Origin of the sequence: Saccharospirillum salsuginis (assembly GCF_014651855.1) — a bacterium.
Classification (GTDB): domain Bacteria; phylum Pseudomonadota; class Gammaproteobacteria; order Pseudomonadales; family Natronospirillaceae; genus Saccharospirillum; species Saccharospirillum salsuginis.
In genome coordinates, this window is the sequence record NZ_BMXR01000006.1 from 173,015 (window position 1) to 229,831 (window position 56,817).

Annotated in this window: 54 protein-coding genes (1 of these 54 running past the window's edge); 26 read left to right on the top strand and 28 right to left on the bottom strand. The window is 58.7% G+C overall.

Translation table 11 applies throughout. From position 1 onward, the window contains the following. Positions 1–129 precede the first annotated feature (129 nt). Positions 130–1,074 (top strand): alpha/beta fold hydrolase, encoded by a 945-nt coding sequence (locus tag IE111_RS13155; protein WP_189609414.1) that lies wholly within the window; start codon positions 130–132, stop codon positions 1,072–1,074. Between the two features lie 70 nt (positions 1,075–1,144). On the opposite strand, the gene IE111_RS13160 is transcribed toward IE111_RS13155, so the two are convergent. Then, positions 1,145–1,840, bottom strand: coding sequence for a winged helix-turn-helix transcriptional regulator (locus IE111_RS13160; protein WP_189609415.1), 696 nt, complete (start codon positions 1,838–1,840; stop codon positions 1,145–1,147). 175 nt (positions 1,841–2,015) lie between these two features. Between IE111_RS13160 and IE111_RS13165 the strand changes: the two genes are divergently transcribed. The 4 genes from IE111_RS13165 to IE111_RS13180 all read left to right on the top strand — a co-directional run bounded on the left by IE111_RS13165 (position 2,016) and on the right by IE111_RS13180 (position 6,780). Continuing rightward, a complete protein-coding gene (locus tag IE111_RS13165; RefSeq protein ID WP_189609418.1) occupies positions 2,016–2,822 on the top strand; it encodes a class I SAM-dependent methyltransferase in 807 nt (268 codons plus the stop codon). Between the two features lie 218 nt (positions 2,823–3,040). After that, the gene (locus IE111_RS13170) at positions 3,041–3,643 is read left to right on the top strand and encodes a PAS domain S-box protein (RefSeq protein WP_189609420.1); all 603 of its coding nucleotides are present in this window, start codon (positions 3,041–3,043) and stop codon (positions 3,641–3,643) included. 63 nt (positions 3,644–3,706) lie between these two features. Beyond that, a complete protein-coding gene (locus IE111_RS13175) occupies positions 3,707–6,247 on the top strand; it encodes a chemotaxis protein CheB (protein ID WP_229805351.1) in 2,541 nt (846 codons plus the stop codon). A 257-nt stretch (positions 6,248–6,504) separates the two neighbouring features. Then, entirely contained in the window at positions 6,505–6,780 is a 276-nt protein-coding gene (locus IE111_RS13180; protein ID WP_189609422.1) for a hypothetical protein, read from the top strand. Between the two features lie 53 nt (positions 6,781–6,833). On the opposite strand, the gene IE111_RS13185 is transcribed toward IE111_RS13180, so the two are convergent. Together IE111_RS13185 and IE111_RS13190 are read right to left on the bottom strand one after the other, a co-directional pair. After that, complete coding sequence (locus tag IE111_RS13185) at positions 6,834–8,318, bottom strand: S10 family serine carboxypeptidase-like protein (RefSeq protein WP_189609424.1); 1,485 nt, start codon at positions 8,316–8,318, stop codon at positions 6,834–6,836. A gap of 25 nt (positions 8,319–8,343) precedes the next feature. After that, entirely contained in the window at positions 8,344–9,171 is an 828-nt protein-coding gene (locus IE111_RS13190; RefSeq protein ID WP_189609426.1) for a M48 family metallopeptidase, read from the bottom strand. 382 nt (positions 9,172–9,553) lie between these two features. On the opposite strand from IE111_RS13190, the gene IE111_RS13195 reads away from it, so the two are divergent. Further along, a complete protein-coding gene (locus tag IE111_RS13195) occupies positions 9,554–10,327 on the top strand; it encodes a hypothetical protein (protein WP_189609428.1) in 774 nt (257 codons plus the stop codon). Between the two features lie 87 nt (positions 10,328–10,414). Here the strand turns inward: IE111_RS13195 and IE111_RS13200 are convergent, their stop codons facing one another. Beyond that, complete coding sequence (locus IE111_RS13200) at positions 10,415–10,969, bottom strand: cytochrome b (protein ID WP_189609430.1); 555 nt, start codon at positions 10,967–10,969, stop codon at positions 10,415–10,417. A gap of 231 nt (positions 10,970–11,200) precedes the next feature. On the opposite strand from IE111_RS13200, the gene IE111_RS13205 reads away from it, so the two are divergent. After that, the gene (locus IE111_RS13205) at positions 11,201–12,034 is read left to right on the top strand and encodes a PEP-CTERM sorting domain-containing protein (protein WP_189609432.1); all 834 of its coding nucleotides are present in this window, start codon (positions 11,201–11,203) and stop codon (positions 12,032–12,034) included. Here the strand turns inward: IE111_RS13205 and IE111_RS13210 are convergent. After that, positions 12,031–12,954, bottom strand: a complete 924-nt coding sequence (locus IE111_RS13210; protein ID WP_189609434.1) for a diacylglycerol kinase catalytic domain-containing protein — start codon at positions 12,952–12,954, stop codon at positions 12,031–12,033. The two genes, IE111_RS13205 and IE111_RS13210, sit on opposite strands and share 4 nt — an antisense overlap. Beyond that, positions 12,951–14,009 (bottom strand): SPFH domain-containing protein, encoded by a 1,059-nt coding sequence (locus IE111_RS13215; protein WP_189609435.1) that lies wholly within the window; start codon positions 14,007–14,009, stop codon positions 12,951–12,953. Before IE111_RS13215 ends, IE111_RS13210 begins: the two co-directional genes overlap by 4 nt. Before the next feature lie 275 nt (positions 14,010–14,284). Here IE111_RS13215 and IE111_RS13220 point away from each other — a divergent pair, with 275 nt between their 5' ends. Beyond that, the gene (locus tag IE111_RS13220; protein ID WP_189609436.1) at positions 14,285–15,019 is read left to right on the top strand and encodes an NUDIX hydrolase; all 735 of its coding nucleotides are present in this window, start codon (positions 14,285–14,287) and stop codon (positions 15,017–15,019) included. A 25-nt stretch (positions 15,020–15,044) separates the two neighbouring features. Here IE111_RS13220 and IE111_RS13225 read toward each other — a convergent pair whose 3' ends face one another. After that, complete coding sequence (locus IE111_RS13225) at positions 15,045–15,854, bottom strand: TlpA disulfide reductase family protein (protein ID WP_189609437.1); 810 nt, start codon at positions 15,852–15,854, stop codon at positions 15,045–15,047. A 228-nt stretch (positions 15,855–16,082) separates the two neighbouring features. Here IE111_RS13225 and IE111_RS13230 point away from each other — a divergent pair, with 228 nt between their 5' ends. Continuing rightward, on the top strand, positions 16,083–16,829 hold the full coding sequence (locus IE111_RS13230) for a hypothetical protein (protein ID WP_189609438.1): 747 nt from the start codon (positions 16,083–16,085) through the stop codon (positions 16,827–16,829). Positions 16,830–16,911: 82 nt separating this feature from the next. After that, the gene (locus IE111_RS13235; RefSeq protein ID WP_189609439.1) at positions 16,912–18,156 is read left to right on the top strand and encodes a bifunctional alpha/beta hydrolase/OsmC family protein; all 1,245 of its coding nucleotides are present in this window, start codon (positions 16,912–16,914) and stop codon (positions 18,154–18,156) included. Positions 18,157–18,213: 57 nt separating this feature from the next. Here IE111_RS13235 and IE111_RS13240 read toward each other — a convergent pair whose 3' ends face one another. Beyond that, positions 18,214–18,801 (bottom strand): FMN-dependent NADH-azoreductase, encoded by a 588-nt coding sequence (locus IE111_RS13240; RefSeq protein ID WP_189609441.1) that lies wholly within the window; start codon positions 18,799–18,801, stop codon positions 18,214–18,216. Positions 18,802–18,910: 109 nt separating this feature from the next. Here IE111_RS13240 and IE111_RS13245 point away from each other — a divergent pair, with 109 nt between their 5' ends. Beyond that, positions 18,911–19,840, top strand: coding sequence for a LysR family transcriptional regulator (locus tag IE111_RS13245; RefSeq protein ID WP_189609443.1), 930 nt, complete (start codon positions 18,911–18,913; stop codon positions 19,838–19,840). Positions 19,841–19,914: 74 nt separating this feature from the next. Here the strand turns inward: IE111_RS13245 and IE111_RS13250 are convergent, their stop codons facing one another. From IE111_RS13250 to IE111_RS13265, 4 genes are all read right to left on the bottom strand, one after another. Further along, on the bottom strand, positions 19,915–21,702 hold the full coding sequence (locus IE111_RS13250) for a choice-of-anchor D domain-containing protein (protein WP_189609445.1): 1,788 nt from the start codon (positions 21,700–21,702) through the stop codon (positions 19,915–19,917). Positions 21,703–21,767: 65 nt separating this feature from the next. Further along, entirely contained in the window at positions 21,768–23,720 is a 1,953-nt protein-coding gene (locus tag IE111_RS13255) for an alpha-amylase family protein (protein ID WP_189609448.1), read from the bottom strand. A 139-nt stretch (positions 23,721–23,859) separates the two neighbouring features. Further along, positions 23,860–24,546, bottom strand: coding sequence for an anti-sigma factor (locus tag IE111_RS13260; RefSeq protein WP_189609450.1), 687 nt, complete (start codon positions 24,544–24,546; stop codon positions 23,860–23,862). Next, the gene (locus tag IE111_RS13265) at positions 24,543–25,097 is read right to left on the bottom strand and encodes a sigma-70 family RNA polymerase sigma factor (RefSeq protein ID WP_189609452.1); all 555 of its coding nucleotides are present in this window, start codon (positions 25,095–25,097) and stop codon (positions 24,543–24,545) included. Before IE111_RS13265 ends, IE111_RS13260 begins: the two co-directional genes overlap by 4 nt. A gap of 207 nt (positions 25,098–25,304) precedes the next feature. Between IE111_RS13265 and IE111_RS13270 the strand changes: the two genes are divergently transcribed. Next, the gene (locus IE111_RS13270; protein ID WP_189609454.1) at positions 25,305–26,792 is read left to right on the top strand and encodes a DUF4331 domain-containing protein; all 1,488 of its coding nucleotides are present in this window, start codon (positions 25,305–25,307) and stop codon (positions 26,790–26,792) included. 15 nt (positions 26,793–26,807) lie between these two features. Beyond that, complete coding sequence (locus tag IE111_RS13275; RefSeq protein WP_189609457.1) at positions 26,808–27,077, top strand: hypothetical protein; 270 nt, start codon at positions 26,808–26,810, stop codon at positions 27,075–27,077. Between the two features lie 107 nt (positions 27,078–27,184). Here IE111_RS13275 and IE111_RS13280 read toward each other — a convergent pair whose 3' ends face one another. From IE111_RS13280 to IE111_RS13305, 6 genes are all read right to left on the bottom strand, one after another. After that, complete coding sequence (locus IE111_RS13280; RefSeq protein WP_189609459.1) at positions 27,185–29,338, bottom strand: peptidase domain-containing ABC transporter; 2,154 nt, start codon at positions 29,336–29,338, stop codon at positions 27,185–27,187. Beyond that, positions 29,335–30,591, bottom strand: a complete 1,257-nt coding sequence (locus IE111_RS13285) for an HlyD family secretion protein (RefSeq protein ID WP_189609461.1) — start codon at positions 30,589–30,591, stop codon at positions 29,335–29,337. Before IE111_RS13285 ends, IE111_RS13280 begins: the two co-directional genes overlap by 4 nt. Before the next feature lie 90 nt (positions 30,592–30,681). Next, positions 30,682–30,861 (bottom strand): hypothetical protein, encoded by a 180-nt coding sequence (locus tag IE111_RS13290; protein WP_189609463.1) that lies wholly within the window; start codon positions 30,859–30,861, stop codon positions 30,682–30,684. 28 nt (positions 30,862–30,889) lie between these two features. Then, positions 30,890–31,063 (bottom strand): class IIb bacteriocin, lactobin A/cerein 7B family, encoded by a 174-nt coding sequence (locus IE111_RS13295; RefSeq protein ID WP_189609465.1) that lies wholly within the window; start codon positions 31,061–31,063, stop codon positions 30,890–30,892. 29 nt (positions 31,064–31,092) lie between these two features. Beyond that, positions 31,093–31,272 carry a hypothetical protein gene (locus IE111_RS13300; RefSeq protein WP_189609467.1) on the bottom strand — a complete coding sequence of 60 codons (180 nt, stop codon included), beginning with the start codon at positions 31,270–31,272 and terminating at the stop codon, positions 31,093–31,095. Between the two features lie 196 nt (positions 31,273–31,468). Next, positions 31,469–32,098, bottom strand: coding sequence for a DsbA family protein (locus tag IE111_RS13305; protein ID WP_189609470.1), 630 nt, complete (start codon positions 32,096–32,098; stop codon positions 31,469–31,471). Between the two features lie 638 nt (positions 32,099–32,736). Here IE111_RS13305 and IE111_RS13310 point away from each other — a divergent pair. The 3 genes from IE111_RS13310 (at position 32,737) to IE111_RS13320 (ending at position 35,137) form a co-directional block, all read left to right on the top strand. After that, entirely contained in the window at positions 32,737–33,570 is an 834-nt protein-coding gene (locus IE111_RS13310; RefSeq protein WP_189609472.1) for a MipA/OmpV family protein, read from the top strand. 83 nt (positions 33,571–33,653) lie between these two features. Next, entirely contained in the window at positions 33,654–34,262 is a 609-nt protein-coding gene (locus tag IE111_RS13315; RefSeq protein ID WP_189609474.1) for a GNAT family N-acetyltransferase, read from the top strand. Beyond that, on the top strand, positions 34,259–35,137 hold the full coding sequence (locus IE111_RS13320) for a carbon-nitrogen hydrolase family protein (RefSeq protein ID WP_189609476.1): 879 nt from the start codon (positions 34,259–34,261) through the stop codon (positions 35,135–35,137). The genes IE111_RS13315 and IE111_RS13320 overlap by 4 nt, the downstream gene beginning before the upstream one ends. Here IE111_RS13320 and IE111_RS13325 read toward each other — a convergent pair. From IE111_RS13325 to IE111_RS13335, 3 genes are all read right to left on the bottom strand, one after another. Next, complete coding sequence (locus IE111_RS13325) at positions 35,131–36,678, bottom strand: EAL domain-containing protein (protein ID WP_189609478.1); 1,548 nt, start codon at positions 36,676–36,678, stop codon at positions 35,131–35,133. The two genes, IE111_RS13320 and IE111_RS13325, sit on opposite strands and share 7 nt — an antisense overlap. A 146-nt stretch (positions 36,679–36,824) precedes the next feature. Then, the gene (locus IE111_RS13330) at positions 36,825–37,580 is read right to left on the bottom strand and encodes a hypothetical protein (RefSeq protein WP_189609479.1); all 756 of its coding nucleotides are present in this window, start codon (positions 37,578–37,580) and stop codon (positions 36,825–36,827) included. Positions 37,581–37,665: 85 nt separating this feature from the next. Beyond that, a complete protein-coding gene (locus IE111_RS13335) occupies positions 37,666–39,099 on the bottom strand; it encodes a metallophosphoesterase family protein (RefSeq protein WP_189609481.1) in 1,434 nt (477 codons plus the stop codon). 313 nt (positions 39,100–39,412) lie between these two features. Here IE111_RS13335 and IE111_RS13340 point away from each other — a divergent pair, with 313 nt between their 5' ends. Together IE111_RS13340 and IE111_RS13345 are read left to right on the top strand one after the other, a co-directional pair. After that, positions 39,413–40,483 (top strand): TRAP transporter substrate-binding protein, encoded by a 1,071-nt coding sequence (locus IE111_RS13340; protein WP_189609489.1) that lies wholly within the window; start codon positions 39,413–39,415, stop codon positions 40,481–40,483. A gap of 9 nt (positions 40,484–40,492) precedes the next feature. Continuing rightward, entirely contained in the window at positions 40,493–41,569 is a 1,077-nt protein-coding gene (locus tag IE111_RS13345) for a TRAP transporter substrate-binding protein (protein WP_189609491.1), read from the top strand. Positions 41,570–41,577: 8 nt separating this feature from the next. Here the strand turns inward: IE111_RS13345 and IE111_RS13350 are convergent, their stop codons facing one another. The 4 genes from IE111_RS13350 to IE111_RS13365 form a co-directional block, all read right to left on the bottom strand. Further along, positions 41,578–44,004: an ABC transporter permease gene (locus tag IE111_RS13350; RefSeq protein WP_189609493.1), complete on the bottom strand. Its 2,427-nt coding sequence runs from the start codon at positions 44,002–44,004 to the stop codon at positions 41,578–41,580. Positions 44,005–44,017: 13 nt separating this feature from the next. Continuing rightward, positions 44,018–44,701, bottom strand: a complete 684-nt coding sequence (locus IE111_RS13355; protein ID WP_189609495.1) for an ABC transporter ATP-binding protein — start codon at positions 44,699–44,701, stop codon at positions 44,018–44,020. 117 nt (positions 44,702–44,818) lie between these two features. Further along, entirely contained in the window at positions 44,819–45,499 is a 681-nt protein-coding gene (locus tag IE111_RS13360; RefSeq protein WP_189609498.1) for a DUF4386 family protein, read from the bottom strand. 9 nt (positions 45,500–45,508) lie between these two features. After that, on the bottom strand, positions 45,509–46,120 hold the full coding sequence (locus IE111_RS13365; protein WP_189609500.1) for an START domain-containing protein: 612 nt from the start codon (positions 46,118–46,120) through the stop codon (positions 45,509–45,511). A gap of 128 nt (positions 46,121–46,248) precedes the next feature. Here IE111_RS13365 and IE111_RS13370 point away from each other — a divergent pair, with 128 nt between their 5' ends. Continuing rightward, on the top strand, positions 46,249–47,709 hold the full coding sequence (locus IE111_RS13370; RefSeq protein WP_189609502.1) for a sigma-54-dependent transcriptional regulator: 1,461 nt from the start codon (positions 46,249–46,251) through the stop codon (positions 47,707–47,709). Next, positions 47,699–49,048 carry a sensor histidine kinase gene (locus IE111_RS13375; protein ID WP_189609505.1) on the top strand — a complete coding sequence of 450 codons (1,350 nt, stop codon included), beginning with the start codon at positions 47,699–47,701 and terminating at the stop codon, positions 49,046–49,048. The genes IE111_RS13370 and IE111_RS13375 overlap by 11 nt, the downstream gene beginning before the upstream one ends. On the opposite strand, the gene IE111_RS13380 is transcribed toward IE111_RS13375, so the two are convergent. Continuing rightward, a complete protein-coding gene (locus tag IE111_RS13380) occupies positions 49,037–49,441 on the bottom strand; it encodes a VOC family protein (RefSeq protein WP_189609507.1) in 405 nt (134 codons plus the stop codon). The two genes, IE111_RS13375 and IE111_RS13380, sit on opposite strands and share 12 nt — an antisense overlap. A 345-nt stretch (positions 49,442–49,786) precedes the next feature. Between IE111_RS13380 and IE111_RS13385 the strand changes: the two genes are divergently transcribed. Both IE111_RS13385 and IE111_RS13390 read left to right on the top strand, forming a co-directional pair. Beyond that, on the top strand, positions 49,787–50,791 hold the full coding sequence (locus IE111_RS13385) for a YHYH protein (protein ID WP_189609510.1): 1,005 nt from the start codon (positions 49,787–49,789) through the stop codon (positions 50,789–50,791). Positions 50,792–50,854: 63 nt separating this feature from the next. Continuing rightward, the gene (locus IE111_RS13390; RefSeq protein ID WP_189609511.1) at positions 50,855–51,310 is read left to right on the top strand and encodes a hypothetical protein; all 456 of its coding nucleotides are present in this window, start codon (positions 50,855–50,857) and stop codon (positions 51,308–51,310) included. Between the two features lie 51 nt (positions 51,311–51,361). Here IE111_RS13390 and IE111_RS13395 read toward each other — a convergent pair whose 3' ends face one another. Beyond that, positions 51,362–52,252 carry a hypothetical protein gene (locus IE111_RS13395; RefSeq protein ID WP_189609514.1) on the bottom strand — a complete coding sequence of 297 codons (891 nt, stop codon included), beginning with the start codon at positions 52,250–52,252 and terminating at the stop codon, positions 51,362–51,364. 211 nt (positions 52,253–52,463) lie between these two features. Here IE111_RS13395 and IE111_RS13400 point away from each other — a divergent pair, with 211 nt between their 5' ends. From IE111_RS13400 to IE111_RS13415, 4 genes are all read left to right on the top strand, one after another. Further along, the gene (locus tag IE111_RS13400; RefSeq protein ID WP_189609516.1) at positions 52,464–53,309 is read left to right on the top strand and encodes an AAA family ATPase; all 846 of its coding nucleotides are present in this window, start codon (positions 52,464–52,466) and stop codon (positions 53,307–53,309) included. A gap of 2 nt (positions 53,310–53,311) precedes the next feature. After that, positions 53,312–54,493: a vWA domain-containing protein gene (locus IE111_RS13405; RefSeq protein WP_189609527.1), complete on the top strand. Its 1,182-nt coding sequence runs from the start codon at positions 53,312–53,314 to the stop codon at positions 54,491–54,493. A 42-nt stretch (positions 54,494–54,535) separates the two neighbouring features. Beyond that, the gene (locus IE111_RS13410; protein WP_189609529.1) at positions 54,536–55,495 is read left to right on the top strand and encodes a threonine/serine dehydratase family protein; all 960 of its coding nucleotides are present in this window, start codon (positions 54,536–54,538) and stop codon (positions 55,493–55,495) included. A 107-nt stretch (positions 55,496–55,602) separates the two neighbouring features. After that, on the top strand, positions 55,603–56,376 hold the full coding sequence (locus IE111_RS13415; protein ID WP_189609531.1) for a substrate-binding periplasmic protein: 774 nt from the start codon (positions 55,603–55,605) through the stop codon (positions 56,374–56,376). Positions 56,377–56,476: 100 nt separating this feature from the next. Here the strand turns inward: IE111_RS13415 and IE111_RS13420 are convergent, their stop codons facing one another. Then, positions 56,477–56,817 carry the 3' portion of a gamma-glutamylcyclotransferase family protein gene (locus IE111_RS13420; protein ID WP_189609537.1) on the bottom strand. 79 nt of this gene lie beyond the right edge of the window, so the window shows 341 of its 420 coding nt (coding positions 80–420); its start codon lies beyond the right edge, outside the window; the stop codon is at positions 56,477–56,479.

Here is a 56,817-nt window from a genome sequence, read left to right on the forward strand (position 1 = left end):
AGCGATGTACCTTATCTCTGTCCAGCCAGCACAGCGGCTTTCAAGGTGTACTGTGCATCAATTCATAGAGTGGCTGGCGAGCACGGCAGTAAACCTGGCCGCCTAACCCCAACATAAAAGGAATGAGCAATGTCTGATCCAACCGATTTTCCCAATCCCACCCTGGTTTCCGTCAATGGTGTAGCGCTCGAAGTGTTTGAAGCAGGCCGAGAAAACGCCGGAAAGCCCATTGTGCTCTGCCACGGCTGGCCGGAGCACGCCTATTCCTGGCGCCATCAGCTGCCAGCGCTGGTCGATGCGGGCTATCACGTCATTGCCCCAAACCAGCGGGGGTACGGCAACTCGTCACGCCCAACGGAGGTGGAGGCCTATGACATCGACCACCTGACGGGGGATCTCGTTGCCCTGCTCGATCACTACGGTTACCAGGACGCTACCTTTGTGGGTCACGATTGGGGGGCGATGGTGGTTTGGGGGCTGGCGTTGTTGCATCCAGGTCGTGTTAAGCGGGTGATCAACCTAAGCCTGCCTTACCAGGAACGAGGAGAGATGCCCTGGCTTGAGCTCATGGAGCAATTTCTGGGCAGTGACTACTACTTTGTCCATTTCAATCGACAGCCAGGCGTCGCTGACGCGGTGTTGAACGCCAACACCCATCAGTTCCTGCGTAACCTGTACCGGAAAGACGTGCCACCGAGTGCGCCTGAACCCGGCAATGTGATGATGAATCTGGCGACGGCGGAAAACCCACGCGGAGCGCCCCTAATGAGCGAGTCAGAACTGGCGGTTTTTGTGTCAGCCTTTGAATCATCCGGGTTTACCAGCAGCATCAATTGGTACAGAAACCTGGATAGAAACTGGCACATTCTGGGCGACGTGGACCCCATCATTCACCAACCCACGTTGATGATCTATGGCGACCGCGATGTGATCCCGAAGTCTGAACGGCTGACTGACTTCGTACCCAATGCAGAGGCCTTGAGTCTGGATTGCGGACATTGGATTCAGCAAGAAAAACCGGAAGAGACCAATCAAGCGATCTTGGACTGGTTAAAACAGCAAGACGTCGGTTGAGCACGGTTATCGATTCAGCGGTTTGTGTGCCCTCCGGCACAGCTGGAGGGTATTCTTCCGTTCTTTGACGTCAAACCATTTGGCTCTGCTGTGGCTGGATATGCGCCAGCGGACACAGGCCGAACCACTGGGCGACAGCCCGGCTAGGCTTGACATTGCCATGGACGCGCAACCGACCCGTGTCGATTGCTTTTACGATGGCGATGTCGCCCCGCCATAAATAGATCAGATCGCTCAGGGTACTGGAGAAGTAGAGGTCGATCTCGTCATCGGGTTTCTTCAGGCACAGTTCACAGTGGCCATCGATGTTCCGGAACCAGAACCAGCGTTTGTGCTCCGGTTGGTCGCATACCTCGAGTTCGACGACGGTCAGTCCATCGCCGAAGGCTTCCGGTTTGACGGTGCTCTCAAGCTCCCACAGCAATAACCCCAGGTCCATTTCCTGTTCGGTCAGGCGTCGCCGTGTCCAGCGCTGGCCCCATACGCCCAACGCCTCGACTATGGGCGCGAATTCTTCACCGGCGCGGGTCAGGTGGTAGGTCCAGCTGCGACCGCTGGTGGACCGGTGCCGCTCGATAACGCCTTCCGCCTCGAGCTGTTTGAGTCGTCGGGCCAGGATGGTCGGCGAGGCGAGCGGGATGCCGCGTTGCAACTCGGCGAAACGGGTCGCGCCGCACGCCAGTTCGCGCAGAATCAAGGGCGTCCAGCGCTCGCAAAACACTTCGGCGGCTTTGGCGACGGGGCAAAACTGGCCGTAGCTTTTCATCGCTAACCTCCAGGGGGAGGGCCTACCGTTGTTAGGCTCTCTCATCGCTTAGAGATCTCCAGAATACACAAGCGGACCAGTGGTAAATACTACAGAATGTGAAGTATCCACCGGAGCGGATGGTGTGCTGATATTGATCACAGGACCTTCCACAGAAGCAATGCAGGAGGCTGTCATGGCACAACAATCCGATAAAAACCCCGCACAACTCTATGAAGACTTCCTGGTACCGGGCATTCATGCCCGCTGGATACCGATGTTCCTGGACTATGCCAAGCCCCAACCCGGAGAACGCGCGCTGGACGTGGCCTGTGGTACGGGCATTGTCACCCGGAACCTGGCGCCTGAAGTAGGCGATTCGGGCCAGGTGGTCGGGGTCGATATCAACCCGGATATGCTGGCGGTTGCCCGAAACATACCGGCGCCGAAGGGTGCGGGAATTGAGTGGCACCAGAGTGAGGCGACGGCATTGCCCTCGGGGCCGTTCGATGTCGTCACCTGTCAGCAGGGACTGCAGTTTTTTCCGGATCCGCTGCTGGCCTTGCAGGAAATGCAGCGTGTGCTCGCGCCGGGCGGACGCGTTGCGCTGAGCGTCTTTCGAGGTTTGTCCCACCACCCCGTTTTCGAGGCGTTGCTTCAAGCCGAAGCCCGGTATCTCGACCAGCCGGTGGAGCGTGTGGCGACGCCCTTTATGTTGGGTGACGCCGACAGACTTCACCAACTGCTGGCAGAGGCCGGCTTTCAGGACATTCAGGTGACGCCGGAGAGCCACGAGGTCCGTTTTCCGTCGGCGGATACGTTTGTGCAACTCACCCTGCTGGCCGCGGCGGCCTTTATGCCGAACGTGGCCGAAGACAGCGCGGCCCAACAAGCCCTGATCCAGGCCGTTGAACAGGAAGCCGGCGATGCCGTTCGGCAATACGAGGGCAGCGATGGGCTCTCGTTCCCCATGCATGCGCACATGGCTGTGGCGGTGGCCTAGTCTGGACTGACACTGGCCCGGTCGATGGACAGGACGATTGGCCGGGCATGGTGGTCAGTTGCGCTCAGGAGGACTATGATGCAAGAGGTACTTGCGAATACTTCGTCAGCGGCGTTTTGGGCCGCTCCGTTTGGGTTCTCCAGCTCGCCACAAACGTCAGTCCCCGGAAACCATCCGATCCACGACAGTTCGCTCCCGAGAGAACGCCAGGAGGCGGCATGCCCACAATCACTGATGAATCCAGTCTATACACACAACTGCGTGACAAGGCGGTAGCGCAGCTGGAAACGGGCTCGACACGGACAACAGGCCACTGGTCGATGGGCGTTGACGCCCTGCGGCTTCTGCATCGACTGTCCAGCGACCCGGACCACGCCGAAGACGCCATCAAGCTGCTCCATGAATTGCAGGTGCATCAGGTGGAGCTTGATTTGCAGAACGAAGCCATCCAGTCCCATGAACACGAACGGGTCGAGGTTTTCCAGCGGTACCAGGCCCTCTACGAGCGCGCGCCCTTTGCCTATTTTGTTGTCGATGTCGAAGGCAAGGTCATTCAAGGCAACCAGGCCGCGGCGGAGCTCTTTGGTATTGCACCGGAACAACTGGAAGGCCAGCGCATCAGCAGCTTTTTGAATGACCGGAACCGGCCGCAGCTGCTGGACTTGCTGCGGCAGGTCGCAGACAGCGGTATGAGGCGTGCCTGCGTTATCGAAGCCAGCGAAGCCGAGTCGTTTTCCCGGCCGCTGACGTTCCAGGCATCCCGGGCGCCAGGGCAGGCGTCTATTTTACTGGCCTGCTTCGAGGGCGTGCATGCGGAGTAATCCGAACCCCGTATTGGAAGTCGTTCGTGCATTGAAGGCCGTGAGGCCCGAGGCTGTGCCCCGGTGAGCACTCGCATATTGGGGTTGGGGGCGTCCGCCGGTGGTTTGGCGCCACTCGAAGCATTTCTCGCCCAGGTTCCACCCGACAGCGGCCTGGCGTATGTGGTGGTCCAACACCTCGACCCGACCCATAAGGCCATGCTTCCCGACCTGCTCCAGCGCGTCACCTCGATGCCGGTACGGGAAGCGACCCAGGGCATGCCCATCGAACCCGACTGTGTGTATGTGATTCCGCCGAATACGGAAATCAGCGTCGCGGACGGCCATCTCAACCTCGCAGTGCCCATGGAACCCCGGGGGATGCGTTTACCGGTCGACGTGCTGTTTTCATCCCTGGCCAGCGCCCGGGGAGACCAGGCCATTGGGGTGGTTCTTTCCGGTATGGGGTCCGACGGCACCCAGGGGCTAAAGGCGATCAAGGCCGTCGGTGGCCTGACGGCGGTGCAACAGCCCGACACGGCGCAGTTCGATGCCATGCCCAAAAGCGCCATCGCCGCGCAGTGCGCCGATCTCATCGCGCCGCCGGACGATTTGCCCGCCCGCATCCTGTCCTGCATTGCCCAGACACCGGACATTGGTACCGCCGACGAGCCATTGACGGAGCCTGAATCGGAAGAATCGACGCCCATGCAGCAGATCCTTCGTCTGCTGCAAACCCGTACCCGCCATGACTTTTCGCTCTACAAACCCAGTACGCTGAACCGTCGCATGGAGCGACGCATGGCAATTCACGAACTCGAAAACCTGGCGGACTATGCGGATTTTCTGGAGCGTAACCCCCAGGAAGTCGATCTGCTGTTCAAGGAAGTACTCATCGGGGTAACCCGCTTCTTTCGGGATGCTCCGGTCTGGGAGTATCTGGCCGATACCACACTTCCGGCACTGCTGACGCGACCGGACCGGGAGCCCAACTTGCGCGCCTGGGTGGTTGGCTGCTCAACCGGTGAAGAAGCCTATTCGCTGGCCATGATTTTCACCGAAGCGCTGGACCGGTTACCCAGGCCGCATAACATCACCTTGCAGATTTTCGCCACCGACCTGAGCCCGGACGCCATCGCCACCGCGCGTCGCGGTTTCTACCCCGCGGATATCCGCGACACGGTTTCCCCGGAGCGACTGGCGCGTTTTTTCAGTGCGGAGGGAAGCGGCTATCGAATCAACCGGGACATTCGCGACCGGGTGCTGTTTGCCCAGCACGATGTTGTCCTCGACCCGCCGTTTACCCGTCTCGACCTGATTTCCTGCCGCAACCTGTTGATTTACTTCGATCAAAGCCTGCAGCGCAAACTCATGCCCCTGTTCCACTACAGCCTGCGCCCCGAAGGGTTCCTGTTGTTGGGCAGTTCGGAAACGGTTGGACGTTACGATAAACTGTATACCCCGGTTCAATCCAAATTGCGGCTGTTTCAGCGCAAGGATAAAACCCTGATCGGCAATGACCGGTTGTCGGTCGAGTCGTTTCCACCCCTGTCCTGGATCGCCAAGGAGCTTCCCGTGTCCGCCACCTCTTCAACTCACCCGACACACGACAACCTGCAAGCGGCCGCGGATCAGGTGTTGCTCCAGGTCTATGCCCCGGCCGCGGTGGTGGTGAACGATGAGGGTGACATCGTTTACATCAGCGGGCGTACGGGGAAATACCTGGAACCGGCCGCTGGCAAAGCCAACCTGAATTTCCACGCCATGGTGCGCGAAGACCTGCGCGCGCCCATTGGCCGTGCCCTGCGACAGGCCGCGAAACAGAGCGAACCGCTGTACCTGCAGGGTTTGCAGGTGCAACTGCCCGGCGGTGTGATTCAAAGCGTCGATGTCACTGTACAGGCGTTGCGCGAGCCCACGGCCCTTCGTGGAATGAAGATGATCGTGTTTCGCGATGTCTCCCCCGCTCGAGCCGATGCGGGAGGCAAACGGAAATCGACAACGGTGCAGCAGTCCCACGCTGAAGAACTGCAACACTACCACGATGAAATACAGGCACTGCGGGAGGAAAACCGCGTCTCCCGGGAGGAGTTGCAATCGGCCAATGAGGAATTGCAATCGACCAATGAAGAGCTGCAGTCGACGAACGAAGAACTGACCACCTCGAAAGAGGAAATGCAGTCCATGAACGAGGAACTGCAAACCATCAACTCGGAAATGCAGACCAAGCTCGACGACCTCGCTTTGGCTCAAAGCGACATGAACAATCTGCTTAACAGCATCGACATCGCGATTCTGTTTCTCGACCAGAATTTGAATATCCGTCGCTTCACCGACCGTGCATCGAAAATCATCAACATCCGCGAAAGCGACATCGGCCGCCCCCTCAGTGATTTCACCACCATCCTGGAATACCCGGACCTGAACGACGACGCCCGGACCACCTTGAACACTCTGGCGTTTTCCGAAAAACAAATCACCACCACCGACGGCCGCTGGTTCACAGTACGGATCATGCCGTATCGTCGGCTGGATAATGTGATCGACGGTGTGGTGATTACCCTAGTCGATATCACCGAGACCAAGGAACTGGAGCAGGCCCTGCGCAAGGATTTGGATTCCTGATCAACCTGTACACGTCAGCTGGGTAGACCACAGTGGGACTACGCTGCCTTTTCAGCAGTGTGGTCCTGTTCGGCTATTAAAACGGGGTAGTGTCACGGTTGAACGAGTCGGAACATTTGATTCTCGCCGCTCGAACAATTTCCGGCGTGTGTCGAACGTTTGTATAGCATTGATTTCCTTTCCGGGTGTTTAACAGGGTCGACACTACCCAAAAAGTGCTCTAGATTGAAGGTAACCCTGCTGGAGGCACTATCTGCATGTCCCATCTGACCGAGGCCGTCGAACGGCTGCGTATTCTCGTCAATGACCCCACCCACGCCCTAACCGCCGAATGGCTGGCGGATCAGTGCGGGTGCGACCCTCAAACCATGCGTCAGGCGCTGGCCGGCGATCTGGACAGCCTGCCGGACGGCAACCATCAATTCCTGTTCGAATTGGACAAGGGCATACGGAACGACCCGAGCCGTGGCGCCAGACTGGATGATCTGGTGGCCGAGCTGCCGGCGGGTCGCCCCCGGAAGCACGTGCACTGAGTTCACCCGTTTCTGGTTGTGTGCCTATCGAACGGCCCTCCAAGGGCCGTGTTTCATTCAATGAATGACTGAACGTCTTTAGCGAACTCAGCATTCACATCCGGCCATGAATAAAACATGTGCCCGCCGCTATAGAGCCGCTCGCTGATTCGGTCTTGCACCGAATCCACCAGATTCGACTGGTTCAATATCCGTTTCGAAGCGAAATACGGCGTCACCATGTCATAGCGACCGTGAACAATCATGGTCCGCATCGATGTATTGAGCGTCATACCGGCGCGGAAGTCATCCACTGAAGCCGTTAGCTCGAACAAGTCAAACTGCTTTTCGTCGTTTTTCCAGTTCTTGAAGGCTTCCATGTTCAGGATGGTGTATTCCAGCGGCGTTTCCACGCCGAGTTCCTCGAAATACCACTGGTTGAGGGCGGTCTGGAAGACGTGCATGTCCGGGAAGAGGGAGCGTTCGATCGCCAGCTCGTTGTTGGTACGATGCGGGAAGGGGTCCAGGGTGGACTGGCTGCCATCGTACAGGTCGACGATTTCCCCGTGTTCCTGGCGGACCATACGGCCGTAATCGTGAATCGGTATGCGCCCGCCGGCTTTACTGACGACGTCCACGTTCAATCCGATCAGGTCCGCAACCTGGCTCAACAGGCTCTGGCGTTTCTCATCCGCCATGAGGGCACCGGAGACCAGTACGGGGGCGTAGTCTTCCAGGCTGAACCGCTCGGCTTCCTGTAAGACGTCGTCCATGGGCGTGTCCGACGAGAAATACCGGCCAATGCCGTGATGGTGAGCGATGGCGGCATAGGTGGGCAGCAAGTTGACCCACTGGCTGGTGCTCAGTTCGGAATCCGAGGCGTCCCGGAATTGCCAGATGGGGGATATGCTGACGATGCCGGCCATGCCCAACCCATAGGCGTTGTTGAGCAAGCGTGCCATGCGGCAGGCGCGGAAGCCGCCGTAGCTTTCACCGGCGAAATAGAGCGGACGTGTCCACAGTTTGTGTTCGCGCAGAAAACGGCGCATGAATTGACCGAGTGTGTCCAGATCCTTCTGAACAGCCCAGTACGGGTTCTTGTCGTCAGCTTCGGGCTTTTTCTTTTCGGAGTCTTCTTTTGTGGAAGATGGGATCAGGTGGCTGAAGCCGGTTCCGATCGGGTCGATGAAGACCAGGTCCGCGAATGCGAGCCAGCTCGACTGTTCGGTCGAAAGTGTTCGTTGAGTGGTATCGAATCGCCCGTCGGAATTGCGGGCGACGGCCACCGGGCCGGCGCAGGCGAAGTGCAGGAACACGGATGATGCACCCGGGCCGCCGTTGACGAGAAACACGATGGGGCGGTCGGGCTCCGGGTCCGACGCCAGATACGCCGTATGAAACAGCCGGGCTTTTGGCTCGTCTTTATCATAGATATCCAGCCAGTCGGCGATCACCTCGGTTTCGACATCGCCGTTGGCCAGGTTGAATGTCCGGGTTACCCGGGCGCCTTTGTGGGGAGAGGCCGTCGAATCCTGTGAGGGCTTTTCCTGGTCTGTCATGGTGGGGCTCCTTTAAGGGGGTGTGTTACCGCAGTTCGTCAGCGTTCGTCACAATACGTACCGGGTGGACTCTGGACTTTGTTAGAGAGGGGTTCAACGGTTTCAGCTCATTGCCCAGGTCTCGCAACATTTCCATGCGGTTGTCAGGCGAGGGGTGGGTGCTCAGAAATTCAGGCCCGCCACCGCCGGCTTCGGACATCTTGCGCCAGAGCGAGACGGCTGCTTCCGGCCGGTAGCCGGCCCGGGTGGCCAGTTCTATGCCGATTTCGTCGGCTTCGCGCTCCGCATCGCGGCTGTTGGGCAGTTGCAGGGCGAGTTGCGCCGCAATGGCACTGCCGGTGAGCACATAGCCGTTCTGATCGGTCACTTTCGAGGTCACCGCCAGCCCGGCATTGACCAGTACGGCGCGGGACATCTTTTCGGCGGTGTGGTGGGCCAGCGCATGGGAGATTTCGTGTCCCATGATCTGGGCGATCTCGTCATCCGTCAGCTCCAGCTTGGTGACAATGCCGCTGTAAATCGCCATGCGGCCACCGGCCATGCACCAGGCGTTCAGCGTTTCCGGGTCGTCGATGATCGCGACGCTCCACTCCCAATCCGCCGTGTCCGGGTACTTTTTAATGGCCTCCGTGACCAGGCGACCGGTAATGGTGGAAATGCGGTCGGTCCAGGCCGGGTCGGAGATCAGCTGATGCTCCTTTGTCACTTCGGTCACCGTACTGGCATAAGCCGATTTCGACTCACTGATCGCCTGTTCCGGGGAAATCAGCATCAGTTGGGAGCGGCCTGTGGGGCTGGTGGCACAGGCTGAGAGCAGCAACAAGGCCAGCCCGGTTATCAATAGGTGTCTCATGAATCGTCCTTTCTGTATGGTCGCAAGTTGTACTGGTGAGAAAAATACCACAAAAGAAATCGGCACTCGTAGCCAGTGATTACCCCGTAAGGTATGTCCGGGCTTGAGTATAGCTGCCCGCCACCCGGTGGAAAACAAGACATCGAGATGAGAATTTGGTCACACCATTTCCAGCTTATCTCCACATAAACCGCTTTACCGGGGCTTGTCATGGCCTTTTTGCCATCGAGCGTCTCAGGAGCAGTTGACCAGGCCCCCTTATCTGGTCAATCTGGCCCGGAAAAACCAATGTCTGCGACGAACTGAAGCCCAGCCTCACTGTCAGTAAACCCGGTCAGTTCACAGTAGTGAACATGGCCAAGTATTGGAAGACACACCAGAAATGAGTGATATCAGAGACCGCTTTGAAAAAGGACTTGGACTAGCATCGGTCGCTATGCTGATCGCGATGGTCGCGCTGCCATTGGTGAACTACCTGTTCAGTTCTGTTTTCGGTATCCGTTGGTTGACGAATGCATCCGGAGATATAGAGGCCTGGTTTTTCCTGGTGCTGAATGGGGGCGCCTTATTGAGTACGTTGATCTTTCTGTGGCCCTATAGTGTCAGCAGGACGTCTGGCCGCTCGTTTATCCGGCATAGCTATCTGACTCTGGTCGTCGCTCAGGTAGCGCTCGTTGTAGGTGTGGCGATTTCGACCTACTGGATGGAAGGTGCCACTTTCTCAGGGGGGAGTTATATTTACAGTGCTTTCTTATGGGTAATGTTCCTACTGTTTGTTGGCTTACACTACTTTTTGTATCAAGTGGTAGTTGGTTACTTGGCTTCCGGTACCGCACGTGCCATCTCTCTCGGTGGGTTTGTTGCTATCGCGCTCTGGTTTGTCTTGTATTGGGTTCCAGAGCCCATTCTTCGAAGACTCAGTGATTCCATGTTGTTTGGGCAGACACCGGTAACCGTAGGTATGGATTTATTCGGTGTGTTGTTCGGGATAATGCAATATTTATTTGTCGCCTTGATACCGTTCTATCTGGTGTCCCTGGTATCGAAAAAACAGTTTTATATCAGTCCATGGATGCATGTTGTATATGCCTATTCCGGTATCACTGGTGGGGCAGGATACTTCGCAGTGGTCTATACATTGATGGGTTCGGGGTGAAGTGATGGTCAGGTTATGCAGGGAGGCCTGAACGTCAGTCAACACTTTGATTCAGAATTCAATTCTGACAGGTTCTCACCTAACCCATCAGCGCCGCCGACCAAACCACATCCTGCCTATTAGGTTATCCTTAATCCGGAACTGGTGGTACAGCGCCGCACCCAGGTGCAGCAAGATGAACACCAGCAGTAAGGTGGAGTACAGCCCGTGTCCGCTGCGCACCGGGTGTCCATTGAAGGATTCCGGCAGGGCCTGGTTAGCACCGCCGAAGACGATGGTGAACAGGTTGGTGCCGGCGGGGTAGAGGTCCGGTACCAGCGCCAGGACGATGCCGGTGATCACCTGTGAAAAGAGCAGGAAGTACAGCAGGAAATGTACGGTCTTCCGGGCCCGGTTCATCCAGACTCGTTCTGTGTCCGCCGCCGGCGGTCTGGCGGTGGTGTACCGGGTAATCAGCCGGATTACGAGCAGGGTCCCCAGGAACAACCCCACTATCATGTGGATGCGCAGCATCGATACCTTGTCTGGATCGGAATTGGGCGTAGGGTCCAGGCCGAGCTTCGCGGTCAACAGGGTGGCGATGACCAGCAGAGCCATAAGCCAGTGGAGGGTCACGAACAGAGGGTGGTAACGGCTGACCATGGTTGCCTCTCTCAACAGTTGGAATCACCGAGTTGAGATCAGTTTAGGTGATTGCCGGTGGTTACACCCCTGTCGGATAGTCTTACACCCGGAAATTTCGAATACCCATCGAATCGCCGGCTGTATATTCCCTGTGTGGGCAAGTGGTTGTTATGCCGGGCCTTCCTCCTCCAGGGCCTGGATTATGCTTCCTCATTCGGGATCTAACCCTGGATGTAAAGGAGGGGCCTCATGAAATTGCTTGCTCCACTCTTTCTGGCTTTGGGGGCCGGTTTCAGCCTGCCCAGCCTGGCCATTCCCGTCTACTGGAACGTCTTCAATATCGAGGGCGAATCCGATATCGGTGCCGATCTGGTTACCTATGGTTCCCTGTCGGATATGTTGTCGGATTCCAACCGAACCAGCGTGAACTCCCTCTCCGGCTTTGGCGCCAACGTGGTCGGCGGCGGGTCCGATGGGTCGTCCCTGTGGAATGTGTTCAACATCGAAGGCGAGTCCGATATCGGTGCCGATATTGTCACTTACTCCTCCGTTTCCGACATGCTGGCGGATACCAACCGCACCAGTGTGAATTCGCTGGGCGGTTTTGGCGCGAACATCGTCGGCAGCGGGTCGGACGGCGATGTCTACTGGAATGTCTTCAATATCGAAGGTGAATCCGATATTGGGGCGGATATCGTGACCTACGGCTCACTGACCGACATGCTGGCGGATTCCAACCGAACCAGTGTGAACTCCCTGAGCGGTTTCGGCGCGAACATCGTTGGCAGCGGTTCGGACGGCGATACCTATTGGAATGTCTTCAATATTGAAGGCGAGTCCGATATCGGGGCGGACATTGTGACTTACGATACGCTGGCCGACATGTTGGCGGATGCCAACCGAACCAGTGTGAATTCGCTGGGCGGTTTCGGTGCGAACATTGTCGGCAGTGGGGCGTTCAACGTCGACGCACCGCTGCCCGATCCGGATCCGTTCCCTGTGCCTGAGCCATCAAGCTGGTTGTTGTTGGGGGTGGGGATGGCCGGCCTGGTTCTGAGTCGCCGTCGGGAAAGATGCTCCTAGGCGGTAACCAGCACCCCCTGTCGGTCCGCAATCTGAATGGTCAGCCGCGAGCCGGCGTTAAAGGTCATGGCATCGGCTTCCATGCCGTCGGAGAACACCACGCCATGGTTCGGCATCAGGGAGTCGAGCATCAGTCCGCGTTGTGCGGTGATCCGGCCCATGACCAAATCGGTACCGGTCGTCTGGCTGGGAAAGGGCTCGCGCACCGAGTAGTAGAGGTAGTCGGCGTCCCAGGGAAAACCGCCGCTCAGGTCGACCTCGGGCCGATGACCGGAGACCCCGGCGGCACCGGCGAGGATGGACTGCAACCAGCCGGTGCTGCCCAAACCGGTGGACACGATGATGCCGGATGAACTCTGCACTTCCTGGCGTTCACCCCAGTGCAGGGTGTAGCGGGCCGAGGTGTGGCTTCTGGGGCCGATAAAGAGGTCGTTCACCGCCAGCATCCGCTGGCCGTCGCTGGTCCGCGCCTCAGCGAACGTCACCGCTTTGGTGGTGGCTCGGCCAAGAATAACGGCCTGTACGGCGTCTTCGATGTTTTCTTCGCGAAAGGGCAGCAGTTGGCCGTCCCAGCGTTCGGGATCCGGGTTGACGGCGATGACAGGTTGGCCGTTGAGATATTTCAGGGTGTTGGCGACCAGGCCGTCCTGTCCCGCGACCACCACGATGTCTTCGGAGTGGAACTGGTAGGTATCCAGCAGGTCTCGCTCCACCCGGGCCAGGCGCCCCTGCTTGCGCAGGGCGCCTTCGATGCGACCGATCACCTGTTGGTAGCGGTCGTGCTCGGCCAGATAATCCTGCACCTTGGCGCCGGAGTGTTCCAGGTAGAACTTCGCCTGCGACCAAGTGTTGAAGCGCTCGACCAGTTCGGTGAGCCGGGTCTTGCGCTCGATGAGTACGAAGCGGGCTTGCTGAGTCATTGTTGACGCATTCCTTTTTTGAAGACCTGGCCCAACAAGTCCGGGCTCAGATTGAGTTCGCCGATAGAACTGATGTTACCGGACAGATTCTCCATCGCCAGGGCGATCAACTGTTCGGAATCCAACTGACCCATGACCAGGGTCTTCAGCGTCTCGGCCGGAAGCGTGTTGATGGCTTCCAATTGAGCTTTCAGTCCATAGGCGTCGGCATCGGACTCCTGTTTCCGGTTCTGTACACGCAGCTCGATGAGCATCTGGCGTTCGGACTCCGCTTCGATATCGGCGGTCAAGGTAACCTTCTGCGACTCGATTTTGGCCCTCTGTTCTTCGCGCCGGGTTTCGATTTCGCCACGCATCAGTTTGCGGCCGTTCTCGATGCGCTGTTCGGCGATTTCCTGTTCCTTTTGCTGAACGGAGTAGTCCGTTTTCAGTTCCGCTTCCTTGATGGAGCGTTCCTGTTCCACCGAGGAAATCCGACGTTGATAAATGGCATCGTCGGCTTCTTTCAGGATAGATTCCCGCGCTTCGGCTTCCAGAGCCCGGGCGGTTTCCGGATTCGGTTTGATGGCCGTCAGGCTGACTTCCAGTACTTCGATACCCATGGCGTCGAGGGTCTTGTGTTCATCCAGACCGACTTCCAGGGCCTGCAGCATGGCCTGACTGTCTTTCAGAACCTCTCTCAACGCCCGGGCCTGTACTCTGGATTGAATTATGCCCTGTGCGACCCGGATGACCCGCTCGTTCAACTTCATCGGGTCGTCGGAGACATAGCCGGTTCCGGTTCGGTCGAGCGTGAAGTTCAGAATCTCGGCGGTCTTGGGCGCGTCCACTACGCGGAAAGACAACTGACCCTGGACCCGCACTTCCTGAAAATCGGCGGTTTGCATGTTGAAGACGAACGGGGCTTCCTGGGCATTCATCGGAATAGCCGCGATGGAGACAGTGCGACTGTTGTAGAAAAAACTCAGCCCCTTCCCGGCTTTGTTGACCCGACCGGCTCGGGTTTTCATCACGTAGGTGCTGGCATCGGCTTTGAAGAATCGAATTCCAATCATGGGGTACTCCTTTTGCGTCGTAGGTCGGCGGCCTCTTAAAGTGTCATAAGGACACTTATCGATGCGCTTATAGTGGCGTTAAGACACATATTCGTCAAGAGAATAGTGGCATAAAGACACAAATAGAGACTGTCAGTTATGCTGATTTCATGAAAAATACATTTAAAACAGTGGGTTATGGTTAACTTTCCCTGTTGTTAATTTTTGTAATTAACGGCTTCAGCCGGTTTGCAGTTACCGGTGTCTACCGGCATTATGTGGCGAAAAGACACAATATGGATGGCACAGTGACCGAAACCGAGCGTGACTATCTGGCGGGGTACGACCCGCGTGAGTTCCCGATCGTACTGACCACAGTGGATTCGGTGCTTTTCACCTATCATGAAGACCGATTGAAGGTCCTGTTGGTGCAGCGGGCGAATCATCCGCAAGCCGGTCGCTGGGCCTTGCCCGGCGGTTATATCGATCAGGACCGGGATGCGACACTGGAAGATACGGCACACCGGGTGCTGGCCTCGAAAACCGGCGTTGTGCCGCCGTACATCGAACAGCTGGGCAGCTTTGGCGGGGCCGGGCGGGATCCGCGAGGCTGGTCGGTCACCATCGCCTACACGGCGCTGATTCCCTTCCAGGCGTGCCTGACCCACATCGAATCGGTGACCGATACACAGTGGTTCGATGTGGCACGGTTAAATGAGCTGGAATTGGGGTTCGATCACGAAGCGATCATCGACGCCGGTCGCGAACGGTTCCGGCAAAAAGCGCTGTATTCGCTGGTACCGGCCCATGCCCTGCAGGAGCCTTTTTCCCTGGCGGATTTACGCCGCGTTCACGAGCTGTTGATCGGGATGACGCTGTCGCGGAAGAGCTTTATTCGTCGTGTGGAGGAATCCGGTGCCTTGATCGAAACCGGTGATGAGGCGCCTTCGGGGCGCGGGCGGCCCTCGAAGTTGTATCGACGGTCCCCGCATCTGGATGACTATCGCTTTATCCGGAATATCGGCAAATAGGCTAACCAATCGACGACCGTCAGAGTCACCGACCCAGTTGCGATAACACCTGCTGCAGACGCCCGGCGGACAGTTCGCCGGCATGCAGGGTCACCAGTTGGCCGGAGGCGTCGAAAAACGCGGTGGTGGGCAAGCCGCGGGATTCCAGCTCATCCATCAGGCCGGCGGTTCGGTCGAGGACGACGGTGTCCAGCGTCAGATCTTCCTCGTCCAGAAAACGGGTCACGGCACCGGCATCCTCCCCTTGGTTGGCGTAAACGAAGCGGACGTTCGGCCATTGTTGCTGCGCGCGCTCAAAGGCGGGCATTTCCCGCCGACAGGGGCCGCACCAGGTGGCCCAGAGGTTGATCACTGTGGGTTGGCCTTGCAGCTCCGCAATGGAAAAAGCCTCGCCGTTCAGGTCGCTGACCAGTACATCCGGCAAGGTTCGTTCGGGAACGGATTGCGCCGTCGACAGAATGAACGAGAGCCCCCACCAGACGGCCACTCCGGCCAGCACCGGCGCGACGACCACCGGCACCGGTTGCTTGCGCCACAGGCTCCAGGCAACGCCGGCGGTCAGCGCCGCCACCAAGCCGGTCCAGACATGAAAGCCACCCTGCCACAGGTACAGGATTTCCAGCGGTGCGGATTCATAGGCCGGCCAGAACTGGATGACGTGGATCAGTCGACCGACGCCAAAGCCGGCGCCGAGAGCGATCCAGAGCCCGGCGTCCCCCAGGAGTTTATGCCGCCGCTCCAGCCAATAGCTGACGATGAACAGCACAATGATTGACGCGACAAAGATGAGGCGGTCGGCCGGGATGAACAAAGGGCCCAGTGTAATGGCATTCACAAATGCGGTGCTCCGATAGGATGTCGGTGTGGCGACAGTGTTATTTGTCGGTATGAGCGACCCACAGGTTAGCAAATGACGCTCCCTAAAAGCACGTTGCACCTGAAATGGCGATGCATGGGGCCGACAGTCTTACGGACTTTGTATGCTTCGGCATCCGGCGAGAGTAAGCTGATTCCGGAAATGGTTCGTAGGTTGAGCAACTCACTCACCGACAAGGACAGACCCATGACGACAATTCGATACCCAAGATTATTGATCGGCTCACTGATGGTCGCCGTCTCAAGCCCGACACTGGCCTATGAAGTGACACTGGAGGCCGGTCCGCTGGCGTTCGGTTACAACGACGCCCAGATCCCGAACGATGACACCGGCGATCGGTTCGACCTGATGGCCTTGACCGGCGCCGGCCCCGTGCCCTATGTGCGGGCCAGCCTGGAGACCACGTTCAACCAGCGTCATACCGTGAGAGCCCTCTACGCCCCCGTCAGCATCGAAGGCGAAGGCACCCTGCCCGAGGATACCCGGTTTGCCGGTGAAACCTTCCTGGCCGACACAGATACCACTGCTTACTACCAGTTCAACACCTACCGGCTGACCTACCGGTACACCTTTCACGATTCGCCGAACTGGACGCTCGGCGTGGGGCTTACCGCTCTCGTGCGCGATGCGGACATTCGGCTGACCCAGGGCAACACCGAAGCCAACCGCTCCGACCTGGGTGTCGTACCGCTGTTGCATTTCAACGCCGTGCGCCGCTTCAACGATCAGTGGGCGGCGGAATTCGACATCGATGCGGCCGGCAGTCCCCAGGGGCGCGCGGTGGATGCCGCCCTGGCGGCGGAGTACCGCTTCGGTGAACACTGGACCGGCCGGGTCGGGTATCGGACCCTGGAAGGCGGTGGTGACGCCGGTAGCGTCTATACGTTTGCCTGGTTGCATTATGGTTTGCTGGGTGTCAGCTACACCTTTTGACCCGGCGTCTGTTCCAACGGTCGACGTTCGCGCCAACCTGCACTAGGTTCAGGCCATCGCTCAATTCAACAGGGAGACCAAGATGAGTCGTAAGCGTTTCACGTTCGAAAACCGCCAGGGGCACGAGTTGTCCGGATCGTTGGAATTGCCGGACGACGGCGAGGCGGACGCCATCGCGGTGTTCGCCCATTGCTTCACCTGCGGCAAGGACATCCGTTCGGCCAACACCATCGCGGACGCTTTGACGCGGGCCGGTATCGGCGTGCTGCGGTTCGATTTCACCGGGCTTGGCGGCAGCGAGGGGGACTTCGCCAATACCAATTTTTCGTCGAACGTTCAGGACCTGGAAGACGCCATCGACCGGCTGACGGAACAACTCGCGGCGCCCCGCTTGCTGATCGGCCACAGCCTGGGCGGGGCGGCGGCACTGGTGGCCGCGGCCAACCGCGACAGCATCGAGGCGGTGGTGACGATCGCGGCGCCGTCCTCGGCCGAGCACATCCAACACCTGTTCGCCGATCAAAGTTGCGATATTCAGCGTGACGGCGAAGCCGATGTCGACATCGGCGGTCGACCGTTCCGGGTGACGTCCCAGTTGCTGGATGATCTGGACCATTGGAGCCGGCAACCGGCCATCGGAGAGGTCGGTAAACCGTTGCTGATTTTCCACTCGCCGCTGGACCGGGTGGTCGGTATCGACGAAGCCGCGAAACTGTACAAAGCGGCCAAACATCCGAAGAGTTTCATCTCGCTCGACAAGGCGGACCATCTGCTGACCCAGGCGGCCGATGCCCGCTATGTGGGCACCACCATCGCCGCCTGGGCAAGCCGCTATCTCGATCTTGAACAGGGCGCGCTGCGGGCCGCCGGCGATACCCAGCGACCCGACATCGACACCGGCGAGGTGCTGGTCACCGAAAACGACCAATCCTTCCTGCGCGGCCTGTATGCCCATCATCACCATTCATTGGCGGACGAACCGGAAAGCGTCGGTGGCTCGGACAAAGGGCCGAACCCCTACGATTATCTGCTGATGGCGCTCGGCAGTTGCACTTCGATGACGCTGCGCCAATACGCGAACCACAAGAAACTGCCGGTGCGGGACATCGAAGTGCGGCTGCGGCATTCCCGCGAGCACGCCAGGGATTGCTCGGACTGTGAAAGCCGTGACTCAAAGATCGACCGCATCGATCGGGTGATCGACTATCAGGGGGAACTCAGCGCCGAACAGCACGAACGGTTCCTGCAAATCGCCGATCGCTGCCCGGTTCACAAATCACTTAAAGGGGAGATCCGGGTGGTTACCCGGTCCGGACGGGACGAATGATGCCCGGGCTTTGACAAGGGGAGCCTCAGTAACGGGAGGCTCCACCCAGCCCGGGCTTCAGGCACTGAGCGCCTCCAGTGTTTTTTCGGCATCGTTCACCGCCGCCGCTCGAGCTTCGTCGCCCATCGCAACGCCTTCCGCGTAGATCACTTCCACATCGGTAATGCCGATGAAGCCCAGGAACTGCTTGATGAAAGGCACCTGGAAGTCGAATCCGGAATCCTTGTACATCCCGCCGCGCGATGTCACGACGATGGCCTTCTTGCCGCTCAACAAGCCCTGCGGGCCGTTTTCGGTGTACCGGAAGGTCACGCCGGCGCGGGCCACCTGGTCGAACCAGGCCTTCAGGCTTGATGGGATGTTGAAGTTGTACATGGGCGCGGAAATCACCAGGGTATCGGCGCTCTGCAACTCCTCCACCAGGGTGTCGGACAGCGCTACCCGATCGGTCTGGTCGTCGCTGCGCTGATCGGCCGGTGTAAAAAAGGCGCCGACGGTGGCGCCGTCAAGGTGGGGAACCGGGTCGGTGGCCAGATCGCGCTCGATGACGCGGGCGTCCTGCTGGCCGATCCACTGACGGGCCAGTTGGTTAGAGACAGAGTTGTCGCCGGAGACGGATGAGTAAATCGCAAGAATCGTTTTCATGGAATGTCCTCTTAATCAATGAGGACCATGCTATTATATTCAAAGCTGCAAAAATGTATTCCATAATGCAAACCCGAATTGCGAATTTGCATATGAATGGAGGATCGGGATGCCACCACCCTCGCTCGATTGGAACGATCTGAAAGTCCTGGTTGCCGTGGCGGAGCAGGGCAATCTGAAACAGGCCGCGTTGGAACTGGACGTAAATCCGTCCACCGTGTGGCGCAAGATCCAGGCGCTGGAGCAGCGCCTGGGGTCGCAACTGCTGGTGGGCGATCGGGGCGGTTATAGCGTCACCGATAACGGCCAGGCGGTCATCGACCACGCGCGCAAGATGGCGGCCCACGCCGAGGCCATTCAGACGCAGGCGTGCGCCACCCATTTCGTGGTTCGTGGGTTGATCCGGGTCACGGCGCCGGGAAATCTGGCCTGGCATGTCCTGCCGCCCTTGTTGAAGGCGTTCCGGGAACGTCATCCGGAGGTCTCGTTCGACCTGCGCGAAGACGTGGCCATGGTCGATGTGGGGCGGCAGGAGGCTGACATCGCCCTGCGGGGCAGTCGCGAGGCGCCGGACGACACCATCGCCCACTTTTTACGACCGATACGTTGGTGTGTGTGCGGAACGCCCGAGCTGGCCGGGGCCGATTCTCTGACGTTGGAAGAGGTGGTGCAACGGCCCCTGATCGGCTTCACCGGAACCGACAACCCCGCCAAACGCTGGCTCAATCGCCATGCCCGGCAGGCGAACACACCGGTGCACTGCAACAGTGTCCAGGCCGCCTACCGCTGTGCCCTGGAGGGGATCGGCCTGGCTATTCTGCCGGAGAACCACCAGTGGAACCTGTCGTGCGTGTACACCCTGCCGTCCGAGTACGACTCCGGTCTGTGGATTCTGACGCACCCGGAAATGCGCAACGCCGCCCGAATCCGGGCGTTCTGGGATTTCCTGATTGAAGCGCTGAGCTCCGACCCGGCTTCCGCGGTCACCCCGTCCGAAGCAAACGCTGAGCATCGGCCGCAGGAGCCGGTGCGCCCGTAACAACCGCTCAGAGTGCACCGGCAACGTCGCCGACCGAACAATAGCGTCGCTTCGGTCAGCGACTGTTGAACGGTTCAAGGGCCGACCGATCCGCCTTCCAATTCAATGACAATCGATCCCGCATTGGTCGACGAATTCGACGTATCCTCATCAAAACCGGGAGCGTCCGGTGAATAGGTGAAGTTGTACTGGCAGGTTGCGCCGGGCTCAACACCACTGGCGCAACTTTGGCTGGCGGTGAAGGCTTCACTGCCGGGAGCGCCGCCCGCGAAATTGTCCAGGGTACTCATGCCGCTGTTGGTGATGGTGACCGACTGGGTGGCACTGGTTGTGCCGGGTGAAAGCGTACCGAAGTTCAGCACCTTGGGGGTAAACCACACTTCGGGGCCGACGCCGGTCCCGGTCAGTTCAATCGAGAAACTTCCAGCGTTGGTGGACGAAGTGGATGTGGCCGTGGCCTCACCGGGCTCGGTCGGTTCGAAGCTGAAGAAATATTGACAGCTTTCTCCGGGAGCCACGCCGCTGGCACAGTTCTGGCTGGCGGTGAAATCACCACCGACACCGCCTCCGGCAAAATCGTCCAGCAGGGTATCGCCGGTATTGACGATGGTTACGGTCTGAGTCGGGCTCATGCCACCTACGGCGACCGGTCCGAAATCCAGCGCCAGGGGCGAGACACTCAGGCCGGGTCCGGCGGTCGGCAGGCTGCCGGCGGCCACCCCTTCCCCGCGCAATTCAATGACGATGGGACCGGCGTTGGTGGAGGAATTCGAGGTGGAAATGACCTCGCCCTCAGAGGTGGGCGAGAACGTGAAGTTGTATTGGCAGGTGCCGTCCGGCACGACACCGCCTGCGCAGGTTTGGGACGCCGAGAAGGGACCGCTGGGTGCGCCGCCGGCGAAGTCGTCAAGATCGGCTTGGCCGACATTGGTGATGGTGACCGACCGGGTGGCGCTGGTGTCGTCGACTTCCACCTCTCCGAAATCGATAACGGTCGGAGTCACCCAGGCTTCGGCTCCCTTGCCCTCGCCTGTGAGCTGGATGGTGAAGCTGCCGACCGAAGTGGATACGGTCGACTCTCCGGTACCGGTGCCGGTGGTTGACGGGGTAAATCGGTAATTGAAGCTACAAGTTGCACCGGGAGCCAAGCCACTGGCGCAGTCCTGGCTGGCTGTGAAGTCGCCGCTGGGCGCACCACCGGCAAAACCATCGATCGTGGTGTTGCCCTGGTTGGTCAACGTTACGCTCTGAACATCGCTCATGGCGCCGACGCCGACCGGTCCGAACTCGAGGTGGGTCGGGGTGACCCATAACGGGGAGCCGACACTCGCACCGGTCAGGGCAATGTCCAGATCCCCGGCGCTGGTGCTCAGGGTGGATACGGCATCGTTGCGGCCGTTCATCGTGGGTTCGTAACGGTAGGTGAGGGTGCAGCTAGCGCCCGGCAGCAGCGGATCGCAACTGTGCGTCAAACTGAACCGGGGGCTGTCCGGTGTCCCCCCGGTAAACCCGGTGACCGTCTCGATGCCGGTGTTGGTCACCAACACGGTCTGATCGGCATACAACTCGGACGCGACCGTACCGAAATCGACCGATTCGGCGGAGAGCGTCAGCTCTTGGGCGGAGGCGCCGTCGTCCGAGCCAAAATCGTCTCCGGTATCATCTGAACCTGAGTCATCTGAACCCGAGTCATCAGAGCCGGAATCATCCGAACCCGAGTCTTCGGACTGTTCTTCTTGGCCGGTATCGTCCGAGCCAGTGTTGTTTTCGACCTGACAGCCCGTTAGCACTCCGCCGAGCAGCAATAATGCCAGCCCGGTCGTCAGTGGGCGAACATGGGCGAGAACCTGGGTTATCGACATGGGCACCTCCATGTGTGGACATCTGTTTGCTTAGACTCCCTACCCTAGCGCGATGTGATCAGTTATTAAACACCCTGTCGCTCGGCCACCAGCCACCGAACCTGATGCGGTTGCAGGGAGACGCGATGGCCGTCCGGCAATGCCTGTCCGTCATCGAGCAGGTCGACTATGCGTTCGCTCCCGGCCGGCAGCAATGACTGCAGCAGATGCCGGTCCAGCGACTGTTCGAAGTCGGCGAAGTTGGCGAGCACGACCAGGGTTTCGGCGTCGCGATGCCGGGTAAGTCCAAACACGTGCACATTGCCGGTGTCGACGATATGAGTGCTGGCGTTGCCCAATAACGGTGTCTGTTTGCGAATCCGGATTAACCGTTGAAGGCCTGCATAAACACGGCCGTTGGGGGTGTCGGGCTGGTGGCGCAGCTCCAGCTGCGCATCGCCGATGGGGACCCGGTTCACCCAGCGACTGTCGTTCTGCTTGTGCACGTCCTGCTGGTAGCTGTAATCGTTCAGCAGCCCGAGTTCATCACCGATGTACAATACCGGAATTCCACCGGCGCTGAGGATGAGGGCGTGCATCATCAGGATGCGGTTGATGGACCGGTCTATTTCCTCATCGTTCTGATCGTCGATGGCTTTTTCCAGCCCCGCCAGTGAAGCCAGTTGACCGGCCACTCGGCAATCCCCGGTTGTTTTGTTTTCCTGAAACGGTACCCCGCGCGCGAAACTCCCGGGGAACTGGCCGGTGTAGTACTGGTTCAGGAAGCGACGGTGATGATCCGGGTCGGTGGCCAGGCTCCAGGCGATGGTGTCGTCGAAGGTCCAGCCGATGTCATCGTGACCGCGAATGTAGTTCACCCAGGCGGTGTCGTCGGGAATGGGAAAGCGGGCCTGGAGGCTGCGCGTCATCAGGCGCACGTCGCGGGTGGCGAGGCTGTTCCAGAGCATCGCCATGAACAGGGGGTTGTAGGACAGCTGGCACTCGTCGAAATCGATGTAGCGCACCACTTCGTCCGGGTGGACGATGGCTTCCGACTTGAACAGCACACCGGGCACGGCGATACGCGCGGCGGCGTTGAACGCCTGGATCAACCGGTGCGCTTCGGGCAGGTTCTCGCAGGGTGTGCCGGCCTGTTTCCAGACGAAGGCGAGGGCGTCGAACCGCAGTACATCGGCGCCGGCGTTGGCCAGGTACAGCAGTTCGCCCAGCATGGCGTTGAACACGGCCGGGTTGCGGTAGTTCAGGTCCCACTGGAAGCTGTTGAACGTGGTCCAGACCCACTTTTGCATGTCCTCGCGCCAGGTGAAACAGCCGGGGCGCACCTCCGGGAAGATCTCGCGCAGGTACGGCTCGTACGGCGCGAGCTCATCGCGGTTGTCGAAGCAGAAATAGTAGTCGAGGTATTCCGGGTCACCCTGCTGCGCCTGAACGGCCCAGCGGTGCTCATCCGAGGTGTGGTTGAAGACGAAATCCAGCACCATGACAATGCCTTCCTTACGCAGGGCCGAAGCCAGGCGTTTCAGTTCGGCCATGGTGCCGAGGTCCGGATTCACCTGGCGGTAGTCGGATACGGCATAGCCCCCGTCGCTGTTGTCCGCCGGCGCCTTGAACAGCGGCATCAGGTGCAGGTAGGTCAGTCCCAGTTCCTTCAAATAGGGTATGCGATCGCGCAGGCGTTTCAGATCCCCGGCGAACAAGTCGACATAGCAGGCCGCGCCCAGCATCTGTTCGCGTTTGAACCAGAGCGGGTCTTTCAGACGTTGACGGTCCTGTTGCCGCAACACCTTGGGGCGTTCCTGAAAGGCGTCGAACAGGATATGGAGCAAGCTCTCCAAGTGATAGAAAAAGTCGTACTGGTTGCCGTAGAGCCCCCGGAGCAACTGGAACAAACGCGGGAACTGGGCATCCAGGTTGGTTCGGAAATCCCGCCATTCGGCGTCGCTGCTGGCTTTGGGTTGGATGCGCGGCAGCAGGCGCTCCAATGTCAGGCGGGTATCGTAGTCGAGGTTGTGAATCATCAGGCACCCATGGGCGATACAGGAATACGTCGTTGGACAGTGTATGACGGTTCGGCGGCATCGTCACGGTGATGAACGAGCGAGCGCCGCACGTCTCAAAAGGACGCGGGCGCTCAAGCGCGGTCGCCGCAGCGGCCGGTTACAGCGGGTACAGCCGCACGACGTGCAGGATCGGCCCGGTGGGCGCACCGGTGGGTGAGCCGCCTTCGGGTTCCAGGCTGATCGCCAGTGTCTGGCTCTGTTGCAGGGCGGCGCGGGTCACCGGCGTCAGCGAGACGGAGTGGGTGCCTCCCACCGGAACGACGCCCAGGGAGATGGGGTCCGCGTCGTCAGGCACGATCCACAGTTCATAGTCTTTGCCGGCGTCCGCCTGCGAGGCCGCCACAGACCGCACATTCAACCGCTCGGTCCGTTGCGCCTCATTGATCAACCACAGGGGCGCATCGCCCTGTTCCGAGACCACGGCACCAGCCAGGTGCGGTGGGGTGTCGATCGACTCTTCGGAGGTGACCAGCAGAACCGACGCCAGGATGACCACAGCCAGCGAGGCCAGGGCCGACCAGGTGGGCCAGATCCACGAGCTGCGGCGTTGTTTCTGTTCCGGCCACAGACGCTGTTCAATCGCATTCCACACCTGTTTTCTCGGACGTTGTTCCGGCAGGACCTGAGCCAGGACGCCGAGCTTTTCCTCCCAAAACCGGACTTCCTGGCGAACGCGCCGGTCGTCGACCATCCAGCGCTCGAACCGGCGCCGCGCTCCCCCGGTGAGTGAACCCAGGACGTATTCCGAGGCCAGCCGTTCTATGCGCTCCGGTGTTTTCTTCATTGTTCCAGACACCTCTTCAGGCTCAACAGGCCCCGCCGGATCCAGCTTTTCACGGTACCGATGGGGGTCTTCAGAATGGCCGCCAGTTCGTCGTGGGTGAACCCCCGGTAGTACGACAACAGGATCGAATCCCGCTGGCTGTGGTTGAGCTCCTCCAGACAACCGGTCAAGGCGTCGGCACCGCTCAGGCGCAGTTGGGTATCGAGCGGTCCCTCGCGACCGTCCTCCAGGTGTTCGGTTGGATCCTGGGCGTCGCTGTTATGCCGTTGTCGAGCACGAATCAGATCGAGTGTTCGATACCGGGCGATGCTCAACATCCAGCTGAGCGGCGCACCGCGATCGCGGTGGTATTCGCCGGCGTTATGCCAGATGCGCACAAAGGCATCCTGCAGCGCTTCTTCGGCCAGATCCCGTTGGCCGGCCATCTTGTGACACAGGCTGTACATGCGACCGGAGACCCGGTCATACAGCCGTTTGAAGGCGGTTCGATCCTGGTGTGCGACCGCACCGAGCAACGCAATCAGGTTGTCCTGTTCTTGAGCATCGGGCATCGGTTGAAACCTCAGCGTTTGGGTCCATGGCCTCGCCGGTTTTAAACGAACAGCGAAGGCCTTTGGTGCCACTACGTGTCCGGGACGGGTCTGGATGCAGAAAAAACAAAAAAATCCGCAACCCATTTTTTTCGATAGTTATCTGCAACTTTTTACGAAGTCGACTCGTAATGGCGACGCCACTTGGCAATCACTGAGGAGACTCTGATGAAAACGATGTGTCAAAAAACCGCTTTAGCCACCGCTGTTGCCGGGCTTTTCCTGTCCGCCGGCGTCACACAGGGCGCCAGCCACCGGGAAGCGCCCTTTATTACCGAACTGCCGAAAGTCGACGCGACCGATTTCTATATGTTTCGCAGTTATGAATCCGGTCGAGAGGATTACGTGACCTTCATCGCCAACTATCAGCCGATGCAGGACGCGTACGGCGGCCCGAACTATTTCGACCTGGAAGACGAAGCCGTGTATGAAATCCATGTCGACAATACCGGTGACGCCGTCGAAGACATCACCTTTCAGTTCGACTTCTCCAATGTTGAAACGCCGTTGACCCTGTCGGTCGGTGACAGCGGCAGTGAGGAGACCGTGGCGGTTCCGCTGAAGAACATCGGCGCAATCGGACCGGGCGCGATGGATACGCAGAACGTACAATTCCGCCAGACCTATCAGGTCAATGTCATCAGCGGCGATCGCCGCAGCGGTTCGGCCCAGATGGCGACGAACGTCACCACCGGGACCGATACTTTCCGCAAACCGCTGGACAACATCGGCGGCAAGTCGTTCTCCGATTACGCGGCCTACGCCGACGACCATGTGTACGAGATGGCGATACCGGGTTGCGCCATGAACGGCCGGGTATTTGCCGGTCAACGCAAAGAAGCGTTCGCTGTGAATCTCGGTGAGATTTTCGATTTGGTGAACACCAATCCACTGGGTGCGCGTGATGCCGAAACCAATGACCTGGCCGACAAAAACGTCACCTCGCTGGCCCTCGAAGTGCCGATTGAGTGTCTGACCGGTACGGCCAAAACGGAAACCAACGAAGACCCGATCATCGGCGCCTGGACCACGGCCAGTGTGCCGCAGGCACGGGTCATCAATCCGGCTCCGGCCGCCAATGGCAAGGGCGCCACGGTCGAGGGCGGCGCCTACATCCAGGTTTCCCGGCTGGGCATGCCGCTGGTGAACGAAGTCGTCATCGGGCTGGAAGACAAGGACCTGTTCAACATGAGCGAACCGCAGGACGACGGTCAGTTCGCCACCTATGTAACCCACCCGACCTTGCCGGAATTGCTGGAAGTCCTCTTCGGTGTCACCGCGCCGAACAACTTCCCGCGCACCGACCTGGTCACGGCGTTTTTGACCGGGGTGCCGGATCTCAACCAGCCGGTGGGAGTGACCGCATCGGAAATGTTGCGCCTGAATACGGCGATTGCCGCCACGGCCCCGGCCAGCCAGAACGACCTGGGTGTGCTCGGCTCCGATAACGCCGGCTTCCCGAACGGTCGTCGCCCGGTCGACGATGTCGTGGACATCGCCCTGCGGGTCTCCATGGGTGTGCTGGCCGACCCGACCGATGCACCGGACGGTGATCTTGAGTACACCGACGGCGTTAAAGTGGATGCCAGCGCGCTGGACACCACGTTCCCCTACCTGGCGACGCCGATCGCCGGCTCACCCAATAACACACCTTAATCAGGGGAGGTGAGTATGAACCTGTATCGCACCTTGATCGGCCTGGGCCTCGTATTCGCCCTGGCCGGTTGCGAACGCTCGGACATGGACGACGGCAATGCCGACAATGACAACGACATGGATCCGGGGCCGGACACGCCGCAATTCGTCGAGTTCGCGACCTTCGTGAAAACCGAAATCGAATCCACGCCGGCGACGGCCGAGGCTACGGCCGTCAACGACGTCATGTTCGAATTCAACAACCGGGACAACCCGAACGCGTTTGACAACCTGTTCGAGGATTGACCCCCGAACTGATCAGGACAGGGATGTTTCCATCCCTGTCCTGACCCTATTGGTTGTGTATGCCCGGTCCATGGCCGACTTTGGGAAGCGCCACACCGCTCGGCACACTACACAGCCGCCGCCGCAGGTTCCTGGGGCCGCTGCGGAGGCTTTGAGCCGACGCTGTTGCTCAGCGTCAACACACGATCAGCCGTCTCCAGCGTTTCCCGACGGTGAGCGATGGCGACACGAGTGATGCCCAATTGCCGAATCATCTCATTGATCCGTTGCTCGTTGGCCTGGTCCAGATGGCTGGTGGCTTCGTCCAGGAAGAGAATGCGCGGCTTGCGATAGATGGCGCGCGCTAAGAGGATCCTTTGCTTTTGCCCACCCGACAGTGAACTGCCCAGATCGCCCACCAGGGTCTGAAAGCCCATCGGCAGTTTCATGACTTCTTCAGCAATGGCCGCTGCAGCGGCACATTGTACGGCCCATTCCATATCCGGCTTGTCGTCGAACAAGGTGATGTTGTCGAGAATGGTGCCGCTGAACAACTGATCGCTTTGCAGGACGACGGCGATATCATCGCGGTAGTTGCGCACGCCGAAGTCCTTCAGGTTGACCCCGTCGATCAGAATCTGCCCGTCTGTCGGTTGCAGCAGACCCGTTAACATCTTGAACAGAGTGGTCTTGCCACAACCCGAAGGTCCGGTGATCGCCAACGACTCTCCGGCGGAGACCGAGAACGACAGGTTATGAACCACATCCTCCTCCTGGGGGTGGTACCGAAAACACAGGTTCTTGATCTCCATTGCCCCCGAAATGGGTTCGAATTTACCGCGTTCACTATCACGTCCAGTCTCGGGCGTGGCGGTGACGATGTCGGCGACACGATTCAGGTGCAGTCGCAAAATGCGGAACTCGATCATCTTGTCGATGAACGCCAGGGACTGGTCGGAGAACTGCTGTCGATAATTCAAAAAGGCATACAGCATGCCGACGGTTAACGATTGATCCATGATCATCAAGGCACCGAGCCAGATCAGTACCACGTGCTCGGTCCCGGTGATGAACAGGCTTACTGATCGGTAGGCAATGCGCAAACGCTCCAATTTTACGTCGGAATTCACCTGGTCGGCGTACCTGTTTTGCCAGCCCGCCACCCGTACCGGTTCGTGATTAAAGGAGCGAATGGTTTCGATCGCGCGGGCGGATTCCAGGAAGTGACTGTCTTCCTTGGCGGCGTTGACGATGCGTTCTTCCATGCTGCGACGAATGGGACCGAGCAAGGCGATGCGAATGACGGCATACAGCGCGACCACGCCGACGGCGATCAGGGTCAGCGTCCAGCTGTAGTAGGCCATGACAACCAATACCGTGATGACGACGATGCCATCGACAATCGCCTCGACGAACCCGGTCGTCAGGAGCTTGTTGATCTCGTCGAGCGAGGTGAATCGGGACACAATGTCCCCGACATGACGCTTGACGAAAAAGGAGCCTGGGAGTCGCATCAGATGGGTGAACAGGTTGCTGCTGAGCTGGAAGTTCAACTGCGCTCCGACGTAAGCCACCACCCAGCTGCGAAACGCGAAGGTGAGGGCGCGGAACAAATGCAAGGTGATGAAGGCTATACCCAGAACCAGGAGCAAGTCCTTGTCGAAACTGGTGACGACCTCGTCAATGGCCAACTGGATGAAATAGGGCGTCACCAGTGCGAACGCCTGGATCAACAGAGACAGCAGTAATATTTTACCGAGTGCCGGGACCAATCCACCGGCGTGCTGCCACAGGCTGCGGATGCCGATCGGTTCCCGTTCGTCCAGTCGCTCGAAATCGGCATTCGGGGTCAGCTCCACGGCGACCCCGGTATAGCCGTCCGACAGCTCATCCAATGTCAATTGCCGTTCGCCCTGGCCCGGGTCATGAATGACAGCGCCCTTGCGACCGACGGATTTAAGCACGACGAAATGATCGAAACCCCAATGCAGAATGGCCGGTGTCTGGACCTTGCCCAGCGCATGCAGTCCCACTTTCAGGGGGCGGGCGCTCAACCCGACCGATTGGCCAATGCCGATCAGCGATTTCAGGTTGGTTCCCCGCTGAGAGGCCGGGAATCGTTGCCGCAACCGGTCCACGGAGGTTTTGTATCCGTAATAGGTGGCTACCATAGCCAGACAGGCGATGCCGCATTCCGCGCTCTCGGTCTGATGATAAACCGGCAGACGACGACTGAATCGAAAATGCAGCCCGTTGAATATACCTTTCTCTGGATTGCTCATTCGAAGCGCTCCGATACGTCCTGAATGGGTTTCATGAGCCATTCGAAAAACGGAATGGGTTCACCGATTAGATTCAGCTCGACGGCCATGCCAGCCATCATCGGAAAGACGCCGTCCCGGACGGTGATGTTTTGTTCCTCCAACTCGATTTTGAGCCGGTATACGGGTTGTTTGAAACCAACGGCGGCATTGTTGCCCAGTTCGCCCGGTGCCAGGGTCGATTCTGAGATGTAATACACTTCGCCGGCATAGGTGCCGTAGCGTTGGTAAGGGAACGACGGGAACTTGAGCTCGACGTCCTGACCGAGGCGAATAAAACCGATGGCACCGGCCGGTACATAGACCTCGGCCTGCATCATCGACCACAGTGGTAACAGAGATAAGACCGGGGATTCGGGGTATACCCGTGCACCCGGTTCGGCGAGCAGGGTCGACACCTTGCCATCGCGCGGTGCGACAATGGTTTCCACCAGTTGCCCCTGCCGCTCGACCCGTTGCTGACGGACCGCCAGCAATTCGCGCTGCAACTGACTGAGCCTTTGCTCTCGCTCCTGCTCCGCCTGCTGCCATTCGGCGTCCAGGTTGTCTTTTTCAACACGGTTGGACTGCAATTGCAGGCGGACATTGGTCAGCCGCATCTCGAGGTCGGTTAGAGCCTCCCGGGCCGACATGACGGCTTCGTCGCTGGTAAATCCGTCCCGGTTAAGTTGTTCACTGCGCTCCAGCCGGCGGCGTGCGAGTTCAATTTGTTCTTCAATGGCCGATTGTTCGTTCACCCATTGCTGTTCTTTCAGGGACAACAAATCGCGCCGATTATCGATCTGGGTGCGGTTCAACTCGGCCGATGCTTCGAGCTTTTGGATGTCGTTCACCAGTGAGTCGATCAAAGCCTCGGACTGCTGCAGCCATGCTTCCCCCCATTGCCGATTACCGCTTGTATTGGTTTCAAAGCTGACCGTTGCCAGAGCATCTCCGGCCTTGACCACATCCCCTTCCGCAACGTGCAGGTCGGTGACGATACCGACCGAACTCGGGAACACCTTGACCATGCCTTCTTCCGGTACCAGGGTGCCCGCGGCCGTGGACTTGGGGGTGTATTCAGCCAGAACAAAGAATACGACAATGACGATCACCATGGTCAACAGCAGGCCGGCCATCCACCAGTGTCCGGGGTTGGTCGCAATTCGAACCTGTCCGTTCAACCGTTTTTGATACGCCTGACGTGCTTGCTCTCGAAACAGGGAATTTGACATGGTCCAAGTTCAATCAGTCGTGATCGGGGCGGGAACGAGCCGTCGGCCCGTTCCCGATGGTTGACCGGCACCCAAAGGTGCCGGTGGGGCTCACTGGGTCGCTTCGTTGAGTTTTTCACCCACAGTAATGCCCGCGACCAGAAAGCCGATGCCGGCGGAAATACCACCGAGCACGCACAGCCCGCCACAGACGAAGCCACCGTCGACTTGCTCGATCTCGCTCTTGTCCAGTTCAACCATGTCCATTTCGGTATGGGTCAGTTCTTTCATGAGGGTTCTCCTTGTTGTTGGGAATGAATCAATCGCTGTTTTCGGCTGCATGCCAACCGATGGCCACACCGGCCCCGAACAGAGCGCCCGCGGCGAAAGCCGCGCCGGCAATGCAGGCGCCGCCGCAGACGAAGCCACCATCCACCTGTTCGATCTCGGTTTCGTCCAGTTCCGCAATGGTATTTTCAAAATCTTGATTCATGAGAATTCTCCTTGTTGTTGTTTAACCAATCAGTCGCTCAATGCCCACCAAGTCAGCCCGCCACCAACGGCGGCACCCGCCGTAAAGGCCACGGCGACGCAGACGCCTCCGCAAACAAAGCCGCCATCGACCTGTTCGATGTCGTCTTCGGTCAGTGGACGCAGGTCCTTTTCCTGCACGGATGGTTCTTGAGCCATTTCAAGGTGCATAACGCCTCCTTTTATGGGTTGTTGTTATGAGGGCTCTCCCTCCTTCGATGATGACGTTCTAACCTCCGCCAAACAGTCGGTACAACGCTTCCCCGACATAGATGCCCGCACAGAGAATAAGAACGCCGGCCAAGATGCCGAGCAACGCCACGACGCCCTCCGGCAAATTGATCTGCATGGTTCACCTCCAAAAAAGTTACTGTTTCAGGTAGTCCACTAACATCAACAGGTTGTCATTTCCCCGTGCCCGAGCCGGGTCGGAGTAAAAGCGTCCATCAACAATCAGTGTCGGAATGCTGGTGATGTCGTTTGAGTCCAGCCAATCGGCGATCTCCCTCTTTCGTTGGATGACCGCCTCGGACTGAATGCTTTTCATGAGTTGCTCAGCCTGGTCCGTCGAAACGGGCAAAGTAGCAACCAATGCGTTAATGTCGTCCTCGGGGATATCGTCCTCATGAATGGCGTGGAACAAGTGCTGAATGTTTTCCCGGGTCGCCAGGTTCTGTACTTCCATCGCCAGATACAAACGACCCAGGGATTCCCACTGATCCTTGTAGAAAAACGGCATGCGGGTGACCGGAAGAGACTGGTTGTCTGCCCATTCGATTAACGGGTCTTCAAGGTTGTAGCAGTAGTGACAAGCAAACGAAAAGACTTCGATCAGTCTGGCCGGTTGATCGGGTGCTGTGGTCAGAGCTTCGTAGTGAACGCCTTCACGCGGTTGACCTGTGAAGCCTTGAACAGATAGCACCATCAGGCCGATACCGAGCATCATTTTCCGGAGCAGAGGGGCCCCCTGCCTGAGTGCATCGATGAGCACAAGCATAGCGAGTCTCCGTTTATAAAAGCGGTCTAAAACGCTTCAGTCTGATTCGATTGACCGAAGCAACGCCTATGGAGTTTTAACAGCGGATGCGCCAGGGAGGGTCTGTATATAGATTTGGATCTACGACGGTGAAAGGGGAAGCACCAGGACGACTGGCGAGGAAAGTGTGGGCCGAGGCGGGAGGTTCAACACGTGAACATCCGGCTAGAGAAGGCCAAGTATACGGCAGGCCGCGAGCAACACGGACTGACTGACTGCGGATAACAGCGTTACTCATTTTATTCTCCTTAAGACTGCGTCTTATCGCTTCAGGCTTTACCCGGTCATTGCGATACTTTCTTCCTTGCCAGAGACTCGGCTTTTAAGAAATCGCCTAGCCGAACTCAAGCAGTACAGCCAAGCTAGCAAGTCGGATTAAGCGCCTCAACAGCTGCCTGTAAAAAAGTTGATGAGTAAATTTGAAGTAGGAATTGTCAATTTTCTCGACACCATGGTTGAACTTAACGAATAAGAATGCGTGGCAACGCGGACAGATACAGAGAGTGGCTTATTCGAAGTTTTTAAAGTGAGTGGGGGTTTGGCGATCCAAAAACCGTTTTTTTCAGTACAGTAGGCTGTCGTAACCTTAGGGAACACCCATGCTTGCAGTGATCAAGATCAGACCGGCGCTCAATCAGCTGACGCGATGTCTCGTTTTGGTGGCTCTCGGGCTGACCATGAGCGCTGGCCCGGTTCAAGCGGCTGAACTGTCCGTCGGCCTGGGACTGGCCGCGTCTCCGGTGGCTCCCGGACAAGATGAATGGTCAGTGCTGCCAGCCCCTTCGTTTCAACTCGACATCAACGGCTACCGGTTACAAACGCGCGGACCGGGCTTCGCGGCCGACCTGGTGCCATCCAATCGACTCAGCCTGGGTCCGGTGGTCCGCTACAGCGGCGGACGCAGCGAGGACGACCTGGGTGAAAAAGGCAAGGGTCTGCCGACTGTGCCGGCCTCGGTCGAAACGGGTCTGTCCGTCGGTTCCGGCATTCCCTGGCGTGTGGTGGGGGTGCCCTTGCCCGGTGTAGCGTTGGCACAACTGGATGTCTTCACCACCCTGCCCGGCGGTCATGAAAGCCCATACGCCACGGCCAGCGGCGGCTGGGTGACATCCGTGACGGATCGCTGGTCCCTGATCGGCACGTTGGGGGCGAGTTATTACAGTGCGGAGTATTCCGACCGCTTCTTCAGTCTCGATGACGCCACGGCGCAGGCGACGGGGCTTGAAGCCTATGACGCCGACGCCGGTTGGCAGGATCTCAGCCTGACCCTGGTCTCCAACCTGCGGTGGACGCCGCGCTGGTCGTTGTTCACGCTGGTCTCGGTCAGTCGCTATCAGGGTGATGCCGCCCGCAGCCCCATTATCCGTCAACTGGATGCGCGTAACCGGTACCTTGGCGTTCTGGGTGTCAGCTACCAGTGGCTTGGAGACTGACCGGCACCTGTCGTGTTCCGAACTGCACCGGAGTCGCACTGTGATAATCTCCCCGCTAAACGATGTTTTAGAGGGGGCGACCCATGGCAAACACCTCCCTGCGTACGGTTGTGGTCAAGGGCCCGGGCCTGGAGCCCTGGCTTCAGGCCGTCTCCGAGCTGCGTATCCGTGTCTTCCGGGACTTTCCCTACCTGTATGACGGCTCGCTGGACTACGAGCGCAACTACCTGCAGACCTATGTCGATTCCGACACGGCCCTCTGTGTGCTGGCGCTGGACGGCGACCGCGTCGTTGGCGCCTCCACCGGCCTGGCCATGGCGGACGAGACCGATGAATTCCGCCGGCCCCTGGACGAGGCCGGGCTGCACGTCGATTCGGTGTTCTACTGCGCCGAATCCGTCCTGTTGCCGGAATATCGTGGTCATGGCCTGTATCGCGCCTTTTTCGAGGCGCGGGAGGCTCACGCCCGGGCGCTTGGCAAGACAGTGAGCGTGTTTTGCGCGGTGAAGCGGCCGGACGATCATCCGCTCAAACCTCGTGACTATCAGCCGCTCGATCCGGTCTGGCGGCGCTTTGGCTATCGACCGGAAGCGCGGATTCAGGCTACCTTTCCCTGGAAAGACATCGATCAGCCGGTCGAGACCGACAAGCCGTTGATGTTTTATCGGAAGGTTCTGGAGGAAAACGCTTGAACACCACCCTGAAACTGGCCTGTGCCCAATACCCCATCGATTTCCTGAACAGCTGGGACGACTACGAAGCCAAGATCACAGCCTGGGTCAAGGACGCCTACCTTCAGGAAGCGCAATTCCTGATGTTTCCCGAATACTTCAGCATGGGGCTTGGCTCCCTGTTCGAGGCGGAGGTCTACGGCTCGCTGTCGGCGCAACTGGAGGCGTTGCAGGACCTGCACGAACCGTTTCTCGAGCTCTATACCCGATTGTCGGAACGTTTCAATATGCCGATTCTGGCCGGCACCTTTCCGGTTCGACTGGACAACGGTGAATACCGCAACCGCGCCTGGCTGTTCCGTCCGGACGGCACTCGGGACTATCAGGACAAGTTGCAGATGACCCGCTTCGAGACCGAGCAATGGCACATCAGCCCCGGAGAGGATATTCGTGTACTGGACACCGACTTCGGGCCGGTCGGCGTGGCCACCTGTTACGACAGCGAATTCCCGCTCATTGTCCGGCGCCAGGTGGAGCTGGGGGCGCGATTGATCCTGGTGCCGAGCTGCACCGACACCCAGGCCGGTTATAACCGGGTGCGAATCGGCTGTCAGGCCCGGGCGCTGGAAAACCAGTGTTATGTCGCCCAGTCACCGACCATTGGAGAGGCCCGCTGGTCTCCGGCCGTCGATGTGAACACCGGCCAGGCGGCGGTGTACACGCCCGTCGATCGCGGTTTTCCGGACGATGGCGTGTTGGAGCAAGGACCTGACGGCCAGACCGGCTGGATGATCGCCGAACTGGATTTCGAGGCTCTGGAGCGCGTCCGGCGCGAAGGGCAGGTGTTGAACCATCGGGATTGGGACACCCAGTTCAGGCTGATGCGCGATCAATGACCGGCCGACACCGGTGCGTTGCTCCCGGTTGAGCAGGCCACCACCCTGGCCAGGGCTTCGGCGTTCATCGGTTTGCCGAACCGCCAACCCTGGGCGAAGTGTACACCCAGTTGTACCAGTTCTTTTTCCTGCAGGGCGGTCTCGACCCCCTCGGCCACGATCTTGACGTCCAGTTCGCGGGCGATTTGCACCATGTAGGCGATGAAGGTCGACTTGATGCCGCCTTCTTCGATGTCGGAGACAAAGCTGCGGTCGATCTTGATCGTCTGGCAGTTCACCTGATGCAGTTTATCCAGATTGGAATAGCCGGTGCCGAAATCGTCGATGGCGACGTCGTAGCCGCTGTCGCCAAGCCAGGCGAGGGTGTTGCGCGCCGAGTTCGCGTCCAGGTGCTTGTCCTCGGTCACTTCCACCACCATACGGAACCGGGTTGATTTCAGCGGAAGAATGTAGGGCAGGTTTCGGGACAAATCCTCATAGAGATCCTGCGGAAAGAAATTGATGTTCACCCCAAAACCGTCCGGTAAATCGCGCTGCGTTTCCAGGTCGGTGAAGGCGTTGTAGATGACTTTTTCCGTGAACGGCCAGGTCAGATCCCGCCGTTCGATTTCGGGTATGAATTCGCCGGGCGTTAAGGGGCCGAGCGGGTCTTCGAAGCGGGCCAGTACTTCACAGCCGACGATGCCGCCGGTGTTCAAATCCACGATCGGTTGATACAGAAAATGGAAGCGGCCGCGTTCCAGCCCACGGCGCACCCGGTTACCCAGGCTGTTGTATTGGCGCAACCGCGAGTCGAGCAGCCAATAGGTTCCGGCGAACACGCCCAGAGTGGCCAGTAGCACCAGAGCGACCAGCCACCGATGCTCGTTGAGCATGCGCCAGTGATTGCTTTCGACGCCAATGCAATAGGGAATCACATCGCTGCAGTATTCGGCGTAGTGATGGTTGACCGTCACCGAGAAACGGCGGTCGTTTGGCAGCCCACGGTAGATGCCCGGTTGACCGACGATGGTTTCGGTCAAATTCTCCGAGCGGTAGACGGCTTGCCAGCGAATACCGGGCGGGAAATCCGTAGGCAGGGATTCCAGCAAAAAAACGGTATTGAAATGGCCTTTCTGGATAATGAAACCGCGTGCATTCGGCGACAGGGCCAGTGGTTCGTTGATCCAGATGTTATACCCGGTACTGGAAAGATAGTCCGGCTCGGTAATTGGCATGGGTTCCACGGACCGGCCCAGGGTGGTCGTGCACAATAGATGGCCGTTGTCGAGGTAGCCCGCGTCCTTGATGTATTCGTGCTGAAACAGGCGGGTGCGCAGGGCGGTGAGCATGGCGTCGGAACAGGCTGGAGCGTCGATACCCTCGGCGAAGTCGATGAACGATACAGCCTCGGCGGACCAGTGCGCACCGTGATCGATGACGGCGCGACCGCGTTCCCATTGGTGCTCGAGCGTGTCCCGCGAAAACTTGTAGGCCACCAGGCCGAGGAAGCACACGGACAGCAGCAGGCTAAGGGCGACAGCCAGCAATCGTAGAGGCATGAAACCGACTCCGACGTGGACGAAGCCGTGACCGGACGGAAGGGCGCCGGACCGGCGATCCGCTCCAATGTAGAGGATCGCCGCCGGCGTTACAAGGCGGACAGGGTTGTTACGGGGCGCGGGTCAAAGAGTTCGTTGCCCTCCTTTCAGTGCAACCTCAATGTCCGCCGGGAACGCACCTGCTCACCGTCCCCGAAGCCGGTGGCTTCGTATTCGCGTTCGTACGTGAGGGTTACCAGGCGTCCGTTGGCTATGGCGTATTCCGCCGATGTCGATTCGGTGTACTCGAACTTGATGACGACCATGAAACGGCCTTTGCTGAAGACCCGGGTTTCGGTCTTCAACGGTATGCCCTTGTCGGACACCCAAACTTCCATCCGGTAGTCGAATTCCTTGATGTAGTCTCGTTCCTCTTCGCTGACGGTACCCAGCCCCTTTTCAAACGTCAGTCGCCGAGCGGGTTCTCCGTTGTAGGTGACAACCTCTTCGCCGATCAAGGTGGATTCTTGCAGGTGGCGACTCAGTTCGCTGGCCGAATTCAGGTGTGTGCGCATTTCGATGGGGGTGACGTGGGCCAGGGTGTCGAGCGTCGGTGTGGTTGTATCGGGGTTCTGCGCCAGCGCCTGTTGTTCATCCTGCATTTGATTGAGCAAAATGTTGCCGTACAACACTTGAAAGCCGTCGGGGCCGTCCTTGAGTGTCAGTGTGGTGGCGCCCTGGGTTTCCGGCCCGTCTCCGGATGTCTGCCACAATTCGGTGGTGAGCTCGGCGGTCAGCTGTTGCTTGCTGTCCAGTTCATTCAGCGTGTTCATCAGGTCCGTCGTGACATCGGCGGTGACGTGAGAGGCGACCAGCAGGGTCGAGAAAAGAAAGAGGCCGGTTGGCTTCAGTGGCGGAGGCATTTTCGATTCCTTTCCGGGTGATTGAAACGGTATTGTCCGACGGATTCGGCGGTCCCGGACAGTGCCTCTGGTCACGACAGCGCTGTCAGGAGAGTTTCCAATGCGTATTGGTCCAGTTGAATGACTGTGGGCTGGTGTTCCGGTCCGGATTGCGAACCGGCCAGCCCTGCACCGTGAGGTGCAGTCCATTGTCCCGGTGAAACGACAGCGTCTGGAAGTGTTCCCGGGTACGGTCTTTCCAGTAGCGTTGCAGAAAGCGTCGACGTTCTGTGGGCACGATCTGGACCGGTTCGAACCGCACGGGATGATCGTCGCCCAGGGCCGGCATGTGAATGGGATGGTCCGGGGCGGTTTTTAACGCCACAAACGAAGCCGGTCCGTTCACATTGGACAATGGGGAGGCGATCACCTGAATCAGTTGCCGGCCTTTGCGGTTGCGGGCCTGTGCGACACGGCCGTAGTGGGCATCACCGGAAGCGATGACCAGGTCGTGCTCGGCGTCCAGAATGGCCTGGCACAGTGCCTGGTACTGTTCGGCGTAGTTGGCCATTTTGCGGTTGTTCAGACCGCCCGGCGGTTCGGTCAGGGGCTGGGTCAGAACAATAACGCCGGGCCGGGTCAGATTGCGGATCCAGTCCAGGGCCTGTTCCAGCACGCTGTCCCGGAACAACCGGTCCCGGCTCCTGCCCAGGCGGGCATCCAGGGCCATGATGCTGAGATCGGAGCCGATATCCCGTGTCCGGATGTCTCGCCCACTCTGTATGCGTTCAATCGCTTCCAGCGCTGTCTTTTCCCAGCGCGATTTGAATTGTCCGAAGTGAAACCGCAGCAGTTGCGGATTGGTCCAGGAGAGATCGGGGTAGTCGTTCCAGAGTTCGTGGTCGTCGGACATCATCCAGGTCGCTCCCCGGCTCAGAACCGGGTGCAGGGATCGCCAGTGGCGTTCGTAACACTCGAGAATGTGTCGCCGGATTCCCGGTTCGCCCCAAGCCAATAACGGGCCCCAGCCAACATCGAGATAAACCTGATCGCCCGCGAGTACGGTCAGATCCGGATTGGGGAGGTCGGGGTCGTTCCACAAAGCCTGGAAGGTTCGCGCGACCTGGTTGTCGTCGCCGCGTTGGTGATAACAGCTACCGACCATCAGCGTGAAGGGGTCGTCCGCACCGCCGATACGTTCGGGCAGGGTTTTGAATTCGCATTGACCACACTGCTGGAGCGTGTGAACCGGATGGTCCAGGAATAACTCGCCGTAATAGCGGGTGCCTGGTTGGAGTTGGTCCAGTTGGATGGTCTGGTAATAGCGATCCTCTGACTTTGAAACCGGAGGGGTCCACTCCGGATAGACCGGTATCTCTTGCCAGGGCTGCCCCTCAGCCCGGAAACGAAATCGACCGGGCCCGGGGTTGAAGGATGTGTTCGACAGAGTACCCAGCCACAAGGTGGCGCAGGTGTCGGACACATCGCTGACGACGGTCAACCAGTCTCGGTTCGTACGAAGCGGTGGCTTTGCGTTCATGATCGGTCCCTGTCGGTTGGCGATTCACCCCCGGATTGATCCCTCGGGCGTCGATGGCGAGTCCAAACGGACAACTTTACGAAAATAACCCCAGGATATCCAGAAATGCGGGGATGTACGGCCAGTACAGCCTGTGGTTTCTTGGAAGCTGAACCGAGGCAACCACCCGGCCGCATTGACTCATACTAAAGTTGTATGGCCCCTAACTCGCAACCGCCAGCTCACTGGGGTAAAAGTGACGGGTGGCTCAGACCGAATACCCGGCTCTCAGCTACGAACCTACCCAAAAAAAGACAACAATCACGGGGGTGGTATGGCTCAACGTCTGCGCCGAGTCCTGGTGGCCCTGGGCGCTTCTATCCTGATCTCGACTTCGGTATTGGCTGAAACACCCGAATACCGTTACCGGTTAATCCAATCCTGGTCGTCGGACTTTCCTATTTTCGCCGATGCAACCAAACGGTTCGCGTCCCTCGTGAAGTCCTTGTCCGGCGGACGGATGACGGTCGAGATCGTTGGTACCGAAACTCATGGCGACGCCTTTGGCGTCTTTGATGCGGTACAAAGCGGTGACTACGAGCTCGGTCATTCCGCGTCGTACTATTGGAAAGATCGGGATCCCAATTTTCTGTTTTTCACCACCATGCCGTTCGGCATGTTGCCCGTCGAGCAGTACGCCTGGTTTTATCACGGTGGCGGCCAGGCACTAATGAACGAAGCTTATGAGTCCTATGGATTGTTGTCCTATCCCGGTGGCAATACCGGGAGTCAGATGGGAGGTTGGTTTCAGAAGCGCATCCGGTCGCAAGAGTCGTTGCGGGGACTGAGAATGCGCATCCCCGGTTTTGCCGGTGAATTGATGAGCGACCTCGGTGTGGATACCGTCAACGTGCCGGCAGGCGACATGTCGGACGCCTTCAAACGGGGTGATCTGGATGCTGCGGAATGGGTCGGGCCGTCTCTGGATTTCGATCTCGATTTGCACCTGGTCGCCCCGTTTTACTACACCGGCTGGCACGAACCGGCGACGGAATTGCAGTTTCTGGTCAATCGCGACGCCATGCGGCGTTTGCCGGAGGACCTGCAGTTGATTATGGAAACCGCCATGCGGCTGGCCGCTTATGATATGTATGTCCAATCCATTCATGTCAGTGCCGAACAATGGACGGAGATGCGCCAGAAATTTCCGGTCATTCGCGTGAAAGACTTCCCGGACGATGTGCTTGAAGCCTTGCGGGTGTCTAACGAGCGGGCGCTGGAACGTTTCGCCGGGTTGTCTCCATTGACTCGCCGAATTGTCGAGTCACAGGCGTCCTACATGCGCGACGCCCGGGAATGGACATTGATTTCGGATTACAGCTATCTGGAATCCATCGGACGTTAGGAGGGATCTATGAAAGCTATTATCACAGTGGCGCTGGTATGGGTGGGAGCCTTGTCCCCCGCCTGGTCCGAGTCCGACACCATCCAGCTGACGCTGGCCGAAAGTTGGGGAGAGGGCGCGCCGGTGTTTGGAGAGACGACGCGTCGGTTTGCCACCTTGGTGGAACAGCTGTCGGGTGGTCGGCTCTCGGTTCAGGTCGATTCCGCCAATGTCCACGGTCAGCCGCTCGGAATCTTCGATCTGGTTAAGCGGGGCGAATACGACCTGGGTCATTCCGCGTCCTACTACTGGAAAGACAGCGTACCCAATACCCTGTATTTCAGCACCATGCCGTTCGGCATGATGGCTGTGGAACGTTACGCCTGGTTCTATCAGGGCGAGGGCATGGCCTTGATGGATGAGGTTTACCAGCCGCATAACCTGTATTCCTTCCCAGGGGGAAATACCGGCGTGCAAATGGGCGGCTGGTTCCGGTCCGAAATTCGCACCCTGGAGGATTTGCAGGGGCTGAGAATGCGTGTGCCCGGCTTCGCGGGTGAAGTGCTGTCCGAAGTCGGCGTTGAAACCGTCAACCTGCCCAGCACGGAACTGTTCGATGCCCTGAAATCCGGTGAGCTGGATGCTCTTGAATGGGTGGGCCCGTCGCTCGATCTGGACATGGAGTTTCACAGCGTTGCCCCCTATTACTACACCGGCTGGCATGAACCGGGAACGGAACTGCAGTTCCTGGCCAACCGGGACACTTTCGATCGTCTTCCCGAGGATCTGCAAAACGTCTTGACCATCGCCATGCGCACGGTCGCCTACGACATGTGGATTCTGAGCCACCATCGCAGCGCTGTGAACTGGCAGCAAATGGAACGCGAATATCCGAACATTCAAGTCCGCAGTTTTCCGCCGGAGGTGATGAACGCCTTGCGTGACGCCAATCGTCGACTGTTGGCTGAACGGGCCGAACAGGACCCGCTGGCCGAACGCATCATCCACAGTCTGGCGGACTACCAGAAGGGCACCCGGAGGTGGATTGATATTTCCGAACGCGCCTACCTGGGCAACATGGACGCCCAGGGCAACCGAATCGAGTGAGTGGGTTATTATTCGTATCGCAGTGAATCGATCGGTGTGGCGCGAGCCAGCCGGTGGGTATAAGCCGCAATGGTCAACCAGGCCAGCGATATGACAATCATCGACGCGAGGCCGATGATCGGAAGCAGGGCGCTGACCGGGTCCGGAAAAAAGTCGAGGTAGATAGTGGAGGCGCCATATGCCAGCGGCGTTGCCACCAACACCGAAGCAACGATCGGGCGGGAAAACTGCCACAGCATCATCTGAACGATCTGACCGGTGCTCGCCCCCAGTACCTTGCGTACACCAATTTCACGGGTACGCCGTTGCGCCATCAGGGCAACCAGACCGAACAACCCGGTCAATGAGAGACCCAGTGCGATCATTGAGAACACGGAAAACACCCATTGAATACCGCGCGGAATTTTGTAGAACCAGTTGAAGTACTCCTCGAGAAAAAGGGCGTTTATCGGTACATCGTCAATGATTTGAGTCCAGGTGGTTCGGATCGTCTCCAGCCGTTCCGGCGATGCCCCCCGGGTCAATAGGATGGAGGCATAATGGAATCTGTCTTGTCCGGGATAAAAGGCCATCGCGGAGCGTTCCGAATAACTGCCGTTGAACTGTTGTTCCGCGATGATACCGACCACCATCGCTTCAAGCGTTTCCGTGTCGCTGTCGGGCGGCCGTGCCTGGAATCGAACGCCAATGGCGTTTTCGGCGTCGGTGAAGCCCAGTTGCCGGGCGGCTTGCGGATTGATCACGGCCTCGAGCGTACCCGAGTTATTCGTTGCCTCGAAGGGACGACCCGCCAGCATGGGTATGCCATAGGCCGCTAAAAACTGGTCGTCCACAGCGATCATGTCCAGTACGAAGGACGCGGTATCGGAACCGGGCGCCGCCCGTGCCTCGCGCAGCCGCCCGGTTTCCGACAATCGCGTGGGATTGAAGGGATACCCGTTGGATAACGTGACGGCTTCAACGCCGTCCAACCCGGCCAGGGCATCAACCAGTTCGGCCCGTCTGGCATGCACCGAGGGATGCTCGAGTTGATCCAGGATCAGCATGCGGGACATCGGAAATACCCGGCTTTGACTCAGGATGTTCTGGTTCTGGGCGATGATGATCATCACCATGGCCAACATGAAGATGGCCACGGTAAATTGCAGACCGACCAGCAAGGTGCGAAATAACCGCCCGCCACCGCCGTGTTCCGGGGCATAGCCCAAGGCATCGATCGGATGCGGTCGGGAGATGACCCAGGCCGGATAAGCCCCGGCGACCAAGGCGACCAACACGGTCGTGATCAGAACCCAGGGGATGTGAAGGCCGTAATTCAACGTCAGGGCTTTGCCGGTCCAGTGGTTGAAGGCGGGCAAAACGACTTCGATGCAGGCCGTGGCCAAGAGCATCGCCAGCGCCACCATTAACAGACTCTCGACCAGGAACTGAGCCAACAGTTGCCGTCGGCTTGCCCCCAATACCTTGCGTAAACCCACTTCCCGGCGGCGGCCCAGGTTAAGTGCCGTGGCCAGGTTGGCGTAATTGACGCAGGCAACGACCAATACCAGCAGCCCAAGCAGTTGCACGGTCTCCAGCACGGGCAACTCCATGGCCTGCCATACCAGATTGTGTGCATTGATTAATGGGTTCGCGTTCAGTCCCTGCACCACGGCTTGCTCATCGGTCGGGGCATGCTCGCGATAAACGCGGTTGATCCGTTCATTCAACCAGGCCCGATCCCGGCCGGGAGCCACCTTGATGTAGGTGGCGTTGTTTTCGAATTCATCGGTCCAGCGACCGGCTTGGGGAAATCCGGTCGTCGCATTGAGCGCGGCGATGGGGGCCAGCGCGGTTAATTCATAGTGATCGCGCAAATCAGAATTGAAATGGGTGTTGACCGGGGCGTCTTCGATGACCGCGGAGACCGTGAGGGTGACGGTGTGGTTCAGTCGAACGGGTTCGTGCAAAACGTCGACCCGGCCGAACAAGGCCATGGCCGTGGATCGGGTCAGGATCAACGCATCGGGACTGTCCAGGGACGATCCGGAACCCGCCAGATAGTCGAATGAAAAGATACGGGTGAACGCGGGGTCGACGAACCGGATGCTTTGATATTGATGGCGTCCCGCAGCGGTCAGAATGGGGCGTCGGTGGACCGCCCGGGCCACCGCGTCAAGCCCCTCGATGTGTCGCTCGAACAGGGGGCCATAGGCCGTTCGGATGTCGGGGTATTCGCTGATGGGTTCGTTGGCCTCAAAGGTGAAGCGGCTGCCGATCAGATAGATGCGGTCGTAATCGGTAAAGTTTTGGTCGTGTGTACGCTCGTAGTGCACCAGCAGCGACGAAAACAGAAATACCATCAAGCCCAATGCCAGCCCGAACACATTCAGCATCGCGAACAGGCGGTGTTTGAGCAGTGTTCGCAACGCAAGGATCAGGTAGCTGGTCAGCATGGTTGTCGATGGCTCACGAGGCGAGCCGCACGTTGTCGAGCACGATGCGACCGTCGAAGAGGTTGACGGTACGGTGGGCGTGGTCCGCGTTGTGGGCGTCATGCGTGACCATGACAACCGTGGTTCCGGCCTGGTTCAATCCACTGAGAATGTCCATGATGTGTTGCCCTTGCTGACTGTCGAGATTACCCGTGGGTTCGTCCGCGAGGATCAGCGACGGTTCACCGACGATGGCTCGGGCCACGGCGACACGCTGCTGCTGACCGCCGGACAGTTGGGCCGGATAGTGTCGGGCGCGATGGGCAATGCCGACTTGATCCATCACATCGGCAACGCGACGACGTCGTTCTTTCGACGCGACTTTGCGGTAGAGCAAGGCCAGCTCGATGTTTTCCTCAATGGTCAGCTCATTAATCAGATTGAAGTTCTGAAACACAAAACCGATGTGTTGTTTACGCCATTCACTGCGACGGGCTTCCTTCCAGTGTCCGATGTCCCTGTCATGCCACCGATACCGGCCGCGAGTGGGGCTATCCAGTAACCCCAGCACATTGAGCAGTGTCGATTTACCACAACCGGACGGCCCCATCACCGCCACAAACTCCCCTTCGTTGATACTGAGGTTCACGGCGTCGAGGGCGATGGTTTCGACCATGGGGCCCTGATAATAACGAGCGATGTCGGTCAATGTCAGCATGATGGGATCCTGGCAAGCGCACTGGCGTCTGTTCCGTGTTGTACACACAGGGTGAAAACACCGTCCACATAGTAGGGGAGCCGTTGGCGGATGCCAAACGGCCGTTGAATCCCGACCTCAGGCGGAGGCCCAATGCGCCTGTTCGCGGTGCCGCAACAGGCTGATGCCGCACCCTATGAACCAGGCGATCAGGCCAAGACCGAATATCGGCCCGGCGACTGGTTGCAGTGGCGGGACCACCGTCAGTAACCCCGACGCTCCGAATACCATACCGGCCAGGTTCAGCCCCGGATGGAACAGCCGGGCGCGCTGCGCAGCCAGACTGATAAGCAGGACCCAGACGCCACCGGCAATCTCGTTGCCGCCCCCCAGGCTGCTCTCCACCAGTTTGGTCACCTGCCAGATCTGACCGGCACGATCCGGGTTGGCCAGGTGCAGTTCGGCGACCATACCCATGCCAATGTTGGCGGTCATACCGGTCGCGAGAATCAACCCGGACCAGATCAGCCCAAAGGTGGTGGCCACTTGTGACAGCATGGGCGTGGACGCTTTGAGTCGATCGTGCAGGCCGAGCGACAACACCACCAGGGCGAATCCGAAAAGGATGTAGATGATCAGGTTCCAGATATACAGCAGGCCTTGGTTGTCGACCATGAACGCGGCTTTCTGCTGAACCGGTGTTGAGCTGTCGAGATAGCCGGCCGGCATCAAGACCGTGGTGTAGAGCGCGAAGCCAATGATGAACGTCAGCGCTTCGATCAGTGCGGCGAATCCCGCATAGGGTGTGCGTGTTGTCATGATGAAGCCTCACATAGCCAGGTGTGCTTTCAGGTTGATCAGGGTGTCGTAGGGAAGGTCGGGTACACCCATGTTCACCATCGAGTTCGGCAATCCGCCCCCGGGGAGGAGGTGGACGCGGTAGGTGATCTCAACATCGCCGCGGTCCAGCGGCGTGAAGCGCCAGAATCCGGCATAGCGTTCCATCCGGACACAGCACCCGCGATCGGCGGAATCCTTGCGATCTTCAAACGTCACGATCACACCGCCGTTGTCGACATCGCGTTCGATTCGAAATTCGAGGACATAATCACGATCCTTGAACGGAAAGGTATTCTTGATGCGGCGGTACATGGCGAATTCCGTATCGCTGCGACGATCGACGACTTCGGCGGTCGCGCAGCTGGGTATCCAGTGCGGACACTGAGCGGCGTCGGAGACGGCGGCGACGAGTTGATCGATCGGGGCTTTGATCCGTGTGGTGCCCCGCACCTCGATCACGTCGTAACCGGGCACGGTCCGGGTGAAGACCTGAATGTCGTCCTCTTCGCGATCCAGCTCCCAGCGCTCGGTCGCCGCGACAGCCTGGCTGATCAGCAGGCAGCCGAACACGATCCCGATTCCATAAACCAGTGATTTCATGGTGTTCTCCGTTGTTGGCATGAGTTGTGAAGTACGACTTGCCAAGGGCATGCCAACCGCTAACGTCTTGATATGGCGGGGGTTTCGAGGGAAGCGTGTAAGGCGGTGTCCGAATTCGAACACCCGGTATGTTCGAAAGCGGACAGGCGCTGTACGATAATGAACAGACCCACGGAGAGCCTGCATTGGATTCAGACAAACGCATTCTGGTCGTCGACGACGACGAAGACATACTGGTCGCCGCCAAACTGTTGTTGAAACGGCATTTTGGCGACGTGGTCCTGTGTAATCGTCCGGACGCGATTCCCCGTCGTCTGGCCGACCACGAATTCGACGCCATTCTGCTCGATATGAACTTCTCGCCCGGCGACAGCAGTGGCGAGCAAGGTTTTGTCTGGCTTAAACAGATTCTGGAACAGGACCCGGATGCGGTCGTGGTGATGATTACCGCACACGGCGGTGTGGATGTCGCCGTCGAGGCCATGAAGCATGGCGCCACCGACTTCATCACCAAGCCGTGGCAAAACGAGAAAGTTATTGCCACGCTCTCGGCCGCGACTCAGTTGCACCGAAGCCGCTCGGAAGCCACGCGCCTTCAGCGCAGCAACGAGGCGTTGGCTCAGGCCTCGGCAACCACCTCCGACCCTTTGTTGGGTGACTCGCCGGCCATGGCCCGGGTTCATTCGATGATTCGACGCGCCGCACCGACCGACGCCAGCGTTCTGGTTCTGGGCGAGAACGGAACCGGTAAGGAATTGGTCGCGCGGGCCTTGCACCGGCACAGTCATCGGTCGAGCCAGGTGTTTATGTCCGTCGATCTGGGTGCGGTGTCGGAAAGCCTGTTCGAGTCGGAATTGTTCGGTCACCGCAAAGGCGCGTTTACCGGAGCCGATAAGGACCGGGTGGGTCGTTTGGTCGCGGCCAACGGCGGTACCCTGTTTCTCGATGAAATCGGCAATATTCCGCTGCACCTGCAGGCGAAGCTGCTGACTGTATTGGAACAGCGACAGGTCACCCCGCTCGGCAGCAATCAGCCCGTGAACATTGATGTTCGAGTCGTCGCGGCGACGAATGTGCCGCGCGAGCAATTGCTGGATGAGACTGTCTTTCGGCAAGATCTGTTGTTTCGGTTGAACACGGTGGAAATAGAGGTGCCGCCTCTGCGTCAACGGTCCGAGGATATACCGGACATCGCGCGTCACTACGTCGGGTTTTACGCCCGTAAATACCGAAAACCCGATAAATCGTTTACCGCTGACGCCCTCTGTTCAATCCAGGCCTACCATTGGCCAGGCAACGTGCGTGCCTTGCGACATGCCATCGAACGAGCGGTCATTCTGTCGGAAGGCGAGATGATCGACTCGGGGGATCTGCAATTGCCGGCCAACCACGATCCGGTTCACCTGGCCGCAACCCCGCATGCCCAACCCTCAGCGGAGGTTGTCGAAGATCTGCATCTGGAACGCATGGAACAGCGACTGGTCGAAACTGCCTTGCGTCGGCACGGGTTCAATATCAGCAAAGCTGCCAAAGATCTCGGCCTGACTCGGGCCGCCTTGTATCGGCGGATGGAAAAATATGGCCTTTAGTCGATTCTCGATCCGTGTGTTTATCCGCGCATTGTTGATGGCAGCCACGGTGACCGGTTTGGGGATGGCCCTGTTGACTCCGGGGTATTACGCCGTAACCGGATTGCTTGTACTGGTCATTGCCGGGCAATTGATCGAACTGAACCACTTTGTCGGCCGAACCCATACCGACCTGATGCATTTCCTGGAAGCATTGCGCAGTGGTGATTTCAGCCAACGGTATCTGGACAATGACCGGGGCTTCGCACCCTTGGCCCGTCAATTCCGATCGGTCCTGGCCACCATCGAAGACAATCGTACGGAGCAGGAGTCGCGACTGCGTTACATGACGGCACTTACGGAGCAATCGCCGGTACCCTTGATATCCGTACTCGGGGATGGCCAGGTCCGTCTGCACAATCTGGCCGCGCGTCGGTTATTCGGACAGGGTGCGATCAACCACCTGGATGACTTAATCGCCTACGGCGCGGAATTCCACGATGCCGTCAACACGCTGGAGCCCGGCCAACGACGGCTGGTTCGTTTCAATGACGACGGTGTGGAACGCCAACTCGCTATCCTGGCCTCACGCATCGTATCCGGTGATCGGGTGGAAACTCTGGTCAGTTTGCAGGATATCCAGGGAGAGCTTGATGCCAACCAGCTGCAGACTTGGCACGAACTGGTGCGGGTGTTGACGCATGAAATCATGAACAGTTTGACACCGGTGGCCTCGTTGGCCAAAACCGCGTCCGAACTGATGTCGGATCTTCGCCAGTCGGGTCAGGCACCGCCAGAGGCGGCGGAATCCGATTTCGAGGACGCCTGCCAGGCCGTCGACACTGTGGCACGTCGCGCCGATGGCATGATGCAATTCATTCAGAGCTACCGCACGCTGACGCAATTGCCTAAGCCGCGCCAAAAAACGATCCGTGTGTCGGAACTCTTTAAGCGGGTTCACGCCCTGCTGGCCCATGCCGGTTTGTCCGATGCATTGTCGTTTACCACCTGCATTGAACCGGACACCCTGCAACTGACCGTCGACCCGGACCTGCTCGAACAGGTGCTGATTAACTTGCTGACCAATGCTGCCCAAGCCACTGAACACTTAACTGACCCGGAGGTCCGGTTAAGTGCGGCGGTGACTCATCGGGGCCGGGTGGTATTGGCGGTCGACGACAATGGCCCCGGCATACCTGATGCCATCACCGACCGCATCTTTGTTCCCTTCTTCACCACTAAACGGGGTGGCTCCGGTGTCGGCCTGGCCTTGGCCCGTCAAATCATGATTGCGCATGGCGGGCGCTTGAGTGTCAGCCAGTCCAACCTGGGCGGTGCCCGGTTCACGCTATTCTTTTAGTGTCTCGGGCGAGAAGTACGGGATCGGCGACGACACGTCAATGAGCGTTCCCTCCGGTGCTCTGAGCACCAGGCGTCGCTGCCCATAAAACGTATTCTCCGGTTTACTGACGACCTCGGCTCCCACACGTTTAGCATCGTCAAACACCACGTCGGCATCGTCCACCACCAAAGTGGCATAAAACCCCTGTGAACCCGCTATGGCTCCTGGCGGCAGCCCATCACTGGTGTCGCTGATCAGTCCCAGCTCGAACGAGTGCTCCTTTGACTTCAGGTGAACAAACCAGTCGCTGTCGAAGTCGACCTCGAAGTCAAACAAGGTGGTGTAGAACGTTTTGCTGGCGTCAAGGTCATTTGAAATCAGGTTGAGCAGCAGACGGTTAAGTGTCTTCATCGGGCGTTTCCTTTTGGGTTTGAAGTCAGAGTCGAATGTGACGTCAGACATCCTCTTTGTTGTTGGTTGAATCGTCCTTACGCGAACAATGTGCAGTGAATGTGGAGTCTAGATGGAGATGATCGATCTGAAAAAGGATTTACCGCTTCTTCTGAAAATCGCTTGTACCGAATACCGGGTGTAACAGGCAAGTGCCTGTTTTCAATCAATCGCGTTGTTTTCTCTCCGCTTTCGAGTGATTTACTCCGGGTTGTCGAAGTTTGTCGTGTGGGTGTTGGTAGCATTCCGGCCGGTCCGCGACGTTGCGGATAGCATTGACACAGTCTGTTTGAAACCGGAGGAATAATGATGAAGACACAGCTGCAAGGGTTGGGTGTTCTGGCGCTGATCGGGTGCCTGCCTTTATCCACCCTGGCGCACGAGGGGCATGACGATTCAGAAGGGCATTCTGTTTTGGAGCTCTACAAAGAAGAGAACCTGGTGAAGCCGATCGACATTGTGGAATGCGATCTGGCCGATGGCTCGGTGGGTGAATGCTATCGAGTACACGTCCAAAGCACGCCCTTGGATGATGGGCCCTATTGCCCTGAGTCTCTGGATGAGACTGGCGGAATCTTCATCTATGATGGCGAGACCCGTTCCGGACTTCGGGTGATGAACCGCGCCTTTTTTGAAGACATGGAAGCCGACGGATACGACATCATCGATGAAGAAGGACAGCTACGAACGATTGATCTGTCACTGAGTCGCGGAGATAAAACGCCACCGGAAGCCGCACCGTCCAAAGGGCACTGTGTGGAAGTCGTCACCGATCGTTCTTTGACACTCACCTACACCATCCCCGTTAACCCAACGATTGCGGAAGATGTCCGGGCCATGGACGACGCCTCGGATATCGTCGGACTGTCTTTCAACGGCCTACCCATCAATGGACAACCGCCGACCGTATCCGGCGGCGTTGATGGCCGGGGTACAGGCGCAGGCAATGTACCGGCTCTCGATGCCTGTGGCGGTCACATCAATGAAGGTTTTTATCACAATCACATCTTTGCCGAGACCATCAACTCCAAGTACGACCGTCACGGTATCGATGAAGTGGAGTGCACCGCTGTACCGCAGATTGAAGACAATGAGCTGATCGGACTGGCGATGGACGGCTATCCGATATACGGGCGCGAAGCCGACAGTGGTGGTCGCCCGACTGAACTGGACGCCTGCAATGGTCACGTATCCGCGACAGCCGAATATCCGGATGGCATCTATCACTACCATGCCAAATACGATGACATTGTCGACATCCCGGATTGTTTATCGGGAACTCTGGCGGACCGACCGTTGGAGGTTCAGTAAACCATGTGGCGGCGGAGGGTTCGAACGAGCTTACAATGCCTGTTGGGGGTAGTGCTGATGTGTATGGCTCAGGCGTTTGCACACAACAGCAGCCTCACCTTTTATAGCATTAAACCCGAGGATCATGGGTGGGCGCTGACGGTGAATCTTGCCCAGGCCAGTGTCGACAGCAGTTTGTCGCGTGAGGTAGGCGAAACACGATGGCAGTCGGCCGATGGTGAGAAGCAGTCGGAGTGGCTGGCCCGTTATGTAGCCGAGACGACAACCTTGACGATCGATGGGCATCGACAGGAGCTGGGGGAGCCTGACGTGCACATGGGGAGTCATGAAACACAGGTGCGCTTTGCATTACCCGACTGGCCCGAGTCCTCGCATCAACTGGAGGTGTATATTCCGGGGTTTTCCAATCACCCCAATCATCATAATGTGGTGTATTGGTCGACCGGGCGGGGTACGGTGAAAGCGGTACTGTCGGAACGGAATGACTATCGCGCGGTGGTCAACACGACGATGGAATGAAAAACGACGAGGTTAAACCGGGCGTCCGTTTTTGCCCGGTTATACCCACCCTCAAATCGGAAGGGGTGACAGGCCCGGTGTGTTCCTGGCGGCTTCCCACCGTTTTTCCAACTCGGAGACAAAGGTTTTGTCTCCCCCTTGCTCGGGAGACAGCCAGACATCAAACTCATAGCCTTCGAGGGTCGTGATGGTGATAATGGTGTCCTCGAGTATTCCATCCGACCAATGAACGCGGTAGTCCTCGATGTTTTCAAGAAAGGCGTAAGCCATTAGTAGTTCATCGCTGTTGGTATCCGGCCAATAAGAGACCACACAGCAATCGGACAGGAACTGCCCATCTTCTTTGATGGATAGCAGTCCGGTCGAGTAGAAATACACAATGGTTTCATCCGGTTCCAGAACGCCTTGTTCCTGAAGCAGTTCAACCTGATGGGGCCAAAGCTGATCACCGGAGATGACCACGCTGGACGGTGTCAGATTTAAGGCGCTCAGACCGGTAACGATCGCGAGTGGACCGGTCAATAAGGTCGCGGGAATGCCCCATTTCAGGCTATGCGATCGAGGGACAGGATGAGCGTATGCGTTCTTTCTCAGCACAATGACAGCCGGCAGCAACGGCAGGAACGAGAGACTGGAAATCAACCAGTAGGGATCCGGCTGGCGCCAGAGCATATTGAGTACGAAGTAGACCACCGCCAACAGGGCGCAGGCGGCTTCTCGCGGTAACCACCGGCTGGGGTGGTGAATGGCGATGTCCTTGAGCAGCGCGTAACACCATATCGGCAGGAACAGGGCTCTCCAGAACGGCCGAATGGCCGAGGCGTCCCGTTCTTTGACGTAACACCAGTATCGATAGCCCCAGTACAGTTCGTAGATGCCCATCGTCAGCACGGATAGGGTCACAAACCAGAGTGGGGAAACGGTCAGATAGGATTTTTTCACAGCGTGGGCTCCCTGGGGTTCGGTTCCTGGCCGGCGCCGGGCCGGAACGGCCTAGGGTACCGGGAAGGCCGGCGTATTCCCATCCCGATCAACAATTCACCTTGGGGCAGGGGGATTGGTTACCTCTCCTCATCATGCCGGGTTCTGTGGTTGTCATGTTGATATGGCGCCGTACACTAGCGGCATCTCATTGGTTCAATCAGGTCTACACATGAGCAACTTTAACGGTTCCGAACGCTACATCGCTGGCGAGTCCCTGCAGTTGGCGGTCAACGCGGCCATGACGCTGGAGCGCCCGCTGTTGGTCAAGGGTGAGCCCGGCACCGGCAAGACCATGCTGGCCGAGGAAATTGCCGCGGGCCTGGGAATGCCGCTGTTGCAGTGGCACATCAAATCCAGCACGCGTGCCCAGCAGGGTCTGTACGAATACGATGCCGTTTCCCGGCTGCGCGACAGCCAGTTGGGGGATGACCGGGTGCACGACATTCGCAACTACATCAAGCCCGGCAAATTGTGGGAAGCCTTCGTCAGCGAACAGCGTGCGGTACTGTTGATCGACGAGATCGACAAGGCCGACATCGAGTTCCCGAACGATCTTCTGGTCGAACTGGACCGGATGGAATTCCACGTCTACGAAACCGGCGAGACCATCCGCGCCAAACAGCGGCCGGTGGTGATCATCACGTCGAACAACGAGAAAGAATTGCCCGACGCTTTTCTGCGGCGCTGTTTCTTTCACTACATTCAGTTCCCGGACGCTGAAACACTGCAAGCCATTGTCGATGTCCACTTCCCGAGCATCGAGGCCCGGCTGGTCAGCGACGCCTTGCAGGTTTTCTTTCAGGTACGCGAAGTGCCGGGTCTGAAAAAGCCGCCGTCGACCTCGGAATTGATCGACTGGCTCAAGTTGCTGGTCAGCGACCGACTGGCCGCCGAAGCCTTGAAAGGCGGCACGATCCGCGATGCCTTGCCGCCCCTGTACGGCGCGCTTCTGAAGAATGAGCAGGACGTGCAATTGCTGGAACGACTCGCCTTCATGAGCCGCCGGGATCGCTGAGCATGTTGATTCGCTTCTTCACCACGCTTCGCCAGCACGGCGTTAAGGTGACAACCAAGGAATTGCTGACCCTGCACGAAGCCTTGGAATCGCGACTGGCGCAATTCGATATGGACGCCTTCTATCAGATCGCGCGGCTGTGCATGGTGAAGGATGAAACCCAGTTCGACCGCTTCGACCAGGCCTTCGCCCACTTCTATGAAGGGCTGGAAGCCATGCCCAACCCGATGGGTGGCGAATTGCCGGACGACTGGTTGCGCCTGGAACTGGAGCGACACTTCAGCGAGGAAGAGAAAGCCGCGATCGAGGCCATGGGCGGCATCGAAGCCCTGATGAAAGCATTGGAAGAGCGCCTGCAGGAGCAACAGGAGCGCCACCAGGGGGGCAACCGCTGGATCGGCACCGGCGGCACCAGTCCGTTCGGGCATGGCGGCTACAACCCTGAGGGTGTACGCATTGGTGGACCCGGCGGCCAGCGCCGGGCGGTGAAAGTCTGGGAAAAACGTCAGTACCGCAATCTCGACGACAATGTCGAACTCGGCACCCGCAACATCAAGATGGCGCTGCGCAAATTGCGCCGCTTCGCCCGCACCGGTGCGCACGAAGAATTGAATATGGACGATACCATCCGCTTCACGGCCCGTAATGCCGGCTTGCTCGACATCCGCACGCAACCGGAACGTCACAACGCCGTCAAGGTGCTGGTGTTCTTCGACGTCGGTGGTTCGATGGACGAGCACGTTCAGGTCTGCGAAGCGTTGTTTTCAGCCTGCCGCAGCGAATTCAAGCACCTGGAACACTATTACTTCCATAATTTTGTCTACGACCATCTGTGGCGGGACAACAGCCTGCGCTACCAGCAGACCATCCCGCTTGAGGAGGTATTGCGCACCTACGGGATGGACTACAAAGTCATTTTTGTCGGCGACGCGTCCATGGCGCCTTATGAGATAGCGGCCGCCTACGGCAGCATCGATTTCATGAACCCCGAGCCGGGTGCGGCCTGGTTCGACCGCATCAAACAGCACTTCGACCGTATGGTGTGGCTGAACCCGGTCCCCGAACAGTACTGGCCCTACACCCAGAGCATCGGCATGGTGCGCCAATTGATCGATGACCGGATGTTTCCGTTGACGGTGGAAGGGCTCGATAAAGCGATAGGTTGCCTGCAGGGGAAGAGCTGATAGGCTGAATGGCATCCACTGAAATGGAGGCCATGCCCCGCTATGGAACCACTCCCCGATCTCAATACCGTTCGTCACGCGGAAGCCCGCATCCGCGACCGCGTTCTGGAAACCCCGCTCATCCCGTCGCCGGACCTTGAGCGTGAGGTGGGACAGCCGTTGTGGCTGAAACTAGAGAGCGTGCAGCGGACCGGCAGTTTCAAGGCGCGCGGTGCCCTGAACTGGATGTTGACTGCGAGCGATGAGGAACTGGAAAACGGCTTGGTGACGGTGTCGGCTGGCAACCATGCCCTGGCACTGGCTTGGGCGGCGTCGGAGCGTAGCGTGCCGGTGACGGTGGTGATGCCGGAAGGCTCCAGCCCGTTGAAAGTCGAGGGTGCCCGCGCGCTGGGCGCGGACGTAATCGTCCAGGGCGCGATTCATGAGGCGGTGGCACACTGTTTCCATCTGCGTGATGAGCGCGGATTGACCCTGGTGCACCCTTACAACGACCCGCGCATTATGGCCGGTCAGGGTACGGTGGGGGTGGAACTGCATCGCCAGCAACCGATGATTCGTCGAGTGCTCTGTCCGATCGGAGGTGGTGGCTTGATTTCCGGTCTTGGCCTGGTGCTGAAAGCGCTGAACCCTGACCTGGAGTTGATCGGCGTGGAGCCCGTCGGCGCGGCGACGATGTGGAACGCTTGGCAGCACAACGACCCCAAGGCCAGCCTGGATAAAGTCGACACCTGGGCGGCCAGTCTGGCGCCGGCTGTGGTGGGCGACAACACCTACCGGGCCAGCCGTCAGACGGTTGATCGCATTGTCACGATCGACGAGGAGTCCATTCGCAAGGCTATGTACTTGTTGCTTACCCGAGGGCACCTCTATGCGGAGCCCGGCGCCAGCGTCGGACTCGCAGCCTTGCTGTCGGGTGCCGTTGCGGTAGATCCGGAGACGCCGACAGCGTTGATCATCTCCGGTGGCAACCTGGATCCGGATCAGGTGAGCCGGTGTTGTTGAAGCGGCACAATCGGGATTCGCTGCTATAGTGAAGTGAGCCGACGGATCGGGATGGTCAGTTCAGGGTCCGAACGTTGGTTCAGCTTGCTGTTCGATAGGCACACCCTATGATTCGTAGCCTCGCTTCTTGTGTCCTTCTGTTTTCTCTTATTTGTCAGCCCGCCCTGGCCAGTGTCGATGACTGCCCCGTCATCCATGGCCTCGGTGCCTATGACTGGGAACCGATCTCTTATTACGACAGCAATAATACCTGGCAAGGGGTTATGCCGGCCGTTTTGCGCGAAGTCGGCCGGGAACTGGGGTTTCGGTTAAACGATGACGAAAAGTTGCCGTGGAAGCGGGCGTTGTTAGCGACCGAGGCCGGTACGATGGATGTATTGGGTGGCGCCTATTTCACCGAAGAACGGGCCCGGCAGTTTTATTATTCCACCGCCGTCACGGCCGAGCGCATACGGGTGTTTACCCGCTCGACGGATGCCGAAGTGACCAGCCTGGCGCAGTTGTCGAATCGTCAAGGCGTCCGACCGGCCGGTGGCAGTTACGGCGATGAAATGGATGCGCTGTTGGATCAGTTGGGCGTGATCGAGATCCGCACCGGAGAACAAATGCTACAAATGGTCAGTGTGGATCGGGCCGACTATGGGGTACTGGCCGAATTCGATGGTTTGGCAACGCGCCGGGTAACCCGGTTGGATGACGACATCGTGATGGCGCCACTGATATTGGATGAATTGGAGGTGTATTACCTGTTCTCCCGTCGTTCCTCATGCGCCGACTGGCTGCCGGCGATTGATCAGGTCATCGATCGGATGCGGGAAGAAGGCGTTCTGGACGCCCTTCATGAACGAGAAGTCTACCGTTTGCTGGATAAACTGGACTAGTGTTTCATGTGCACCCGTCGGTAACGATTTGCTTCGCCAGAATGCGCCATTTATTGCTTTTCCTGTGCTTCCCGGCTGTTCTCTTTTTACGCCTAAACCACTAGCGTCTGAATCGGCTCGTGCCAGGTACCGAATCCCAGCCAGACCACTCACCCGCATCAATCCGGGGTTTTCCCTGTACCGACTGATTGTATAAATAGACCCAGGCCAACCCGAATCGGGTCTCGATGGTCTCTCGCCAATAGAGTGAGGCGTTGGGGGCATTCGGGCGGTACCCTTCGAACCGGTCGAGCACGACAAGCCGGGGTTTGGGAACGGCATAGACTTCCACGACGACACCGCGTGACGGTTCCGGCCGGGCACCGGGATAAGGGCCGAGGTCGTAGAGGGCGAGCGTGGTCAATTCGTCCTCGCCGAGGAATCGGGCCGGTTTGAGCACCT

Bases quoted from the DNA above. Each gene is read 5' to 3' on its own strand.
- IE111_RS13340 (WP_189609489.1), top strand. From the start codon at position 39,413: ATGGCTCAACGTCTGCGCCGAGTCCTGGTGGCCCTGGGCGCTTCTATC.
- IE111_RS13200 (WP_189609430.1), bottom strand. From the start codon at position 10,969: ATGGTCAGCCGTTACCACCCTCTGTTCGTGACCCTCCACTGGCTTATG.
- IE111_RS13300 (WP_189609467.1), bottom strand. From the start codon at position 31,272: ATGCACCTTGAAATGGCTCAAGAACCATCCGTGCAGGAAAAGGACCTG.
- IE111_RS13370 (WP_189609502.1), top strand. From the start codon at position 46,249: ATGTTCGAAAGCGGACAGGCGCTGTACGATAATGAACAGACCCACGGA.
- IE111_RS13290 (WP_189609463.1), bottom strand. From the start codon at position 30,861: ATGAAAGAACTGACCCATACCGAAATGGACATGGTTGAACTGGACAAG.
- IE111_RS13325 (WP_189609478.1), bottom strand. From the start codon at position 36,678: ATGCCTCTACGATTGCTGGCTGTCGCCCTTAGCCTGCTGCTGTCCGTG.
- IE111_RS13350 (WP_189609493.1), bottom strand. From the start codon at position 44,004: ATGCTGACCAGCTACCTGATCCTTGCGTTGCGAACACTGCTCAAACAC.
- IE111_RS13295 (WP_189609465.1), bottom strand. From the start codon at position 31,063: ATGAATCAAGATTTTGAAAATACCATTGCGGAACTGGACGAAACCGAG.
- IE111_RS13165 (WP_189609418.1), top strand. From the start codon at position 2,016: ATGGCACAACAATCCGATAAAAACCCCGCACAACTCTATGAAGACTTC.
- IE111_RS13250 (WP_189609445.1), bottom strand. From the start codon at position 21,702: ATGTCGATAACCCAGGTTCTCGCCCATGTTCGCCCACTGACGACCGGG.
- IE111_RS13275 (WP_189609457.1), top strand. From the start codon at position 26,808: ATGAACCTGTATCGCACCTTGATCGGCCTGGGCCTCGTATTCGCCCTG.
- IE111_RS13190 (WP_189609426.1), bottom strand. From the start codon at position 9,171: ATGAGACACCTATTGATAACCGGGCTGGCCTTGTTGCTGCTCTCAGCC.
- IE111_RS13405 (WP_189609527.1), top strand. From the start codon at position 53,312: ATGTTGATTCGCTTCTTCACCACGCTTCGCCAGCACGGCGTTAAGGTG.
- IE111_RS13180 (WP_189609422.1), top strand. From the start codon at position 6,505: ATGTCCCATCTGACCGAGGCCGTCGAACGGCTGCGTATTCTCGTCAAT.
- IE111_RS13240 (WP_189609441.1), bottom strand. From the start codon at position 18,801: ATGAAAACGATTCTTGCGATTTACTCATCCGTCTCCGGCGACAACTCT.
- IE111_RS13270 (WP_189609454.1), top strand. From the start codon at position 25,305: ATGAAAACGATGTGTCAAAAAACCGCTTTAGCCACCGCTGTTGCCGGG.
- IE111_RS13315 (WP_189609474.1), top strand. From the start codon at position 33,654: ATGGCAAACACCTCCCTGCGTACGGTTGTGGTCAAGGGCCCGGGCCTG.
- IE111_RS13160 (WP_189609415.1), bottom strand. From the start codon at position 1,840: ATGAAAAGCTACGGCCAGTTTTGCCCCGTCGCCAAAGCCGCCGAAGTG.
- IE111_RS13365 (WP_189609500.1), bottom strand. From the start codon at position 46,120: ATGAAATCACTGGTTTATGGAATCGGGATCGTGTTCGGCTGCCTGCTG.
- IE111_RS13335 (WP_189609481.1), bottom strand. From the start codon at position 39,099: ATGAACGCAAAGCCACCGCTTCGTACGAACCGAGACTGGTTGACCGTC.
- IE111_RS13355 (WP_189609495.1), bottom strand. From the start codon at position 44,701: ATGCTGACATTGACCGACATCGCTCGTTATTATCAGGGCCCCATGGTC.
- IE111_RS13345 (WP_189609491.1), top strand. From the start codon at position 40,493: ATGAAAGCTATTATCACAGTGGCGCTGGTATGGGTGGGAGCCTTGTCC.
- IE111_RS13205 (WP_189609432.1), top strand. From the start codon at position 11,201: ATGAAATTGCTTGCTCCACTCTTTCTGGCTTTGGGGGCCGGTTTCAGC.
- IE111_RS13380 (WP_189609507.1), bottom strand. From the start codon at position 49,441: ATGAAGACACTTAACCGTCTGCTGCTCAACCTGATTTCAAATGACCTT.
- IE111_RS13170 (WP_189609420.1), top strand. From the start codon at position 3,041: ATGCCCACAATCACTGATGAATCCAGTCTATACACACAACTGCGTGAC.
- IE111_RS13285 (WP_189609461.1), bottom strand. From the start codon at position 30,591: ATGTCAAATTCCCTGTTTCGAGAGCAAGCACGTCAGGCGTATCAAAAA.
- IE111_RS13185 (WP_189609424.1), bottom strand. From the start codon at position 8,318: ATGACAGACCAGGAAAAGCCCTCACAGGATTCGACGGCCTCTCCCCAC.
- IE111_RS13305 (WP_189609470.1), bottom strand. From the start codon at position 32,098: ATGCTTGTGCTCATCGATGCACTCAGGCAGGGGGCCCCTCTGCTCCGG.
- IE111_RS13415 (WP_189609531.1), top strand. From the start codon at position 55,603: ATGATTCGTAGCCTCGCTTCTTGTGTCCTTCTGTTTTCTCTTATTTGT.
- IE111_RS13235 (WP_189609439.1), top strand. From the start codon at position 16,912: ATGAGTCGTAAGCGTTTCACGTTCGAAAACCGCCAGGGGCACGAGTTG.
- IE111_RS13230 (WP_189609438.1), top strand. From the start codon at position 16,083: ATGACGACAATTCGATACCCAAGATTATTGATCGGCTCACTGATGGTC.
- IE111_RS13330 (WP_189609479.1), bottom strand. From the start codon at position 37,580: ATGCCTCCGCCACTGAAGCCAACCGGCCTCTTTCTTTTCTCGACCCTG.
- IE111_RS13215 (WP_189609435.1), bottom strand. From the start codon at position 14,009: ATGATTGGAATTCGATTCTTCAAAGCCGATGCCAGCACCTACGTGATG.
- IE111_RS13280 (WP_189609459.1), bottom strand. From the start codon at position 29,338: ATGAGCAATCCAGAGAAAGGTATATTCAACGGGCTGCATTTTCGATTC.
- IE111_RS13255 (WP_189609448.1), bottom strand. From the start codon at position 23,720: ATGATTCACAACCTCGACTACGATACCCGCCTGACATTGGAGCGCCTG.
- IE111_RS13400 (WP_189609516.1), top strand. From the start codon at position 52,464: ATGAGCAACTTTAACGGTTCCGAACGCTACATCGCTGGCGAGTCCCTG.
- IE111_RS13385 (WP_189609510.1), top strand. From the start codon at position 49,787: ATGATGAAGACACAGCTGCAAGGGTTGGGTGTTCTGGCGCTGATCGGG.
- IE111_RS13375 (WP_189609505.1), top strand. From the start codon at position 47,699: ATGGCCTTTAGTCGATTCTCGATCCGTGTGTTTATCCGCGCATTGTTG.
- IE111_RS13260 (WP_189609450.1), bottom strand. From the start codon at position 24,546: ATGAAGAAAACACCGGAGCGCATAGAACGGCTGGCCTCGGAATACGTC.
- IE111_RS13210 (WP_189609434.1), bottom strand. From the start codon at position 12,954: ATGACTCAGCAAGCCCGCTTCGTACTCATCGAGCGCAAGACCCGGCTC.
- IE111_RS13310 (WP_189609472.1), top strand. From the start codon at position 32,737: ATGCTTGCAGTGATCAAGATCAGACCGGCGCTCAATCAGCTGACGCGA.
- IE111_RS13410 (WP_189609529.1), top strand. From the start codon at position 54,536: ATGGAACCACTCCCCGATCTCAATACCGTTCGTCACGCGGAAGCCCGC.
- IE111_RS13245 (WP_189609443.1), top strand. From the start codon at position 18,911: ATGCCACCACCCTCGCTCGATTGGAACGATCTGAAAGTCCTGGTTGCC.
- IE111_RS13265 (WP_189609452.1), bottom strand. From the start codon at position 25,097: ATGCCCGATGCTCAAGAACAGGACAACCTGATTGCGTTGCTCGGTGCG.
- IE111_RS13220 (WP_189609436.1), top strand. From the start codon at position 14,285: ATGGATGGCACAGTGACCGAAACCGAGCGTGACTATCTGGCGGGGTAC.
- IE111_RS13195 (WP_189609428.1), top strand. From the start codon at position 9,554: ATGAGTGATATCAGAGACCGCTTTGAAAAAGGACTTGGACTAGCATCG.
- IE111_RS13390 (WP_189609511.1), top strand. From the start codon at position 50,855: ATGGCTCAGGCGTTTGCACACAACAGCAGCCTCACCTTTTATAGCATT.
- IE111_RS13360 (WP_189609498.1), bottom strand. From the start codon at position 45,499: ATGACAACACGCACACCCTATGCGGGATTCGCCGCACTGATCGAAGCG.
- IE111_RS13155 (WP_189609414.1), top strand. From the start codon at position 130: ATGTCTGATCCAACCGATTTTCCCAATCCCACCCTGGTTTCCGTCAAT.